This is a genomic window from Hymenobacter sp. DG01 (assembly GCF_006352025.1).
GTDB lineage: Bacteria > Bacteroidota > Bacteroidia > Cytophagales > Hymenobacteraceae > Hymenobacter.
The window spans coordinates 1,830,416-1,888,086 of the sequence record NZ_CP040936.1; the positions used below are offsets into that span (position 1 = coordinate 1,830,416).

At 60.4% G+C, this 57,671-nt stretch carries 44 protein-coding genes (2 of these 44 running past the window's edge); 20 read left to right on the top strand and 24 right to left on the bottom strand.

Features of this window, described 5'->3' with window-relative positions:
* Positions 1-816: the 3' portion of a transporter gene (locus FGZ14_RS07835; RefSeq protein ID WP_180754534.1), read on the top strand. The gene continues 30 nt to the left of window position 1, outside the view; only the last 816 of its 846 coding nucleotides appear in the window; its start codon lies off the left edge, out of view; its stop codon occupies positions 814-816.
* 215 nt (positions 817-1,031) lie between these two features.
* On the opposite strand, the gene FGZ14_RS07840 is transcribed toward FGZ14_RS07835, so the two are convergent.
* A complete protein-coding gene (locus tag FGZ14_RS07840) occupies positions 1,032-2,276 on the bottom strand; it encodes a M20/M25/M40 family metallo-hydrolase (RefSeq protein WP_180754535.1) in 1,245 nt (414 codons plus the stop codon).
* Positions 2,277-2,449: 173 nt separating this feature from the next.
* Here FGZ14_RS07840 and FGZ14_RS07845 point away from each other — a divergent pair, with 173 nt between their 5' ends.
* Positions 2,450-2,941, top strand: coding sequence for an META domain-containing protein (locus tag FGZ14_RS07845; RefSeq protein ID WP_139923033.1), 492 nt, complete (start codon positions 2,450-2,452; stop codon positions 2,939-2,941).
* Positions 2,942-3,011: 70 nt separating this feature from the next.
* Here FGZ14_RS07845 and FGZ14_RS07850 read toward each other — a convergent pair whose 3' ends face one another.
* Positions 3,012-3,755, bottom strand: a complete 744-nt coding sequence (locus tag FGZ14_RS07850; RefSeq protein WP_139923035.1) for a hypothetical protein — start codon at positions 3,753-3,755, stop codon at positions 3,012-3,014.
* A 64-nt stretch (positions 3,756-3,819) separates the two neighbouring features.
* Positions 3,820-7,269, bottom strand: a complete 3,450-nt coding sequence (locus FGZ14_RS07855; protein WP_139923037.1) for a pyruvate carboxylase — start codon at positions 7,267-7,269, stop codon at positions 3,820-3,822.
* Between the two features lie 201 nt (positions 7,270-7,470).
* Between FGZ14_RS07855 and FGZ14_RS07860 the strand changes: the two genes are divergently transcribed.
* The 6 genes from FGZ14_RS07860 to FGZ14_RS07885 all read left to right on the top strand — a co-directional run bounded on the left by FGZ14_RS07860 (position 7,471) and on the right by FGZ14_RS07885 (position 13,663).
* Positions 7,471-8,184, top strand: a complete 714-nt coding sequence (locus FGZ14_RS07860) for an SDR family NAD(P)-dependent oxidoreductase (protein ID WP_139923039.1) — start codon at positions 7,471-7,473, stop codon at positions 8,182-8,184.
* Between the two features lie 100 nt (positions 8,185-8,284).
* Positions 8,285-9,607 carry a deoxyribodipyrimidine photo-lyase gene (locus FGZ14_RS07865; RefSeq protein WP_139923041.1) on the top strand — a complete coding sequence of 441 codons (1,323 nt, stop codon included), beginning with the start codon at positions 8,285-8,287 and terminating at the stop codon, positions 9,605-9,607.
* Positions 9,608-9,813: 206 nt separating this feature from the next.
* Positions 9,814-10,449, top strand: a complete 636-nt coding sequence (locus FGZ14_RS07870; protein ID WP_139923043.1) for a TetR family transcriptional regulator C-terminal domain-containing protein — start codon at positions 9,814-9,816, stop codon at positions 10,447-10,449.
* 134 nt (positions 10,450-10,583) lie between these two features.
* The gene (locus FGZ14_RS07875; protein ID WP_139923045.1) at positions 10,584-11,897 is read left to right on the top strand and encodes an AarF/ABC1/UbiB kinase family protein; all 1,314 of its coding nucleotides are present in this window, start codon (positions 10,584-10,586) and stop codon (positions 11,895-11,897) included.
* 194 nt (positions 11,898-12,091) lie between these two features.
* Complete coding sequence (locus tag FGZ14_RS07880; RefSeq protein ID WP_257883373.1) at positions 12,092-12,952, top strand: dienelactone hydrolase family protein; 861 nt, start codon at positions 12,092-12,094, stop codon at positions 12,950-12,952.
* Positions 12,953-13,177: 225 nt separating this feature from the next.
* Complete coding sequence (locus FGZ14_RS07885) at positions 13,178-13,663, top strand: DUF962 domain-containing protein (RefSeq protein WP_139923048.1); 486 nt, start codon at positions 13,178-13,180, stop codon at positions 13,661-13,663.
* 194 nt (positions 13,664-13,857) lie between these two features.
* Here FGZ14_RS07885 and FGZ14_RS07890 read toward each other — a convergent pair whose 3' ends face one another.
* The 5 genes from FGZ14_RS07890 to FGZ14_RS07905 form a co-directional block, all read right to left on the bottom strand.
* Positions 13,858-14,445, bottom strand: coding sequence for a phenylalanine-4-hydroxylase (locus tag FGZ14_RS07890; protein WP_308217172.1), 588 nt, complete (start codon positions 14,443-14,445; stop codon positions 13,858-13,860).
* Positions 14,446-14,616 (bottom strand): hypothetical protein, encoded by a 171-nt coding sequence (locus tag FGZ14_RS22240; protein ID WP_308217173.1) that lies wholly within the window; start codon positions 14,614-14,616, stop codon positions 14,446-14,448.
* Between the two features lie 683 nt (positions 14,617-15,299).
* Positions 15,300-16,034 carry a phenylalanine 4-monooxygenase gene (locus FGZ14_RS07895; protein WP_139923050.1) on the bottom strand — a complete coding sequence of 245 codons (735 nt, stop codon included), beginning with the start codon at positions 16,032-16,034 and terminating at the stop codon, positions 15,300-15,302.
* Positions 16,035-16,276: 242 nt separating this feature from the next.
* Entirely contained in the window at positions 16,277-17,596 is a 1,320-nt protein-coding gene (locus FGZ14_RS07900; RefSeq protein ID WP_139923053.1) for a gluconate:H+ symporter, read from the bottom strand.
* 18 nt (positions 17,597-17,614) lie between these two features.
* Positions 17,615-18,124, bottom strand: coding sequence for a gluconokinase (locus FGZ14_RS07905; RefSeq protein ID WP_219601074.1), 510 nt, complete (start codon positions 18,122-18,124; stop codon positions 17,615-17,617).
* Positions 18,125-18,450: 326 nt separating this feature from the next.
* Between FGZ14_RS07905 and gndA the strand changes: the two genes are divergently transcribed.
* From gndA to pgl, 3 genes are read left to right on the top strand one after another with little or no spacing between them, the layout of a single operon-like run.
* Entirely contained in the window at positions 18,451-19,950 is a 1,500-nt protein-coding gene (gene gndA, locus FGZ14_RS07910) for an NADP-dependent phosphogluconate dehydrogenase (protein ID WP_139923055.1), read from the top strand.
* 42 nt (positions 19,951-19,992) lie between these two features.
* Positions 19,993-21,507, top strand: a complete 1,515-nt coding sequence (gene zwf / locus FGZ14_RS07915; RefSeq protein ID WP_139923057.1) for a glucose-6-phosphate dehydrogenase — start codon at positions 19,993-19,995, stop codon at positions 21,505-21,507.
* Positions 21,494-22,240: a 6-phosphogluconolactonase gene (gene pgl / locus FGZ14_RS07920; protein WP_139923059.1), complete on the top strand. Its 747-nt coding sequence runs from the start codon at positions 21,494-21,496 to the stop codon at positions 22,238-22,240. The genes zwf and pgl overlap by 14 nt, the downstream gene beginning before the upstream one ends.
* Positions 22,241-22,346: 106 nt before the next feature.
* Here the strand turns inward: pgl and rpiA are convergent, their stop codons facing one another.
* The 13 genes from rpiA to FGZ14_RS07990 form a co-directional block, all read right to left on the bottom strand.
* Positions 22,347-23,096, bottom strand: coding sequence for a ribose-5-phosphate isomerase RpiA (rpiA, locus tag FGZ14_RS07925; protein ID WP_139923062.1), 750 nt, complete (start codon positions 23,094-23,096; stop codon positions 22,347-22,349).
* A 298-nt stretch (positions 23,097-23,394) separates the two neighbouring features.
* Positions 23,395-23,943 carry a DoxX family protein gene (locus FGZ14_RS07935; protein ID WP_139923064.1) on the bottom strand — a complete coding sequence of 183 codons (549 nt, stop codon included), beginning with the start codon at positions 23,941-23,943 and terminating at the stop codon, positions 23,395-23,397.
* Positions 23,940-24,350 (bottom strand): hypothetical protein, encoded by a 411-nt coding sequence (locus tag FGZ14_RS07940; RefSeq protein ID WP_139923066.1) that lies wholly within the window; start codon positions 24,348-24,350, stop codon positions 23,940-23,942. Before FGZ14_RS07940 ends, FGZ14_RS07935 begins: the two co-directional genes overlap by 4 nt.
* A 121-nt stretch (positions 24,351-24,471) precedes the next feature.
* Entirely contained in the window at positions 24,472-25,737 is a 1,266-nt protein-coding gene (locus FGZ14_RS07945) for an AraC family transcriptional regulator (protein WP_139923068.1), read from the bottom strand.
* 87 nt (positions 25,738-25,824) lie between these two features.
* Entirely contained in the window at positions 25,825-26,838 is a 1,014-nt protein-coding gene (aroF, locus tag FGZ14_RS07950; RefSeq protein ID WP_139923070.1) for a 3-deoxy-7-phosphoheptulonate synthase, read from the bottom strand.
* A 77-nt stretch (positions 26,839-26,915) separates the two neighbouring features.
* Complete coding sequence (gene trpA / locus FGZ14_RS07955) at positions 26,916-27,695, bottom strand: tryptophan synthase subunit alpha (protein ID WP_139923073.1); 780 nt, start codon at positions 27,693-27,695, stop codon at positions 26,916-26,918.
* 103 nt (positions 27,696-27,798) lie between these two features.
* Positions 27,799-28,995, bottom strand: coding sequence for a tryptophan synthase subunit beta (gene trpB, locus FGZ14_RS07960; protein WP_139923074.1), 1,197 nt, complete (start codon positions 28,993-28,995; stop codon positions 27,799-27,801).
* Positions 28,996-29,074: 79 nt separating this feature from the next.
* Complete coding sequence (locus FGZ14_RS07965; protein WP_139923076.1) at positions 29,075-29,707, bottom strand: phosphoribosylanthranilate isomerase; 633 nt, start codon at positions 29,705-29,707, stop codon at positions 29,075-29,077.
* Positions 29,707-30,522: an indole-3-glycerol phosphate synthase TrpC gene (gene trpC / locus FGZ14_RS07970; protein ID WP_139923078.1), complete on the bottom strand. Its 816-nt coding sequence runs from the start codon at positions 30,520-30,522 to the stop codon at positions 29,707-29,709. Before trpC ends, FGZ14_RS07965 begins: the two co-directional genes overlap by 1 nt.
* A 137-nt stretch (positions 30,523-30,659) precedes the next feature.
* A complete protein-coding gene (gene trpD / locus FGZ14_RS07975) occupies positions 30,660-31,673 on the bottom strand; it encodes an anthranilate phosphoribosyltransferase (protein ID WP_139923081.1) in 1,014 nt (337 codons plus the stop codon).
* A 96-nt stretch (positions 31,674-31,769) separates the two neighbouring features.
* Positions 31,770-32,336, bottom strand: a complete 567-nt coding sequence (locus FGZ14_RS07980; protein ID WP_139923083.1) for an aminodeoxychorismate/anthranilate synthase component II — start codon at positions 32,334-32,336, stop codon at positions 31,770-31,772.
* A gap of 157 nt (positions 32,337-32,493) precedes the next feature.
* A complete protein-coding gene (locus tag FGZ14_RS07985) occupies positions 32,494-33,909 on the bottom strand; it encodes an anthranilate synthase component I family protein (protein WP_139923085.1) in 1,416 nt (471 codons plus the stop codon).
* Positions 33,910-34,193: 284 nt separating this feature from the next.
* Positions 34,194-35,615, bottom strand: a complete 1,422-nt coding sequence (locus FGZ14_RS07990) for an alpha/beta hydrolase (RefSeq protein WP_139923087.1) — start codon at positions 35,613-35,615, stop codon at positions 34,194-34,196.
* A 958-nt stretch (positions 35,616-36,573) separates the two neighbouring features.
* Here FGZ14_RS07990 and FGZ14_RS07995 point away from each other — a divergent pair.
* From FGZ14_RS07995 to FGZ14_RS08010, 4 genes are all read left to right on the top strand, one after another.
* Positions 36,574-39,552 (top strand): TonB-dependent receptor, encoded by a 2,979-nt coding sequence (locus FGZ14_RS07995; RefSeq protein WP_139923089.1) that lies wholly within the window; start codon positions 36,574-36,576, stop codon positions 39,550-39,552.
* An 11-nt stretch (positions 39,553-39,563) separates the two neighbouring features.
* A complete protein-coding gene (locus FGZ14_RS08000; protein WP_139923091.1) occupies positions 39,564-41,234 on the top strand; it encodes a RagB/SusD family nutrient uptake outer membrane protein in 1,671 nt (556 codons plus the stop codon).
* A gap of 91 nt (positions 41,235-41,325) precedes the next feature.
* Positions 41,326-42,360 (top strand): SusE domain-containing protein, encoded by a 1,035-nt coding sequence (locus FGZ14_RS08005; RefSeq protein WP_139923093.1) that lies wholly within the window; start codon positions 41,326-41,328, stop codon positions 42,358-42,360.
* A gap of 304 nt (positions 42,361-42,664) precedes the next feature.
* Positions 42,665-43,516, top strand: coding sequence for an N-acetylglucosamine kinase (locus FGZ14_RS08010; protein ID WP_139923096.1), 852 nt, complete (start codon positions 42,665-42,667; stop codon positions 43,514-43,516).
* Positions 43,517-43,624: 108 nt separating this feature from the next.
* On the opposite strand, the gene FGZ14_RS08015 is transcribed toward FGZ14_RS08010, so the two are convergent.
* Positions 43,625-46,501: an alpha-amylase family glycosyl hydrolase gene (locus FGZ14_RS08015; RefSeq protein ID WP_139923098.1), complete on the bottom strand. Its 2,877-nt coding sequence runs from the start codon at positions 46,499-46,501 to the stop codon at positions 43,625-43,627.
* A 194-nt stretch (positions 46,502-46,695) separates the two neighbouring features.
* On the opposite strand from FGZ14_RS08015, the gene FGZ14_RS08020 reads away from it, so the two are divergent.
* From FGZ14_RS08020 to FGZ14_RS08040, 5 genes are all read left to right on the top strand, one after another.
* On the top strand, positions 46,696-47,676 hold the full coding sequence (locus FGZ14_RS08020) for a YfiM family protein (RefSeq protein ID WP_257883374.1): 981 nt from the start codon (positions 46,696-46,698) through the stop codon (positions 47,674-47,676).
* A 116-nt stretch (positions 47,677-47,792) separates the two neighbouring features.
* Complete coding sequence (locus tag FGZ14_RS08025) at positions 47,793-48,902, top strand: Smr/MutS family protein (protein ID WP_139923100.1); 1,110 nt, start codon at positions 47,793-47,795, stop codon at positions 48,900-48,902.
* 81 nt (positions 48,903-48,983) lie between these two features.
* Complete coding sequence (locus tag FGZ14_RS08030; protein WP_139923102.1) at positions 48,984-49,898, top strand: metallophosphoesterase; 915 nt, start codon at positions 48,984-48,986, stop codon at positions 49,896-49,898.
* 386 nt (positions 49,899-50,284) lie between these two features.
* Positions 50,285-52,147 carry a M1 family metallopeptidase gene (locus tag FGZ14_RS08035; protein ID WP_139923104.1) on the top strand — a complete coding sequence of 621 codons (1,863 nt, stop codon included), beginning with the start codon at positions 50,285-50,287 and terminating at the stop codon, positions 52,145-52,147.
* A 33-nt stretch (positions 52,148-52,180) separates the two neighbouring features.
* A complete protein-coding gene (locus FGZ14_RS08040; RefSeq protein ID WP_139923106.1) occupies positions 52,181-52,747 on the top strand; it encodes a DUF6642 family protein in 567 nt (188 codons plus the stop codon).
* Between the two features lie 220 nt (positions 52,748-52,967).
* Here the strand turns inward: FGZ14_RS08040 and FGZ14_RS08045 are convergent, their stop codons facing one another.
* Together FGZ14_RS08045 and FGZ14_RS08050 are read right to left on the bottom strand one after the other, a co-directional pair.
* On the bottom strand, positions 52,968-54,431 hold the full coding sequence (locus FGZ14_RS08045) for a T9SS type A sorting domain-containing protein (RefSeq protein WP_139923108.1): 1,464 nt from the start codon (positions 54,429-54,431) through the stop codon (positions 52,968-52,970).
* A protein-coding gene (locus tag FGZ14_RS08050; RefSeq protein WP_139923110.1) for a tail fiber domain-containing protein crosses the window boundary here: on the bottom strand, positions 54,431-57,671 show its 3' portion. Its footprint extends 29 nt past the window's final position; the window shows 3,241 of its 3,270 coding nt (coding positions 30-3,270); the start codon falls outside the window, past its right edge; it ends in the stop codon at positions 54,431-54,433. Before FGZ14_RS08050 ends, FGZ14_RS08045 begins: the two co-directional genes overlap by 1 nt.

Below are 57,671 nucleotides of genomic sequence, written 5' to 3' on the forward strand. Positions count from 1 at the left end.
CTGCTTGCCGGCCCGGCCTGCACCCTGGCCCAAACCACTGACCCCAACCTCGGCAATGAGGAGTCGCCGTTTGTGCGCCTCATCCGCCCCGACCGGCCGGGTCAGACCATCACCACCAACATGCTCTATCCGGGCCAGTTTCAGTTAGAAACCGGCCTTACCCGCTATGACGGGGGTAGCAGCGTAGGCTACGCCGGGCGCACGGCCTGGGGTAGTACCTTGCGGGTAGGTTTTTTCAACCACATTGAGCTGCGCGCCACCCAGAACTATCTGCTTACGCCTGCTACCCGCCCGCTCACGGCCGAAGGGGCTCCTACCCCATTTGCCGGCCCGGCGGGCTTCGCGCCGCTGAACGTAGGGGCGAAGTTTCTGGCCTCCACGGTGCAGAACGCCCGCTCCCAGGTGGTAGTGCTCTTCGATATGAACCTGCGCAACGGCGATGCCTCCTTCCAGAACAAGCAGTTCGAGCCCGGCGCCCGCCTGTTGGTGTCGCAGCAGCTAGGGCAGCGGTTTGGGCTGGAAGGCAACCTGGGCTTCCGGCAGCAGGGCTTTAAGGCCGAAGGCACCAAGCAGGGCCAGTACCTGACGACCCTGGCCCTCAACGGCCCGATTTCCGCCAACAACCACCTGGGCTTCTTTGCCGAGACGTACGCCACCTGGCAGCGCCAACAAGGCTGGCGGCCGGGCCTCACCTCGGGTCTGTTCTTCCGCCCTACCCCCGGTTTGCGCCTGGACGTGACGGCGGCCCACGGCCTGACGCCCGCAGCGGGCGGCTTCAATGTAGGGGCCGGCCTGAGCATGCGCCTAGGCAAATAGTGAAACTGTGAATGAGTGATTGAGTAAAGGCGCGTTGTCATGGCGAGGAGGCACGACGAAGCCATCCTTCCTGACCAATGTGCTACCTCTTAACATGTGACAAGCCCTTACCTCCGTGCTGGAAATAAGGGCTTGTTCCTTTATCAGGCTTATCACAGGTAAAGAGGAAGGATGGCGGCGCTTCACTCGCCATGACACTTCACTTATTCCCTTATTTACTGCTTCACCGATTCCGGAGCGATGCGCGTGGGGGTTTGCTGGCCGCTGATGATGCCGGCGGCGCTGCGGCCGATGGCCGAGATGACGTTGGTCATATTTACTAGGTTCAGGCTTTCCACTTCATCGTCCACGCTGTGGTAGCGTTTATCGTCCGGAATCTGGTCGGTGCTGATGGTGTGGGCCGGCACGCCCAGGCGGGCCAGGGTGGCGTTGTCGGAGCGGTAGAACAGGTTTTGCTCGGGATAGGGGTCGGGCTCGAAACGGAAGGTAGTGCCCTTGGCGCCTTCCTGCAGCAGCTTGCCAAAATCCGACTTATCGAAGCCCGTGATAAAGGCGGAGTTGGGACCGAACTTCGCCTCTTTGCCAATCATTTCAATGTTAAACATGGCCACCACCTGCTTGGGGTCCAGCTGCTGGGAGAAGTAGCGCGCCCCAAAGCCCCCGATTTCCTCGGCTACGAAGGCCACGAATACGAGGGAGCGGGCGTTGTCATTTTTCTGCTTGAAGTACTCGGCCAAGGCTACTACGGCCGAGGTGCCGCTGGCGTCATCGTCGGCACCGTTGGCAATGGAGTCGCCCTGCACGGCCGGCAGAATCCCGATGTGGTCGTAATGGCCGCTGAAGACTACCTGCTCAGGGGCGCGGGCAGCATCTTTGCCCGGTAGCATTCCCACAATGTTGCGCAGCTCCACCGTCCGGATGGTGGTGGTGGCCGCCACCCGGAACTTCAGGGGCGCGGGCGGGGCAGCGCCCAGCACAAACAGGGTGGTAAACGGCGCGGGCTTTTCGGGGCGCAGGCCGCCGCGCTGCAGGTAGCCGGCCAGGCGCTTGAAGGCTGCGGCCTGGGCCGGATCAACGAATACAATGGTGTTTTCGCGGGGCTCCAGCAGGGGCCGGGCTTCGCGCAGAAGGTTACCATCGGCCCCAACGGTTACGATGCGGGCTGCGGGCTCATCGTCCTCGGTCCAGTTCAGGTGAGGCTGCCCCGACACCAGCAGCATCTTGTCGGGGCTGAGGTTGGTGCCGTTAATGGATACGAAGGCAGCGGCCGTACGTATTTCGTAGGTCGGGAAGCTCTGCTCGAAGCCTTTCAGGCCCGGCAGGGGCTGCAACCCGGTGCGCTGAAACTCGGCCGCCAGAAACTGGGCCGCTTTTTGCCCACCGGGTTTGCCGGAGGCCCGGCCCTGCATATCATCGGCGGCCAGCGTGCGTACAACCCGCTCTACCGTGCCAGCCGACACGGTAGCCTTGACAACTTGAGCTGTTTTTTTCTGCCCGACCGCCGTATGCGCGCAATAGAATAAAAGGGAGAGTAAGAAGAAATTTCTCATGGCCCAAAATAGCCATTTTGTTTCATCCTGAAGCTATTGTTTCATTCTGAAGCCGCCCACGGCTTTACTTTTCTGAGTTGTTTATGTCTGACTGCCCAATGCGCAAGCCGGCCGTTCTTTCTTCCATCCTCCTGAGCTGCCTGCTGCTTGCGGGAGCCTGCCAGCCACAGCGGGCTACCACCTCCGCGCCGGCCATCAGCAACAGCACACCAGCCGCTACCCCGGCAGCGCCTTTACGGGGCACGCACTGGGCGCTGCGCCTGCTCAACGGGCAGCCCCTCACCCCCACTCCGGCCCAGGAAGTGTACATGCAGTTGGGAGCCGCCGAGCAACAGGCCCAAGGACAGGCCGGCTGCAACCGTTTTCGGGGTACTTTCGAGCTGCCCGCCGAGGGCCAGCTGCGGTTTGGCGCCCTGCTGTCCACCCGCATGGCCTGCCCGGACCTGCCCACCGAAACCCGATTTATGGCCGCTCTGACCGCCACACGCTTCTACCGTATCAGCGGCGACACCCTGTACCTGCACGGCGAGGGAGCCTCTGACACCCTGGCTACCCTACTGGCCCAAAAACAATAAAATGCCCAACGGGCTACCCCGGCGGTTGCCAGAGTAGCCCGTTGGGAAGTCTTGGGGCAAGGAAGCCCGTCTATTTGTCGGCGGCGGCGAGAACTGCGGTCCACTCTGCATCGGTTTTCGCGGAGGATGATTTGGGAGCAGCTTTCAGGGCGCCGGCCAGGTCGGGGGCCGCAGCCTGCAGGGCCTTGAGCGTCAGCTTTACGGGCACTACGGTACCATCGGGGCGCCGCAGGTAGTAGGCTGACTTGTCCTCGATTTCATCGAAACGCCGGTCAGTGCTGTAGGCCCCCTGGAAATCGGCTTTGCGCAGGGCCTTGGCGTAGCGTTTCAGCAGCGCGTATTTGCCCTCATGCAGCACCTCCACGTAGTCCGTGCGCTGGGTTGGCACGGGAGCTTCGGTAAAGCGCCGGAACAGGCGCTTGCGGGTGCCAGTGGCCGTAAGGGCCGGCTCCTCCAGCTCGAAGCTGGCCAGCAGCCGGTCGTCCAGCTGCAGGGAGTCGTTGGGCCGGTTAACGGGGCGCATGAGCAGGCGCTGATTGAGCACGTCGTACTTGAGCGGCACGGGGGCCAGGGGCACATTGTTGGTCATGCGCAGGCGAGCCGGCAGCCAGCGGTTGTCGGCGTAGGGCGAGCCTTTGGTGGCTTCTACCGAGCCCCGCGGAACCACCGTGGGGGAGCCGTTTACCAGGGCATTGAGGTTGGCCTGGGCGGCGGCGCCAACCTGCTCAATCTGCGGCTGCTGGGCATAGGCCGTTTCAACTGCGGCCACAGGCAAAGCCAGCGCCAGTAGTACTGCGGAAAAACGAAAGGACATGGGCACAAGGAAAAGAGGGAGAGTTCTTTTCTCTAAACTACTGGTTTCCGGCTGAATTTCGAACCTACCCCAGGGTCAGCACCAAATCGTCGGCATTCACGAGGGTGCCTTCAGGCAGGTTCACGGCCTGTACGGTGGTGTCGTCTTGGGCCGTGATGGTGGTTTCCATCTTCATGGCTTCGATGATGAACAGGGGCGAGTTCTTGCGCACCTGCTGCCCCGACTCGACCAGTACTTTGGAAAGCAGGCCTTGCAACGGCGCTCCAATCTGTTTCTGGTTGGCCTTGTCGATTTTCGGGTTCTGCACCTTCTTGACTTCCACCGAGTTGTCGCGGATTTCCAGGTTGCGACCCTGGCCGTTGAGGGTAAAGAACAGGGTGCGGCAGCCGTCTTCGTTTACCGGGCCCACGCTCTGCAACCCCACGATAATGCTTTTGCCGCGGGCAATGTTGATGATGGTTTCCTCGCCCAGCTGCAGGCCGTAGTAGAACACCGGGGTAGGCACCACCGACACGTCGCCGTACTGCTGCTGGTGCTGCCAGTACTGCTCGAACACTTTGGGGTAGAGCAGCCAGGAAAGCACGTCGGTGAACTTGCCGCGCTGCCCGAACTTCTCCTCGAACCGCTGCCACTCCTGGTCGAAGTTGATGGGGGCCAGGTGCTCGTTGGGCCGGTCGGTGAAGGGCTGCTCGTCTTTCAGAATGGCCTTCTGCACCTCTTGGGGCCAGCCGCCTTCGGGCTGCCCGATGTCGCCGCGGAACAGTTCCCGCACCGATTCGGGGAAGTTCAGGGTCGGGCCTTTCTCCAGCACGTCGGCCGCAGTCAGGTTATTGGACACCAGGAACAGGGCCATGTCGCCGACTACTTTCGAGGAGGGAGTTACCTTCACAATGTCGCCGAACAGCTGGTTTACATCGGCGAAGGTGTGCTTAATGGTTTCAAACTTATCCAGCAAACCCAGGGCCGCCGCTTGGGGCCGCAGGTTGGAGTACTGCCCACCCGGAATTTCGTGCTGGAATACCTCCGAAGTACCCGCCTTCAGGCCCGACTCGAAGGGGTAGTAATGCTCCCGCACCGTGTCCCAGTAGTTGCTGAATTCGTTGAGCGACTCTTGCTCAAACTCGCGGTGGCGCTCCTGCCCGCGCAGCATTTCCACCACGGAGTTGAAGTTGGGCTGGGACGTAAGGCCCGAGAGGCTACCCAGCGCCACATCAATCACATCGACGCCAGCTTCCACGGCTTTCAGGTAGGTAGCGGGCTGTAAACTGCTGGTGTCGTGGGTGTGCAGGTGAATGGGCAGGCTGATGGTGTCGCGCAGGGCCGTAATCAGCTCGGTGGCGGCGTAGGGCTTTAACAAGCCGGCCATGTCCTTGATACACAGGATGTGGGCGCCCGCGTCCTCGATTTGTTTGGCCAGGCGCAGGTAGTAGTCCAGGTTGTATTTCTGGTTGCGCTTGGGGTCCAGAATGTCGCCGGTGTAGCAGATGGCGGCTTCGGCCAGGCGGTCCGTCTTGTTGCGCACGAAGCCGATGCAGGCTTCCATACCGGGCATCCAGTTCAGGGAGTCGAAGATGCGGAACACGTCGATGCCGGTTTCGGCGGCCTGCTGCACGAAGCGTTCGGTGAGGTTGTCGGGGTAGGCTTTGTAGCCCACGCCGTTGGCCCCGCGGATCAGCATCTGGAGCAAGATGTTGGGCACGGCGGCGCGCAGCTTGGCCAGCCGCTCCCAGGGGTCTTCGTGCAGGAAGCGCAGGGCCACGTCGAAGGTAGCGCCGCCCCAGCACTCCAGGGAAAAGGTTTGCGGATGCTGGCGGGCGTAGCGCTCGGCCACTTTCAGCATGTCGTAGGTGCGCATGCGGGTAGCCAACAGGCTCTGGTGGGCGTCGCGCAGGGTCGTATCGGTGTAGTGAATCTGCCTCTCCTGGCGCAACCACTGAGCAAAGTCGTCGGGGCCGAGCTCGGTAAGCTTTTGCTTGGTGCCAGGCGGGGGCGCTAAAGTCAGGTCGGCCTCGGGCAGCAGGGGCTTGCGCAGCTCGCGCTTGGGGTCCACATGGCCCTTCACGTCGGGGTTGCCGTTCACGATGACGTTACCCAGGAAGCTCAGGACCTTAGTGGCGCGGTCCTGGCGGGTTTTGAATTTGAACAGCTCGGGGTGGTCTTTGATGAAGTCCACGTTGGCCTCGCCGGCCATGAAAATGGGGTGCGCAATGATGTTCTGCAGAAACTGGATGTTGGTGCTCACCCCACGCACCCGGAACTCGTCCAGCGTCCGGGCCATCTTGGTGGCCGCGCCTTCCAGGGTAGGCGCCTGGGCCGACACCTTCACCAGCAGGGAATCAAAGAAAGGCGAGATGCGCACCCCGGTGTACACCGAGCCTTGGTCCAGGCGAATCCCGAAGCCGCCAGCGGAGCGGTAGGCCGTGATGGTGCCGTAGTCGGGCTTGAAGTCCTGCTCGGGGTCTTCGGTGGTGATGCGGCACTGAATGGCTACCCCCACTTTCGGCGGCTTCACATCAGGCCCCAGCCCTATTTCGGGGTCGGTGAGGCGGCGGCCATCCGCCACATGAAGCTGGGTTTTAATCAGGTCCACGCCGGTAATCATTTCCGTAACGGTGTGCTCTACCTGAATGCGCGGGTTCACCTCGATAAAGTAAATCCGGTCGTGCTCGGGGTTCACCAGAAATTCCACGGTGCCCACGTTGTTGTAGTTCACGGCCCGGCCTAGGCGCAGCGCGTACTCATATAAGAGGTGGCGCATGTGGTCGGGCAGGTTGAGCGAGGGCGCTACCTCCACTACCTTCTGGTAGCGCCGCTGCACCGAGCAGTCCCGCTCATACAGGTGGGTGAGGCCGCCGTAGTTGTCGGCCACGAGCTGCACCTCAATGTGCTTGGGCCGCTCCACGAACTTCTCCAGAAAAACGGTATCGTCGCCGAAGGCTTTTAGGGCCTCGTTGCGGGCCTCGAAGAATCCTTTCTCCAACTGCTCATCATCCCGAATCACACGCATACCCCTACCCCCGCCGCCAGCCGCAGCCTTCAGCATCACGGGGTAGCCAATGCGGTGGGCTTCTTCGCGGGCCACCTCAAAGTCGGTAAGGTCCTGCAGGCTGCTTTCAATAATGGGCACCTGGCACTCCACAGCCACTTTCTTGGCGGCCACCTTGTCGCCGAGGGCTTCCATGACTTCCGGCCGCGGCCCCACGAAGATGATACCTTCCTCGCGGCAGCGCCGGGCCAGCGTGGCGTTTTCCGAAAGGAAGCCATAGCCGGGGTGAATGGCATCGACGCCGTTTTCCTTTGCTGCCCGAATCAGCCCTTCAATGTCGAGGTAGGGCTTCAGCGGCTCATCGTCGCGCCCGATCTGGTAGGCCTCATCGGCTTTGTAGCGGTGCAGGGAGTACCGGTCTTCGTAGGTGTACACGGCCACCGTGGTAATGCCCAACTCAGTAGCGGCGCGCATAACGCGAATGGCAATTTCGCCCCGGTTGGCGACCAGCAGTTTACGGATATTCATCGTGGAAAGCGGTGTAGGGAGTAGAAGTGGAAGGCGTGGTGCAAGCTACGGAACGAAGCCCAGAACAGTTAGCGAATTTTTGCTAATTGATAAAATTTCGCTGCTATATACTCCTTAGGCTGCTGCCATAAGAAAGGAAAATATTCCTAAACCTTCATGCCACAGTTCAGTTCTGCTACCATATCTACCGCCTACCCACATATGGAATTCGCGAACAAGAACATCCTCCTCGTTGGGGCCTCGTCCGGCATTGGTCTGGCCACGGCTCAACTTCTACATAAGCTGAACGCAAACCTGTTCACAGCCTCCCGCCACCTCTCCCCGGAGCTGGCTGAGCTGAACACTACTTTTCTGGAGCTGGACGTGACGCAACCCCTGGGCTCCGCTCTGGATGGCTTGCCTGAAGTATTGCACGGGGTTGTGTACTGCCCTGGCTCCATCAAGCTGCGCCCCTTCGAGCGGATTCCGACGGAAGATTTTCGGGCCGACTTTGAGCTGAACGTACTGGGCGCGGTGCAAATCCTGCAAGCCAGCATGAAGCGGCTGAAAAAGGCTAATGGTGCCTCCGTAGTGCTATTTAGCACGGTAGCCGCCGATACAGGTATGGCCTTTCACGCCAGCATTGCCACGGCCAAGGCGGCCGTGGAGGGCCTCACCCGCGCCTTGGCCGCCGAGTACGCCGCCAGCGGCATCCGGGTCAATTGCGTAGCGCCTTCCCTGACCAACACGCCCCTGGCCGCCGCCCTGCTCAGCACGCCCGAGAAGGTAGAAGCCGGAGCCAAGCGCCACCCCTTGCAGCGCATCGGCGAGCCCCAGGATTTGGCTTACATGACTTCCTTTCTGCTCTCCGACCACAGCGCTTTCATCACCGGGCAGGTGCACGCCGTAGATGGCGGTATGGGCCGACTGAAGTAGCTTTTGGGTAGTGCCCGGAATATTATTTCTACCGGAGGCTCCTACCCCCGGCCGGGGCCCCAACCCTCTGGTTTAATTGCTAGCTCTGACGCTTTACTCTATGCCCATCACCCTGTTCTGGCACCGGCGCGACCTACGCCAGCACGACAACGCCGGCCTCGCGGCGGCCCTGCAAAGCGGCCACCCGGTAGTGCCCCTGTTCATTTATGACCGCGAAATTCTGGATCTGCTACCCTCCCGCCGCGACGCAAGGGTGACGTTTATTTATGATGAAGTGGAGCGCCTGGCTCGCCAGACCGAGCAGCAAGGCGGTACATTTCTGGCGTTTTTCGGTCGGCCCCTGGAGGTTTTCGAGCAACTCCTGAGTCAGCACGAGGTAGCGGCCATCTACACCAATGAGGACTACGAGCCCTACGCCACCGAGCGGGACACGGCCGTAGCCGAGTTGGCCGCCCGCCACGGGGTAGCGTTTCACGCCCTTAAGGACCAAGTCATCTTTGCCAAGAACGAGCTACTGGGCAAATCCGGAAAGCCGGCGCGGGTGTTTGGGGCCTACCGCAAGGCCTGGCTGGAAAAGCTGCGCGACGAGGACCTACAGCCCTACCCCTCCGCTGACCTTTATACTGGCCCTAACCTGGCCCAGCTGCCCCAGGCCCCGCCGCGCCCGACCCTGAGCGAGATGGGATTCCAGGAGTTTCGGCAGGAAGTACCTGCCAACGAGCTGCCGCCCGAGGAGCTGGTGCGCAACTACCACCTTACCCGCGACTCGCCGGGCCGAGTGGACAGCAGCACCCGTCGCTCGGTGCACCTGCGCTTTGGCACTCTGAGCGTGCGAGAGCTCATGCGCCAGGCCCGGGACCTAAACCCGAAGCTGCTGGCCGAGCTCATCTGGCGCGACTACTTCATGATGCTGCTCTGGCACTACCCCGCCACGGCCACCGAAAGCTTTGAGCCGCGCCTGCGCCAGGTGCCCTATCGCAACAACGAAGCGGAGTTTCAGGCCTGGTGCGAGGGCCGCACGGGTTACCCCCTGGTAGATGCCGGCATGCGCGAGCTAAACCAAACCGGCTACATGCCCAATCGGGCGCGCATTGCCGCGGCGGGCTTTCTGGTGAAGCACCTGCTCATCGACTGGCGCTGGGGCGACCGGTACTTCGCCGACAAGCTGCTGGATTATGACATGGCCCAGAACGTGGGCAACTGGCAGTGGATGGCCGGCACTGGGGTAGTAGCGGCCCCCTGGTTCCGGGTATACAGCCCTCAGAGCCAACAGGAACAGTACGACCCTACCTTCGCCTACGTGTGGCAATGGGTACCCGAGTTTGGCACCTGCGACTACCCAAAGCCCATTGTCGACCATAAGTTTGCCCGGGAGCGTGCCATCGAAACGCTGCGCACCGCCTATCGGGCGGGGGGAGAGTAAGTCCGGCTTTCCGGCAACTTAACTACCTGTCATCCTGAGGCAGTAGCCGAAGCCGAAGGACCTCTCCCGCGTCATTGCAGTAGTAACTCAACAAAACTGTAGAGGCACTTCGCGCTCCTCAGGATGACCGTTTTTATATTCTGATATCCCGCTTCTTATTCCTAACTGCTGAGCAACTTCCTACCCCCTCTAGCGGTTATAAAGTCATGGAAAAGGACCGCATCAAACAAGCCTACCTCGATTACGTGTTGCGTAAGGGTACGCCCCCGGCGTCGGTGTTCAAGCTGACCAAAAAGCTGGGCCTGCCGGAGCAGGAATTCTACCGCTACTACGCCAACTTCGACGTGCTCGACCGGGAGCTGTGGGCCGATTTTGGTCGGGAGGCCTACGACATTGCCTCCAAAGAACCCGTGTGGGCGGAGTATGGCGCCCGCGAGAAGCTGCTGGGCTTTTACTACACCTTGCTCGAAGTGCTGAAGCGCAACCGCAGCTTTGCCCTGCAGGCCCTGCGCCGCTCCCTGCACCGCATGCCCGGCCTCACCCCGCGCGTACTCGATGGGTTGCGCCAGGAGTTTGAGGAGTTCGTGACAAATATCCTGCGGGAAGGACGGCAAAGCGGGGAAATTGCTACCCGTCCGCTTATCGAAAACACCTACCCCCGCTTTTTCTGGCAGCAACTGCTGTTCGTACTGGGCTTCTTCGCCCGCGACGAGTCCGTGAATTTTGAGCGCACGGATGCCGCCATTGAGAAGGCCGTTACGCTGAGCTTCGATCTGGTAGGCCGCAACACCTTCGACTCAGCCACCGATTTTGTGCGCTTTCTGGTGCAGAATCGTCGCTAGCTACGGGCCAGCCCATGATACGGCTAGCCACGTTTTCTATTCCTTATTTCATCGGGCTGCCGAAGGATCTTCCTTGACAAGAGTCTTTTCCGGCCTGAATTTCTGCCTACTAGCTACCCACTGGCCGCTTTCCTATGGCTGATTCCGCCGAGAATACCCCGCTCAATTCCCTTCCCACCACCAAAGTCGCCCGGGCGGCCCGCTTCGCCAAAACCGGCCTCAACGTGGGCGCCAACTACGTGAAGCACTACGCCAAGCGCGCTGTAGGGGCCGATAGCTCCACCGCCGACCTACACCAGGCCAACGCGACGGAACTCTACGGCGCTCTAAGTGAGATGAAAGGCTCGGTGCTGAAAGTGGCCCAGATGCTGGCCATGGAAAAGAACATTCTGCCCACGGCCTACGCCGAGCAGTTTGCCCAGGCCCAGTACCAGACGCCACCGCTGTCGGGGCCACTGGTGGTGAAGGCGTTTCGGGATGCCTTCGGGAAGTCGCCGTTTGAGGTCTTTGATACGTTTGACCTCAACGCCCGACAGGCGGCCAGCATCGGGCAGGTGCATCGGGCCGAAAAACACGGCCGCACCCTGGCCGTGAAGGTGCAGTACCCCGGCGTGGCCGACAGTATCCGCTCCGATATCCGGCTGGTGAAGCCCATTGCCCTGCGCGTGCTGGGCCTCGATGAAGCCACCGTGCGCCCTTACATGCAGGAAGTGGAAACCCGGCTGATTGAGGAAACCGACTATGCCCTGGAGCTGCGGCGCGGCCAGCAGATTGCGGCCGCCTGCGCCAGCCTGGCTAATCTGCAGTTCCCTGCCTACTACCTCGAGCTGTCCGCCCAACGCATCCTAACGATGGACTGGCTGCCCGGCCAGCACCTCAAGGAGTTTCTGGCCACCAACCCCAGCCAGGAGGTGCGCAACCAACTGGGCCAGGCCCTCTGGGACTTCTACATGTTCCAGCTGAACACCCTGCGCCAGGTGCATGCCGACCCCCACCCCGGCAACTTTCTGCTGCGGGCTGATAACGGCGGTACGGTAGGCGTGCTGGATTTTGGCTGCGTAAAGGAAATTCCGGCCGACGTGCACGGCCTGTTCACTGCCCTGCTCGCCCCCGAAACCCTGGCCGACGAAGCCCGCCTAACCACTTTGCTGACCCAGGCGGGGGTAGTAAAACCCCAGGATCCGGAAGCGCAGCGCACGTTTTACGTACGCACCATGCAGGCCTCCCTGGAGCTGGTAGGCCGTCCGTTCCGCCAGCCTACCTTCGACTTCGGCGACCCGGCGTATCTGCAGAGCCTCTACGCCCTCGGCGACGACCTCATGCAGCAGCCCGAGCTACGCCAGCAGCGCGAGCCTCGCGGCTCCGAGCACTTCATTTACCTTAACCGCACTTACGTGGGACTCTACGCTTTGCTGACTGAGCTGCAGGCTTTCGTGCGGACCGCTTAGCATGGATGAGCACCTTTTATTGTCATTCCGAGCATTCTGCGTATCAAGCAGAGACGAGGAATGACAAACAGCCTAACGCTCGAACTCCAAAACCAAACGGCTCCGCAGTAGTTTAAGCAGTCCGGCGGCACTCATGTAGTTACATGAGTGCCGCCGGACTGCTTCTTTTACCACATTTCTCCTCACCCACATCCATGAAAAAACTCTGGACTCTTTGTGCCGCGCTGCTGAGCGTGGTGTCCATGGCTTCGGCCCAAACCCTGAGCTGCTGTGCCAAACCAGCGGCTGGCCCGAACGCCACCGAGGTATTCGCCATGCTGGCTTCTAATGAAGACTTTTCGGGCGGCCACGACGCGCCCCTACCCTTCTCCTACCAGGGAACCGGCGAAATGGTGGAGTTTAAAACCACCGACGGCCAAAGCAGCAAAGCCTTTGAAATCAAGAGCAACATCCGCTCCGATAAGTATCTGCTGGTAATACATGAGTGGTGGGGCCTCAACGACTACATCAAGCAGGAAGCGGCCCGCTTCGCCAAGGAACTGCCTGGCGTCAACGTCATTGCCCTCGACCTCTACGATGGACAGGTAGCTACCGACGCCGATCAGGCCGGCAAGCTCATGCAAGGCGTGAAAACCGAGCGGGCTCAGGCCATCATCAAAGGAGCCCTGCTCTACGCCGGTCCGAAAGCGCAGGTAGCCAGCATCGGCTGGTGCTTCGGTGGGGGCTGGAGCATCCAGACGGCCCTGCTGGCCGGCCCCAAAGCCAAGGGCTGCGTGGCCTACTACGGCATGCCCGAAAAGGATGTCGCCAAGCTCAAAACCCTGAACACCGACGTGCTTTTCGTCTTTGCCAAGCAGGACAAGTGGATCAACCAGGAGGTAGTAACTCAGTTCGAGAAAGACATGGCCGCCGCCAAGAAAGGCCTGACGGTGAAGGCCTACGACGCCGACCACGCCTTCGCCAACCCCTCGAACCCCAAGTACAACAAGCCCTTCGCCGAAGACGCTCACGCCGCCTCCGTCGCCTACCTCAAGAAAAACCTCAAACTCAAATAAATCACGGATTTAGACAGATTTGTCGGATTTCACGGATTGTGTCTAGTGTAAAAAAGGCGGCCTGTTTGGGCCGCCTTTTTGTCATTCCGAGTGAAGCGAGGAATCTGGATCCGCCTGAAGCGGGTAACTCAGATTCCTCGCTTCACTCGGAATGATAGGGGTAGCAGAGTAGCTAAACCCAGCCAAATCTGTATCTTTTGGCTGCTCCATTTTCCTGCCTGTCCTATGGAAGTTCCTACCCCTTCTCCCGTCCAAAACCTGCTTGATGAGTACGGCGAAAGCCACCAGAACCCCACCAACAAGCTGGTGCATTGGGTGTGCGTGCCCCTGATTATGTTCTCGATTCTGGGCTTGCTCTGGTCGATTCCGGTGCCGGCGGACCTGCGCGCCATCAGCCCGTGGCTGAACTGGGCCACGGTGGTGATGGTGCTGGCCGTGGCCTACTACCTGCGCCTTTCGGGCCGGTTGGCTTTGGGCATGGTGCTGGTGTGGGTATTGATGGCGGCCCTGTTGCGGGTGGTTGATGCGGTGGCCGTGCTACCTCTCTGGGCCGTGTGCCTGCTGGTGTTCGTGCTGGCCTGGATTGGGCAGTTCTGGGGACACAAAGTGGAGGGCAAAAAGCCTTCCTTCCTGAAAGACCTGCAGTTTCTGCTCATCGGCCCGCTCTGGCTGCTGCACTTCATCTACCGCCGCCTGGGCTGGCGCTATTAAGTAACTTAGTGAAGTGTCATGGCGAGGATAGCGAAGCCATCCTTCCTCTCTACCTGTGATAAGCCTGCTAAACAGACAAGCCCTTACTTCCAGCACGGAGGTAAGGGCTTGTCACATCATAAGGGGTAGCAATTTGCTCAGGAAGGATGGCTTCGGTGCCCTCGCCATGACACTTCACTACTTCACTCATGCACTTATTCTACCAGCCGGGCCTGCAGTTGCTGCAGGGCCTGGGGTAACTGCTGCATATCTTCCAGCACGAAGTATAGCTCCTGAAATTTATCTTTCTCGAAGGCCGTGTCCAGCACGCCGTCCAGGGTGAACGGGAGGCGGGTAGGCTGCTCGCCCAGGCTGAATTTCACTTCGCCGTGCGAGGACAGCAACCCAGCCCCGTAGATGCGCAGGCCATCGGGCTGCTGCACCAGCCCGAACTCGGCCGTGAACCAGTACAGCCGCGTGAACAGCTCCAAAGTGCCGGGCCAGCGGTTAGCGTGGTGCTGAGCCGCCTCGCCCAGTTGCTGCAGAAACTCCGCAAATCCGGGGTTTGTCAGCAGCGGCACGTGCCCGAATACATCATGAAACATGTCGGGCTCCTCCAGGTAATCGAGCTGCTCCAGCTTGCGCAGCCAGGTAGTGGCCGGAAACTTGCGCTGGGCCAGAAGCCCAAAAAACTCCGCGTCGTCCACGAGGCCGGGCACTACTACCAGCTCCCAACCCGTCAGCTCCCGCAGGCGCGGGTTCACCTCCCGAAAATCCGGGATTCTGTCGCGGGTAAAGCCCACCTATCCTACCCCTTCCAGAAAGGCATCGGCGGCCCGACCAGGTAGTAAGGCCAGCTGTCGGTCGAAGAGCAGCTGCCATACGTGCTGGTCGGCGGCGGTGTAGCGGCTATAGTCCTGGGTCAGGAGGGGCAGGGCGGCGGAAGCAACGGGAGCAATCAGAGAAGTCATCATCTGAAACGAGAAATTGGGGTGAAAAAGAAAAAGCCTGCCTCCGCACGAAGCGGAAGCAGGCTTTTGAAAAGTGTCGGTAGGAAAAGTTGCTATCCTCGCTGACACGCCGTGGCCGCTCCGCTCCGGTGGGGAGCGTAATAAGCGTAGGCGTAATAGCGCGAGGTCAACAGCATGGGAGCAAATGTAAGACAGGAAACGAAACCAGCAAGATTAAGCTGAGCCGTAGTTCGCGGTTCACTCTTGCTGGCACTTTGCCACCAAGACATTTACTCGAACAACATCAGGCAGATTCGATAGCGGAACATAGTATCGCACAAAACCAGGCCCAATCAAACCAAAGTGGCTTATACAAACTACTGTATGTTATTAAGTGATGTTGATAATGCTAGCGCCTACGCAGCCTCTTAAGTATTCCCCAAAGCCCAAAACTGAGGAGAATGAAGAGGAGGGACAAAAAAACAGGCCATCCTATTACGAAGAGGATGAATAGCCAACCTAACAGGTGCTCTACGACAACGGGCAAATGAAAGCCTGAGGTTAGCCATGCTATCAGTAGAACTGAAAAAAGCAGCACTAAAACAACACGCAACAGGAAAGGCATGCCCCAAGGTAGAAGCCCAAATCGATTTTGTGTGACCTACTCGAAAATCATTCAAGCCCCTACCCCTCCTGTTTTCCTGAACCTACTCCACGGGCTGCAGCTGCCAGCCAGAGGAGAACAGAGCGGCTAGGTCGGCAACGCTTTCCGTGAGCTGGTCCCAGCTGTTGAGCACAAAGTACTGCTCCTGCAAATGGGCTTCGCTGTAGGGCGTGTGTAGCACCGTGGCCAGGTCGAAGGGGTGACGGCGGGTAACGTCGCTGATGCAATGGTGGATTTCGCCGGAGGAGGAGAGCAGCCCGGCGCCGTACATGCGAGTTTCGCCGCGCTCCTCTACCAGACCAAACTGCACCGTGAAGCCATACAGCCGTTCCAGCCGCTGCAGCGCCACGGCATCGTGGAGGTGACGGGCGGCCACCTGGCCCAGGAAGTGCAGAAAATCGGCAAAGGCCTGGTCCATCAGCAACGGTACGTGCCCGAAAACGCCGTGGAACAAGTCGGGCTCTTCAATGAAGTCGAATTGCTCCATGGACCGGATCCAGACGGTAGCTGGAAACTTGCGCTGGGCCAGCAGCCCGAAGAAGTCAGCATCATTCAGCGCACCCTGCACGGGTTCCAGCTGCCAGCCGGTAGCTTTCTGCAGGCGCTGGTTTACTTCCTCGAAGTTGGGAATAGCATTGCGGTGAAAGCCTACCGCTGCCAGCCCCTGCCCGAAGGCCGAGCAGGCGCGCTTATGCAGCAGGGCCGTTTGCCGATCGAACAATACCTTCCAAACCAACTGGTCCTGGGCGGTGTACTGGTCGTAGTGTTGCTGTACCATGAGAATGTGCCGGTTATAGGGCAGAAAAAAAGCCCGGCTCCTGTTTCGGAGTCGGGCTTTTGCTTGATTTTCAGAGAAGTGTCATACTGTGCTGCTACCTTCCATGTTCGCAAAGAGGCCCGACCTCGCCCTGCACGGGGCGAATATTCATCAGGTTAAAGCACTTCGCGGTTAGGTTCAGCATGATGCTGCAAATATATAGTATTTCAGAAACAACTCGCACAGCCTGAGCCTGGTTTTTCTCAGGCGGCCAGTATCCAGTCGAGCAGTAGCACCCCCGCCAGCCCCACCACCGACACGATGGTTTCCATCATGGTCCAGGAGCGAAACGTGTCGCGCGCGCTCAGGTTGAAGTACTCCTTGAACAGCCAAAAGCCCGCATCATTCACGTGGGACAAAACCAGACTGCCGGCCCCAATGGACAGCACCATCAGGTTCGGGTTGACGTGGGCCTGCGCTACAGTGGGCAGCATAACCCCGGCCGCCGTGAGGCCGGCAATGGTAGCTGAGCCCAGGCACACCCGGATGACGGCCGCAATCAGCCAGCCTAGCAGCAGAGGCGGTAACCCGGTGCCCTGCAGCCCGGCCGCCAAATCGGCACTGACGCCGCTGGCTACCAGCACCTGCTTCAGGGCGCCTGCACCGGCAATGATGAGCAGAATCAGGGCCACATCTTTAATAGAGGCCGAGTACGCCTCCATCACGGCCGGCAGCGGTTTGCCCAGGGCCGTGCCCAAACTGAAAGTGGCTACCCCCACCGACACCAGCATAGCCACAGCCGGCTCGGCCAGGAACGCCAGGGCGGGGGTTAGGGCGTTGTTGGGGGGTAGCACGGCCTTCAAGCCCAGCACACCCACCAGCAACAGCACCGGCAGCAACGACGATAGGAAGCTATTCAGCTTGCCAGGCAGAGCGCTTTCCGGCAAGGATTCTACCTGAAAACTAGCCAAAGGCACCGACACGATACCTCGCAGGGTGCGGCCGTACACCGGCCCGGCCAGAATGATGGCTGGAATGGCAATGAGCAGCCCGTAGAGAAACGTGAGGCCCAGGTTGGCGTGAAACTGGGCTACCAAGGCGGTTGGCGACGGGTGCGGGGGTAGGAACCCGTGCATCACCGACAAGGAGGCCAGCATGGGCAGGCCCACGTACACGGCCGGCAGCTGGTACTTATACACCACCGAGAAGATAAGCGGAATCATGAGCACGAAGCCCACATTATAGAACAGCGGAATACCAATGATAAAGCCCGCCACCATCATCGTCCACTGGATGTGGCGCGTGCCGAACGCGGAAATCAGGACGGCGGCAATCTGCTGGGCGGCACCGCTTTCGGCCACTAGCTTGCCCAGCATGGCCCCCAGCACAATCACCAGCAGCACCGAGCCCAGCGTATCGCCGAGGCCCTGGTAGATGGCAGCCATTAAGGGGCCCGGCGCCAACCCGAAGGCCAGCCCTACCCCTATCGTCACCAGCAAAAAGGCCAGAAATGCGTGCACTTTGGCCCAGCTGATGAGCCCAATCAGCACCAGAATGGCTACCAGAAGAATCAGGAATGTCATGTGGCGAGTGGCTTCCGGTTAGCGGGCACTGCCTTTTTCCTGCTCCAGATAGGCTACTATTTGGTTGACCAGGTCCGAGGGAGTGTCGTCGATGGGCAGGCGCAGGCCGTAGGTGGGTTTTTCCAGGGCGGCAAACTGGGAGGACAGTAGCGCCGAGCCCATGTAGTGACCTTCCCGGTTGGTGAGCCGCTGCCGCACCAGTTCCTCCGAGCCATCCAGAAACACCCACGTTACGGGGCCGCCGGCCATCAGCTGCTGCCGGTAGCTTTCCTTCAGGGCCGAGCAGGCTAGCACCGCGCCACCGCTCTGGCTCCATTCCCGAATACCGGCCGATAAAGCCTTCAGCCAACCTTTCCGGTCCTCATCAGTCAGTGGGGTGCCGCCGGCCATCTTGGCGATGTTGGCGGGAGAGTGAAAGTCATCGGCATCATGAAAAGGCACCTGCAGCCGCCGGGCCAGCAAGGAGCCCACCGTGGATTTGCCCGAGCCGGACACCCCCATTACAATAATCACCTGAGCTATAGACATAGAAGAGCTGGAAGGATTGAGGCGAAAAGCATTGCCAAGAGGCGCTTATGCGCTTACGGCATCCCAACGGTAACAGTCGGAGCGAATGGCCCGCTCCGGAGGAATACTGGCCCAAGATAAGTTCAACTTTGAGAAAGGGGTAGGCGCAGGCAGGGTAGAAATGCATCTACTCCTAGTCTCCCGTATCAGGCCAGAGAACAAGCCAGCCATAACCTTATGCCTCAAGTTTAAGTTGAGCTAGATGAATCCGGAACAGGTAGCCAATGGGCTGCCGGACTTTCCTGCCTTTCCTTTAGCTACGTCTTCACCCTGAAAACTACCTTCCGATGAGCGCAACGCCAACTACGTATTCGTTTGGCATGATTGGCCTGGGCACCATGGGCCGCAACCTGCTGTTGAACCTGGCCAACCATGATTTTGCCGTGGCCGGCTACGACAAAGATGCCAGCAAACTCAGTCTGCTCTCGGAGGAAGGGGCGGGTCTGCCGGTACGGGGCTTCGCGGAGCTGACGGATTTCGTGCAGAGTCTGCAGACGCCCCGTTCCATTATGCTGCTGGTGCCGGCCGGTAAAATTGTGGATAGCGTAATTGAGGAGCTGCGGCCCTTGCTCACGGCCGGCGACATCATCATCGACGGGGGCAACTCCCACTTCACCGACACCGACCGCCGCGCGGCCGCCCTGGAAGCGGCGGGGCTGCACTTTTTCGGCATGGGTATTTCCGGCGGAGAAGAAGGTGCCCGCTTCGGTCCCAGCATGATGCCCGGCGGCGACCAGCAGGCCTACGAGGTGATGAAACCCATGTTCGAGGCCATTGCCGCCCAGGTAGGCGGCGAGCCCTGCGTGACTTACATCGGCCCCGGCGCGGCGGGTCACTTCGTGAAAATGGTGCACAACGGCATCGAGTACGGCCTGATGCAGCTCATTGCTGAAACCTACGGGATACTCAAGCAAGGTCTGGGCCTCGATAACGACGCCATCAGGCGGGTATTTGCGCAGTGGAACGCCGGCCGCCTGCAATCCTTCCTGCTCGATATTACCAAGGACATCTTCGCCTTCCGGGCGCCCGGCACCGACCACCTGCTCCTCGACGATATCCGGGATGAGGCCCGCTCCAAGGGCACCGGCAAGTGGACCTCGCAGGTAGCCATGGACCTGGAAGTGCCGCTTTCTACCATCGATACGGCCGTGGCCCTGCGCAACCTCTCCAAGTACAAAGCCCTCCGCGAGAAGCTGGCGGCACAATACCCTACCCCCTCTCAGGGCCAGGAAACCGATAAGGAGGCTTTTCTGACCCAGCTGGAGGAAGCCTTCTACTTCAGCATGGTAATTACCTACGCCCAGGGCATGCACCTGCTCTCGAAGGCCTCGGCAGAGTACGGCTACAATCTGCAGCTGGCCAGCATTGCCCGCATCTGGCGCGGGGGCTGCATCATCCGCTCCGGTTTCCTGAACGACATCTATAACGCTTACCAGCAGGCTCCCGAGCTGGAGCACTTGCTGCTCGATGAGGGGGTAGCAAAACTGGTGCAGCAGGCCGTGCCCGGTGCCCGCACCGTAGTAGCCGGAGCCATAACGGCCGGCCTGGCTGTGCCCGCCTACGCCGCCAGCCTCAGCTATTTCGACTCGTTCCGCACCGCCCGCCTACCCTCCAACCTCATCCAGGCCCAGCGCGACTATTTCGGGGCGCATACTTACGAGCTGATCGGTAAAGAAGGCCTGTTCCATACTCAATGGACGCCCGAGCACGAAGACGCCGCCAACAAGCAGGATATCCATGTAGGCGAGGAAAATAAGCAAGAGCGCCAGGTACAGCCCAACCAGTAAGCTCCGGCCTTTTGATTTATCTACTCCCCTGACCTTCTTCGCATGAGCGCCAAACCACAGCTTTCCCCTACCATTTTCGTCATTTTTGGCGGCACCGGCGACCTGAACGCCCGTAAGCTGGCCCCGGCCCTTTACCACCTGTTTCTGGATGGGTGGCTGCCCGGGCAGTTTGCCATCATCGGGACGGGCCGCACGGCGCTTTCTGATGAACAGTTCCGCACCCGGCTACTGGAGGGCATCAACCAGTTTTCGCGCACGGGCAAGGCCGATAAAAAGACCTGGGCCGCGTTTGCCGAACATGTGGTGTACCAGGCCGCCGATGTGAAGGACGCCGCTACCTACCAGCAGTTCGACAAGCGCATCAGTGCCTACCAGAAAGAATGGGGCGCGCCGGCCAACATCATTTACTACCTGGCCGTGGCGCCGGAGTTCTTCCCCATCATTGCCGAAAACATTGCCCAGAGCAAGCTGGCCACCGATGCCGACCGCACGCGCATTGTCATCGAAAAGCCATTCGGGCACGATTTGGAATCGTCGCGGGAGCTGAACCAGCTGCTGGGCCGCCATTTTACCGAGCGCCAGATTTACCGCATCGACCACTACCTGGGCAAGGAAACCGTGCAGAACATCATGGCCTTCCGGTTTGCCAACGCCCTGCTGGAGCCCCTCTGGAACCGCAACTACATTGAGCACGTGCAGATATCGGTGACGGAGCAGTTGGGGGTAGGCGAGCGGAGCGGCTACTACGACGGGGCCGGCGCCCTGCGCGACATGATTCAGAACCACCTGCTGCAGCTGCTGTGCCTGGTGGCCATGGAGCCGCCCGTCGATTTTACCGCCGATGAGGTGCGCAACCGCAAGGTTGATGTACTGCGGGCCATGCGCCGCTTCGCCCCCGAGGATGTGCGCGAATCAGCGGTGCGGGGGCAGTACGGAGCCGGCTGGATGGAAGGCGAGCAGGTGCCCGGCTACCGCGAGGAGCCCGGCGCCAACCCCACCTCCAACGCCGAAACCTTCGCGGCCGTGAAGTTTTTCGTGGACAACTGGCGCTGGCAGGGTGTGCCGTTTTACGTGCGCACGGGCAAGCGCCTGCACCGCTCGGCTTCCGTCATCACCATTCAGTTCCGCGACGTGCCCCACCGCATTTTCCCGGCTGAAACGGCGGAAAGCTGGCAGCAGAATCGGCTCATTATCAGCATTCAGCCCGAGATGAGCATCCGGCTGCAGGTGCAGGCCAAGCGCCCCGGCCTGGATATGATGCTTAATACCGTGGACATGGTGTTCGACTACCAGGGCACCTACACCAACCAGGCGCCCGAAGCCTACGAAACCCTGCTGTTGGATACCATGCTCGGCGACCAGACCCTGTTCATGCGCGGCGACCAGGTAGAAGCCGCCTGGGACCTGATTATGCCCATTCTGAACTCTTGGCAGCACCGCACCAGCCAGAACTTCCCCAACTATTCCGCCGATTCCTGGGGCCCAGAGGTGGCCGAGGCCCTCATTGCCCGCGACGGATTCCACTGGTTTACGCTCCCGCTCCATGGCAAGAAATAGCAGCCTCCACATCTTCCCTACCCCCGCCGAAAGCCTGGACCACCTAGCCGATTTCTTCGTGGAGCTGGCCGCCCGGGCTATACAGGCGCACGGCCGCTTTTCTGTGGCGTTGTCGGGTGGGAGCTCGCCCAAGAAGCTCTACGAGCTGCTGGCTTCTGAGGAGTACCGCGGTCGGGTAGCCTGGGAGAAGGTGTTCTTTTTCTTTGGGGATGAGCGCTACGTGCCGCCCACGGATGCCGACAGCAATTACCGCATGGCCCGCGAGGCCCTGCTGGAGCCGCTGGGCATTGCACCAGCCCAGGTGTTTGCTGTGGATACGGCCCTAACCCCGGCCGAAGCAGCCCAGCACTACACTCAAACCATCGAGCAGTTCTTTGGTCAGGCAGAAGCCCGCTTTGATCTGGTATTGCTGGGGCTGGGAGATAATTCCCACACGGCCTCCCTATTCCCGCACACGCCCGTGCTGCACGACGCCACCGTGGGCGCGCGGGAGGTGTTTGTGGAGGAAAAACAGGCCTACCGCATCACCCTCACCGCCCCGCTGCTAAATCTGGCCCAGACAACAGTATTCCTAGTTTACGGAGCTGACAAGGCGGCGGCGGTGCAACACATCCTGACCGGGGAACGGAACATCGACGAGTACCCGGCCCAGCTCATTGCCCCCGCTTCTGGTGAGCTGCACTGGTTTCTGGACGAAGCTGCCGCCTCCCGCCTACCCCCCGGCAGCCGTTGAACCGGCAGCTTGTCAGAACAGCTAGCTGTTTAGGTATAGAATATATCTGACCGTCATCTCTCGGCTTCACTCGGAATGACGGTCAGATATCTATTGATTACAAGCCTTAAGGCAGTTCTATAAACTCGGCTATACTTCGGGGAGCCTCACCGGGCTTGTACACCAGCACTTGTTCGCCTTGCGCTACCAGGGCCGTGTGAGCCAGGCCCAGAAACAGGCCGTGTGCTACTACCCCCGGTATGGCCTCTAACTGTCGGGCCAACTGCGCTGGGTCCGGTAACTGCACAAAATGACAGTCCACCAGTAGGTTCTCTTGATCAGTGCGGGCGGCCTCATTCGTATTTTGGCGGTCTGAGCGCAGGATCGGGTTTGCTTGGAGCTTCTCTAGCGTATCCAGAACCCAGGGCAGGGCAAAGGGCACCACTTCCAGGGGCAAGGGAAACCGCCCCAGCTGCGGCACTACTTTCGAGGAATCAGCCAGGATAAGCACACGGCGGGAGGCCGTCGCCAGTATTTTCTCCCGCAGCAGGGCCCCGCCCCCACCTTTTATGAGGCGCAGCTCAGCATCCAGCTCGTCGGCCCCATCCACCGTTAGGTCCAGGCGTGTACCCTTGCGGGGCTCAAACAACGGAATTCCGGCTTGTCGTGCCAGGTTTTCACTAACTAAAGAGGTAGCCACTGCCTCTACCCGCAGCTTTCCGGCGCGCACGGCCTCACCCAAAAAGAAAATGAAATACGCCGCAGTGCTGCCGCTTCCCAACCCCACTTGCATGCCATCCTGCACCCAGCGCAGCGCGGCAGCGGCTACGAGTTGTTTCTCCTGGTTTTGCTGCTGAGAGAGGACAGGGTTTTGCATATGCGTTGAGGTAAGAGCCATAGTTTCGGCGTCCGCTAGCTTTTAGTACGAATGTAAACCAGCTCGCCCCACCTTACCACAAGCAAGAGGCGGGGCGAGCTAAAGCCTCAACCGAAAACTACTCCGACTCCTGGCGTAGGGCGCACACCTTGCGCAGGTTGCGAATCAGGCGCTCCGACTCCTGGAAGCTCAGGGTTTGGATGCCGTCGGAGGCCGCTTCTTTGCCCCTCCTGCCTACCCCCCGGCAGCCGGTAAACTCGTTGCTAGAAAATTCCGCGTAGGCAAATCAACTAGGTTGCTACCGGACTAGTAACTCAGCAAATTCCTGATCTGATTGTGCTGCTTGTGTACTACGCCTGTGAGCCGTGTGCTTCCAGATGCGGTAGTCGATGGAGTAGCGGCCCCCGCCTACCCCGGTAACCAGCACAAACGCCCAGAATAGCAGCTGCTGGTAGTACATTCCGATCAGCGGTTCTGGCTTATCATACCAGAAGAAGGCAATAACCAGGAACTGTACCGCGAGCTGAAATGCCGCCAGGCGGGTGCCCAAGCCCAGCGCAACCAGTAAGCCGCCCGCAAACTCGCCCCAGACCGCCAGCGCAGCCCAGAAATAAGCTGAAGGCAGGGTAAACCCCAGGCCAGCTACTTGCTGCACAAACCAATCGGGCGGACCAGCCGCGGCGCCAGCCGTGAGCTTGTCGGCTTCCGTGGCGGTGTACAGTCCAACCAGCTTAGACCACCCGGCCCCGATGGCAATAGATAGCCCTAGGTGCAGCCGAAACAGCAGCCAGGCCGCATCAGCGCCCCGAGTAGAAAGCGGGGCGGCATGGAACAGCAGCTTTTTCATGGCTCACGAGGAGTTTCACGGGTTCCGTTAGGCTCGTAGCCCATGCTCAGACGGGTGTCGCCGGTAACATGCAGTTTCAGGTTGGCCGTTTGGGCCGAGGGGTTGAGCAGCAGAGCCGAAGAGCCAGCCAGAAACCGTAACGTAGCCCGCTGGCAGGGCGCCAACGTAGTGCGGCCGAAGATGCCACCGCCCTGGGGCCGCTCCTTGAACTCCACGGGCACTTTGCCCACGTTGCGGGCCTCTACCTTGAAGGCCCCTGGCTGCCCGCCCCCCAGCACGAACTGCTTGCCGGGTTCAATCAATAAATCGGAGTGAAGGCCCGGCTGTCGGGCAGCCAGCAGGCCGGTTACCAGCAGCAGGCCGGCTAGCAGCAAAAGCCACGGTCCAGGATACTTTGGGGTGCGCATAGCAGTAGAGGTTAGGTGAAACGATGGCTCAAAGAAACCCACCGGCCACCCCTGAAGCGCCTCATTTTGCCATCTGGCACGCCCCAACTTATGGTTTGGCACCTCTCTGGCGGCAGGCCCCTCAAGTCTGCCGCGCTACCTCACTGGGCGTGGCGCCCCGCAGCTTCCTGAACACGCGGTTAAAGGTAGATTTTGAGTTGAAGCCTGACTCCAAAGCTATTGCCAGCAAGGTGTAGTGCCGGAACTGCGGGTCGCGCAGGCGGCGTTCGGCTTCCCGCACCCGGTACTCATTGATATAGTCGTTGAAATTCTGCCCGCACCCGGTATTAATAACCCTGGAGAGCCACGAAGGATTGGTGTGCAGCTGAGCGGCCAGCTCGCCCAAGGTCAGCTCCGGGGCCAGGTAAGGCCGGCTGGCCTCCATGTGCTGGTGCAGGCGCTCCGTCCAGCGCAGCAGTTCCGGCTCCGGCTCTTGGGAAGGCTGCTCCGTTTCAGTGGGCAGGGCAGCGTTGGCGGCACTGGAGGAGGTAGGCCCCGCATCCGGCGCGGCGGGTAGCTGCACCGGGGCAACGGGGAATATGGCGGGTGGCGCGGGCTGAAACTCCAGGGCCCGGAGCCGGTGGTTGGTGAGCAGGCCCGCAATGCTGAGGTAATAAATCAGCAGGCCGGTAAAGAGGTAATCGTACCAGGCCTGGTAATAGCTGAGCGGCGTTACTACCACATCCACGAAGTGAAACCCCAGCGCCACGGCCGTGCCAACAAGCACGGCCACCAGCACGTTGCGCAGCCACCGAAACCGAATCTGCTCCGTATCAGAGAAGTTGTTGTTGAGGTAAAGCGAATACGCGCGGTACTCCCGCAGCGTCAGCCAGGCATAAGCGGCCACCGAAAGGTAGCCTAACAGCGCCACCCAGGCGTCAACATCAGCGGCCTGGCAGGCCAGTGCACCTTTCGTGTTGAAATGGCAAGGCAACGGCTGGCCGCGTACGCCGTGCAGCCACCCTACGTCCACGCCAAACACCAGCAGCTTCCACCCCAGATACACCCCGCCCGGCACAAAATGCCAGGCTACCTGCCGGCTAAACCGAAACCCCTGGTTGGTGAGGCTCCGAAAGTAGAAGTAGAACGCAGGCCCTACCATCAGCCAATTGCTGAAGGGGAAGTAAAACATGAAGGTGGTTGTGGCATCGTGGGCATCGTACCAGCCCGCAAAGCCCAGCATCCATTGGGCCAGCCGCACCGCCTGCAGCAGTAGCAGCAAGGCTAGCCACCCATCGGCGGCCGCTTCCTCCCGGTGCCGACGCACCAACATCACTGTGCCCACCACTATTCCCTGCAGAAAAAACGGCAGTAGCAGACTGCTATATAGGTTGAAAGTGAAGGCCATGGCCTAAAGCTACCGGAAGAACGCGAACCGCCCCGCACTCCCCCTCGAAAGGGCAATGCGGGGCGGTTGAAAGCAGAAACCTGCTAACTATTCCAGCTCCTGGCGCAACTGGTACACCTTGCGCAGGTTGCGAATCAGGCGGGCCGATTCCTGGAAGTTCAGGGTCTGGGCGCCGTCGGAAGCGGCCTCTTCGGGTTTCTCGTGGGCTTCGTAAATGATACCGTCGGCGCCGGCCATTACGGCGGCCAGGGCCATGGAAGGCACGTAGTCGCGGATGCCGATGCCGTGCGAAGGGTCCACAATGACGGGCAGGTGGGTTTTCTCTTTTAGGATGGGTACGGCGTTCAAGTCCAGCGTATTGCGCGAGGCCGTTTCGAAGGTACGGATACCCCGCTCGCAAAGAGTCAGCTTTTCATTGCCGCCCGAAAACACGTACTCCGCCGACGAGAGCAGCTCTTCAATGGTGCCGGAGATGCCGCGCTTAATCAGCACCGGCTTATCCACCCCGCCTAGGGCGTCGAGCAAATTGAAGTTCTGGGTGTTGCGCGCCCCTACCTGGAACACGTCCACGTAGTCGTGCATTTCTTCCACTTGCGACACCTGCATGACTTCGGTCACGATTTTGATGCCCCGCGCCCGCGCCATCTGGTGGAACAGTTTCAGGCCTTCCATGCCCAGCCCCCGGAATGAGTACGGCGAGGAGCGCGGCTTAAACACGCCCCCGCGCATGATGCGCACGTCGTTGTCCAGGAGGTGCTGCATGATGCTCTCCATCTGTTGCTCGTTCTCGATGCTGCAGGGGCCGGCGGCCAGCGTGAGGCTGCCCTCTCCTACCCGCACCCCGTCGCCGAGGTCGAGCACGGTGGGGCGCACGCGCCACTTGCGCGACACCAGCTGGTAGTCGTCGGATACCTGATGAATGTCGAGGATGCCCGGCAGCTGACCAATGGTGCGCAGGTCCACATCGGCCTTGCCGATGGCCACAAGGTAGTGGGCGCGCTGGGTTTTAACGTCCGTGACTTTGTATTTAAGAGCCTTGATGTGGGCTTCAATGGTTGCCTGCGCGGCTTCGGTAATGCTGGGGTCAAGTTGGATGATCATGTTCTTTCGGGGGTTCCCGCAGAGAAACGCGGAGCTTTACGCAGAGGACCGCAGAGGTCGTTCTTCTGCGGGAAATTCTAGTTGAGGACAGAAGAAACAAATCGGGCGGCGGCGGCCGGCGCATCGTCGGTGCCTTCCAGGGCCCGAATCAGGGCGGAGCCAATGATGGCGCCCTCAGCGTACTCGCAGGCACGCTGGAAAGAAGCTTTGTCGCCGATGCCGAAACCGATGAGACGGGGGTTACGCAGGTTCATGGCTTCAATGCGCTCGAAATACGCTTCCTGCACCCCTTCGGCCTGGGTGTTGGCACCGCCCGTGGTTCCGGGGCCCGACACGAGGTAGAGAAAGGAGTCCGTCAGCTCATCGATGCGGCGGATGCGCTCCGGGGCGGTCTGGGGCGTGATTAGAAATACGGGCCGCAGGTTGTAGCGACGGAACATTTCCTGGTATTCGGCCACGTAGTCGTCGAGGGGTAGGTCGGGCAGAATCACGCCATCTACGCCAGCTTCGGCAGCTTCGCGGCAGAAGTTCTCCACCCCGAACTGCATGACCGGGTTGAGGTAGCCCATGAGCAAAATGGGTGTTTCGGGTACCTCGTTGCGGATGCCTTCCAGTTGCCGAAACAGCACCCGCATGTTCATGCCGTTCTGCAAGGCCGCCGTGCTGCTGGCCTGAATGACCGGCCCATCAGCCAGCGGATCGGAAAACGGCATCCCGATTTCAATAAGGTCGGCCCCAGCCTGGGTCAGCGACTTAATGAGCGGCACCGTGTCGTGCAGGCTGGGGTAGCCGGCGGTGAAATACACGTTGAGCAGGCCTTTCTGCTTTTTATCGAAGGCGTTTTTGATTCGGTTCATGGGTAGGGTTCCCGCAGAGGGCGCAGAGGTTTCCGCAGAGGTTCGCGGAGGTCGTTCATCTGCGAACCTCTGCGGAAACCTCTGCGCCCTCTGCGGGCAATGCTTATAGAATAGTATCGGCGTACTTGAGGTAGGTTTCCAGGTCTTTGTCGCCGCGGCCGGAGAGGTTCACCACCACTACGTCGTCGGGGCCGGCGCCCAGCTGGCCCAAAGCGGCCAGGGCGTGGGCGGTTTCCAGAGCCGGAATAATGCCTTCCAGGCGGCTCAGCTCGGCTACCGCTCTCAGCGCGTCCTCGTCCTCAATGCTGATAAACCGGGCCCGCTTGGAATCAGCCAGGAAGGCGTGCAGGGGCCCGATGCCGGGGTAGTCGAGGCCGGCGGAAATGGAATAGGGCTCGGTAATCTGGCCGTCCTCGTCCTGCATGAGCAGGGTGCGCGAGCCGTGAATAATGCCCGGCTTGCCCAGCACCGACGTAGCCGCCGAGTGCCCCGAGTTGACGCCGTGCCCGGCCGCTTCCACCGCTACTAGCTTCACCGACGGCTCTTCCAGGAAGTGGTAGAATGCCCCGGCCGCATTGGAGCCGCCGCCCACGCAGGCTACCACGTAGTCGGGCAGCTCGGAGCCGGTTTTCTCCAGCAGCTGCTTGCGCATCTCCTCGCTGATAACCGCCTGCAGCCGCGCCACCAGATCGGGGTACGGGTGCGGACCGACTACCGAACCAATGATGTAGTGGGTATCCACGGGGTTGGAAATCCAGTCACGGATGGCTTCGTTGGTGGCGTCTTTGAGGGTGCGGCTGCCGCTGAGGGCCGCCCGTACTTCGGCCCCCAGCAGGCGCATGCGGTACACGTTGGGCTTCTGGCGCTCCATGTCGATTTCGCCCATGTACACAATGCACTGCATACCCATGAGGGCGCACACCGTGGCCGTAGCAACGCCGTGCTGGCCCGCTCCGGTTTCGGCGATGATGCGCGTTTTGCCCAGGCGCTTGGCCAGCAGAATCTGCCCTACGGTGTTGTTTACCTTGTGGGCGCCCGTATGGCAGAGGTCCTCGCGCTTGAGGTACACCCGGGTGTTATACCTCTCCGATAGGCGCTTGGCCTCGAACAAGGGGGTAGGCCGACCCACGTAGTCGCGGAGCAGCTGCTGGTATTCCTGCTGAAACGCGGGGTCAGCCAGGATGTCGAGGTACTGCTGGCGCAGCTCTTCCACGTTGGGGTAGAGCATTTCCGGGATGAAGGCGCCGCCGAACTGGCCGTAGTAGCCGCGCTCCGTGGGTTGTTGATAGATCGTATTCATGGTGGTTTCTCGCAGAGGTTCGCTGAGGGTGGCGCTGAGGTTCGCAGTGGATGGCCTCTGCGAGCCTCAGCGAGAAAAATCACTGGGTTCTCAATTCTTTGAAAAAAGTATCCAGCCGGCCGGCATCTTTCAGCCCGGGCTCAGTTTCAAACTGGCTGTTCAGGTCCAGGGCAAACAGGCCAGGGAGCCGCAGGTTTCGAAGCGTTTCCGCGTGTTCCGGGGCCAGCCCACCGGCCAGGAAATAGGGCACTGGCAAGGCGTAATTCTGCAGCAACTTCCAGTCGAAGGCGGTGCCGTTGCCGCCAGGCTGGGCGCCGGCCGTGTCGAAGAGGAAGTAGTCGACTACCCCCACGTAGGGCCGCAACCGCTCGAAGTCGAACACCTCCCTCACCGCAAAAGCCTTGATAACTGCTACCCCCGTGGCACGCAGCAACCCACAGGTTTCGGGGGTTTCCGAGCCGTGGAGTTGCACCGCTTGGAGGTCATATTCCGCTATTCGCTCCTGAATCACGGCCGTATCTTCATCCACGAACACGCCCACTTTCTGCACACTGGCCGGCACTGCAGCGGCAGCGGCGGGCGTGAGCGTGGGCGCGGCGTAGCGCCGGGACTTGGGGTAGAAGATGAAGCCCAGAAAGTCGGGGCGCAGGGCGGCTACCGCCCGCAGGTTGTCGGGACGGGCCATGCCGCAGACTTTCAGGCGCACGCTCATTAGAGTACGGTTACGGCCTCGGTGGCACGGAGCTGCTGCACCAGGGCGGCACAGGCTTTTTCGGGGCGGGAGTGGCGCATGAACGTTTCACCGATCAGGAAGCCGCGGTAGCCTACCTGGCGCAAGGCCTCAATGTCGGCCGCTGAGGTCAGGCCGCTTTCCGTCACTTTCACAAACTCGTCGGGGATACGCTGGGCCAGCTCGCCGGAGGTATCCAGGCTCACACTGAAGTCGTGCAAGTTGCGGTTGTTCACGCCTACCAGGCTCACCGCGTCGGGGTGCAGAGTCTTGTCGAGCTCCTCGGCGTTATGGATTTCGAGCAGCACTTCCAGGCCCAGGCTTTTGGCCAGACGGCCCAGGCGCAGCACTTCCTCGCCCGAAAGCACGGCCGCAATCAGCAGCACGGCGTCGGCCCCAATGCTCTTGGCTTCCAGAATCTGGTACTCATCCACCACAAAATCCTTGCGCAGAATCGGGCAGAAATTGAAGCGCCGAGCCGTAATCAGGTCCTCGTTCCTGCCCCCGAAAAACTCCGTATCCGTCAGCACCGACAGGGCCGAGGCGCCGGCCTGCATGTAGCCTAGTGTAGTGCGCTCTACCGGGGCGTGGGGGTTGATGAAGCCCTTGCTCGGTGACTTGCGCTTGAACTCAGCAATAATGCCGCTCAGATCCTCGCGCAGCAGGTAGCGGCGCAAACTCAGGGGCTGGCTTTGCATGTACAGGCTTTTTTCCAGCAGCTTTACCGGCACCAGGCTTTGGCGGTCGGCTACTTCTTGGCGCTTGTGGGCAATGATTTGGTCGAGAATCGTAGGCATTGGCGGGCCGCCGATGGTGTGCGGCGGGGTTTGAAGGTGAATTCCTACCTAGCGGCAAGGAATTGGGTGAACAGTATTCAGGAGAAAAGAGAGCTACCATGTATTTCGGTGGTCTAGCGGCTACCCTTCGGCAAGACTTATAAGGTAGTAGCGTGGCTGTGCGTGACGGCCACCAGCTTGCGCAGGGCCTGCCGCGCCCGGCCGGAATCCAGGGATTCCTGGGCGGCGGCCAGGGCCTCGGCAAAGTTGAAGGTGGGCTCCAGGCAGCCAATGGCCAGGGCCGCGTTGGCCGTTACCACGTCACGCTGGGCGCGGGTGGCGCGGCCCTCCAGCACCTCCAGAAACAGCTTAGCTGATTCCTGCGGGGTGCGGCCGCCCGCCAACTCTTCGGGGCGGGTGGCAGTCAGGCCCAGGTCGGCGGCCGAGAGGAGCTGCTCGCCGGCGGGGGTGGCCAGCTTAGCGGCCCCGGTCAGCGAGAGTTCATCGTAGCCATCGAGGGCGTGTACTACGGCGTAGCGGGTTTCAGTTTGCTGCAGCAGGTAGTGGTAGAGGCGCAGCAGCTCCAGGCTAAACGTGCCGGCCACCTGGTGTTTCGGACGAGCGGGGTTAATCAGGGGGCCTAAGATGTTAAAGAAGGTGCGCACGCCCAGCTCCCGCCGCACGGGGCCGGCGTAGCGCATGGCCGGGTGGAACGAGGGCGCGTGCAGAAAGCAGATATTGGCCTGCTCTAGCTGCTGCTTCAACACGTCGTTTCCTACCCCAAAATCAACCCCCAACTGCGCCAGCACATCCGAGGAGCCACACACCGACGATACCCCGATGTTGCCGTGCTTGGTCACCCGGTAGCCCGCGCCGGCCACCACAAAGCAGGCCAGCGTACTGATGTTGAGCGTGTCTTTGCCGTCGCCACCGGTGCCCACAATATCTACCGTGTCGTGGGTGCCTAGCTCCGGGTCGCGGCTCAAACTCAGCAGAGCCTCGCGGAAGCCGGCCAGCTCCGGCACGGCAATGGGCCGCATGCGGTACACCGTCATGAAAGCCGCCATTTCCGAAGCGTTGGCCTCGCCCTGCCCGATGCGCAGCATGGCCTCATGCGCCTCGGCGTGGGTAAGCTGCTGCTGGTCGAAGAGTTGATTAAGGATTTGTTTCACTAAGAGGGGTAGCTGGCGGCCGGGAGCGTTCAGCTGTTTGGATGGGAATCGAAAGAAGAGCAGGGACTAAGGCAGGCAAGCGCCTACCCCTGTAGGTTAGGCCAACCAGTTAGCCAGCATCTGGTGGCCGTGCTCGGTCAGGATAGACTCGGGGTGGAACTGCACGCCGCGCACATCATACTCGCGGTGGCGGAAGGCCAGTACTTGACCGTTAGCATCCACGGCCGTTACTTCCAGCTCGGCCGGCACCGATTCGGTCCGGACGCTCCAGGAGTGGTAGCGCCCTACCTTGAACTGCTGGGGCAAACCGGTAAACAGGCGGTCCGGGGCCGTTACCTGGGCATCGGTAGCTAAGCCGTGCAGCACATCAGGCATGTTATACAGCTCACCACCGAAGCTTTCGGCCAGGCCCTGGTGGCCCAGACACACACCCAGCATGCGCTTGGTGGGTGCGTAGCGCCGAATGATTTCCGGCATCAGCCCGGCATCAGCTGGCACACCCGGACCAGGAGAAAGCAGCACGGCATCGTAGGCGGCCACGTCTTCCACCGTCAGCTTGTCGTTGCGAATTACCGTGACGTTGTCGGTATGCCCTAGCTCCCGCAGCACCTGCACAAGGTTGTAGGTAAAGGAGTCGTAGTTATCAATGACGAGGATTTTCATTTGAGGGGAGTGGTACTCGGGTGGGTTGAATTCTATTAAACCGTCATACTGAGCGCAGTCGAAGCATCTCTACCGCTTCATTGCCATGTCAATTGGTTAGCCAGAGGTAGAGATGCTTCGACAAGCTCAGCATGACACTACTTCCTTTCTTTTCTCTCTACACCAACTCAGCTTCTTTCAGGGCCTTGCGCAGGGCGGCCAGCTTGTGATGCACTTCGTTGAGCTCGGAGTTGATATCGGAGGCGGCTACTACCCCTGCGCCGGCCTGGAAGTAGAGCTGGCCGGCTGTGCTCAGGAAGGAGCGAATCATGATGGCGTGGTTGAAGTCGCCTTTGAAGCCGAGGTGGCCGATGGCCCCGCCGTAGTAGCCGCGGGCCGTGAGTTCCAGCCTGTCGATAATCTGCATGGCGCGGTGCTTGGGGGCGCCGGAAAGCGTACCAGCCGGGAACGTATCGGCCACTACCTGCAGGGGGCTGGCTTCTGCCGCCAGGCGGGCCGTCACCTCACTGACCAAGTGAATGACGTGGGAGTAGTACTGGATTTCGCGGAACACCTTCACTTTTACCTCGTCGCCGTGGCGGGCCAGGTCGTTGCGAGCCAGGTCCACGAGCATGACGTGCTCGGCGTTTTCCTTAGGGTCGTCGGCTAGTTTCTGGGCCAGGGCAGCATCTTCGGCATCGTGGCCGGTGCGGCGGAAGGTGCCGGCAATAGGGTACAGGCTGGCCTGGCGCCCTTTAATCAGCAGCTGGGTTTCGGGCGAGGAGCCGAAAATCTTGAATGAGCCGTAATCGAAATAAAACAGGTAGGGCGAGGGGTTGATGGAGCGCAGGGCCCGGTACACGTTGAACTCGTCGCCGCTGAAGCCCTGCTGAAACCGCCGCGACAGTACAATCTGGAACACGTTGCCCCGGCGGCAGTGCTGCTGCCCTTCGGCCAGCACCCGCAGGAACTCCTCGTCGGTCTGGTTGGTCTGCTCCTCACCTACTGCCTTAAACTTGAAATCGGGCAGCGAAGGGTTCCGAATCAGGTTTACCAACCGCGTCAGTCCATCTTCGTCCACCGTTTGCCCGGCCAGCGTGTGCTCGAACACATACAGTTCGTTGCGGAAGTGGTTGACGGCAATAACGTAGCGGTAGGTGCTGTAGAGAATGTCCGGAATCTGACCGGCAGTGGGCTTTTCGGGATTCAGCTCCAGGTCCTCGAAGTACTGCACCGCTTCATAGCCCAAGTAGCCAAACAGCCCACCCGTGATGAAATCGTGGCCGGTGTCCTCGGTCTGGAAGCAGCCGGCAAACTCCTGCAGGCGGGCCAGGGCTTGCCGGGGTTCGGTTAGGGTTTCGGTTTCCGAGGTATCGTCGGGGTAGGTCAGGGTCAGCTCGCGGCCGCTCAGCTCAAATCGGGCCAGAGGGTCGAAGGCGAGGTAGCTGAAGGCATTTTGCTGGCCGTGGTAGTCGGAGCTTTCCAGCAGCAGGCAGTTGGCATACCGGTCGCGCAGACGGAGGTAAAGGCCCACGGGGGTTACCGTATCGGCCAGAACGCGCAGGAAGCGGGTATGCAGTTGAAAGGTTTTCATCGGCTGGTTGTGGTGATTGGAGGGTGACCAGCGCCGGGAAATAAAAAAGCCCGGCGGGGCGGCCGGGCTTTTGAGCTTTTGCGAAGGTAGTGGTTCAGTTGACCTTAGCGCACGCACATGCTGTCCCGTCCGGAATTTCCGTAGGGCCACCACCATGCCTGCTGCGTCATTGAGAAGGTCATTGCCAATAGTTTTGGGCGTTGAACGAGGCAAAGGTAAGGGGAGTTGAATTTTTCGCAAGCACAGGCCCGAATTTTTTACCGGCCGGCAACTGCTCCCCGAAACTACTGCTTCCGCAGGTACTGCCGGCCCTGTTGCTTTCCGGCACTAACCACCACTTCGTAGCTGCCGGGGGGTAGGCGGCGCACATCCACGGCACGGCGGTTTTTCACCTTTTTCGCCAGCATTATCTGCTTCTGCGGGCTCAGCACCTCTACCCTACCCCTGTCGTAGCCCTGAGGCAGATAGACCTCCAGTCGGTTCTGCTCGGGGTTCAGGTGGGCGCTGTACTTGAGAGGGCCGCCGTCTTTGTAATCATAAATTGTCCCGTCCTGCTCGTACAGCCACTGGTAAGCCACCGGAAACTCCCGCTTCCAGAACCACTCGGAGTGCTTGCCGTCAGCGGGGGTAGCATACCGCAGGCTTGCTCCGGCCCGCGCCAGCGTGTCGTGCACGGCCTTCATCAGGGGTACCATGGTTTCGCTTTCCGTGGTACCGCTCACGAAGTATAACCGGGTGCCGGGCTGTGGGCGGTGCCGCTGCAGGTACTGAAACAACGAGTCCTTGGCAAACCAAAAGGCCGGCGAGAAAACGCCTACCTTACTGTACACCTGCGGATACTTCAGGGCCGCGTAGGTCGAAATCAGGCCACCCATGCTGCTGCCCGCAATGCCCGTAAACTCCCGGCCAGTGAGGGTACGGTAGTGCAGGTCGATGTAGGGCTTGAGGGTCTGCACCAGAAAATCCACGTACTGGTCGCCCAGCCCGCCGCCGTACTCGGGGTTTTTCCAGGGCGAGAGTTCGTTGAGGCGCTCGGGGCCGCCGTGGTCCACGGCCACCACAATGCAGCCGGCCGCATCCAGGCCCTGCTGCTGCAGCTGGCTCAGGGCTTCATCCACGCCCCACTCGCCCGAGAAGCTGGTGCAGGCATCAAACACGTTCTGGCCGTCGTGCATGTACAGCACGGGGTAGCGTTTGGCCGGGGCCATGGGGTAGTCGTTGGGCAGATATACCCACACGCGGCGGGAACGGCCCAGTTGGGGCATTTGAAACTCCGTGCTGATAACCTGCACGTTGGGCTGCCGGGCCGTGCTCTGGCAGGCACCGGCCATGGGCGCGCCCGACAGGTCTTTCCAATTCAGCACCGCCAGCGTTACAGTCCCTACCCCCGTGCCGGCCCTGAACTCCCGATTTGGCACGTCATTGCCGGCAGTATCGGTTTCTACCGTTTCCCAGGAGCCGCGGGTTACTTTGAAGGCATGACTGCCCGTCACGGACGCGGGTAAGGTCAGTAGGTAGGTTCCATCGGGGTTGCGGGTGAAGGCATGGGTAGGGCTGGCCGGCTGCCAGTTATTGAACGAGCCGGCCAGATACAAAGTGGCACTGGCAGAGGTTGCGGAAGGTACCTGAGTCAACCGGATAATGGTTTGCGCGGCACTACGTCCGGCAAACAAAAGGCCTGCGGCCAGTAAAACGAAGAGCTTCATAAAACGACAAGCTAAAGGCCGAGCAAGCTACCATTATTTGCGGGCTGAGAAGAACAGAAAACCCGGCTGCCAGAGCCCTTCCACCGTGCGGCCAAGCAGGACCGGATAGCGGATAAACCCAACCTGTATTTTTCCTAGAATTTTGTTTTGCCGGCTTGCTCGCCTTGGCCTTAAGTCAGTAAGTAAGCCCTCACCTAAGCGCATGGAGCACCTCCCAAACCGGTAGGGTATGCGCTGAGGCGTACATTAAAATTCAGCCTCCGGAATGCCCTAGAATATATGCAAAAACATAGCAAAAGAGCCCCTGTTTTTCGCTGGCATCACTAAGCCTCTATTGACAAACCTCATCCATCGCGCACAGCCCCCCTTAATTGAAATATCAGATAGTTTTTTATCGGTTTTTGGCAATAATACACCGCCATCAGACAAAAAACCTGCATTTTTTGCACAAAACCACCTCCGTTTTCTCTATCCAGGTTAACAAAAGCAAAGAACGACTCATTGTGCTGTTTTGATCAGCCGCCAGACCACAGAGCAACTCAGAATCATGTTTTGTTAATACAGCATAAGCCTCAAACCAAGCGTCACCTACCGCTTTACCCCCCTCAGAAAGTATCCATATCCTGTCTGCTATACGTTTACGCCCCTATTCCAGGACTGCTATAACCGCCACCTTACCACTGCTCTGCCCTCTGTATTTGGAGCTTACCCTCCGGTCACGCACAAAGTCCAATTATCACTATACCGGCTTACCCCTACTGCCCCATTGTTTTTGTTGTGGCAGTCACAGTAACTTGCGCTGTTTCTTAACAATTTGGTGACGTTGAACCCAGGCAAAAAGAGCGGTAAAACAGGCATCCGCTAGCGTAGTTACCAGGGCCTTTTTGCTTGTATGGACCACTAAATTCCCACTCCGGTTTGTCCGGAAAAATCCATTTCAACCCCTAACTTTTTTTCAATGAAACACCCCTATCTAGCGAAACTGGCGCTGCCTCTCCTGTGCGCAAGTGCAGGCGTTAGCACCGCATACGCGCAGGGCATCGGGACGGTGAGCGGCCGAGTACTCGACGAGAAAGGTGAAGGCATGCCCGGCGTGACGGTCCTGATTGAGGGCACGACCGTAGGCGGCTCAACCAACTCCGACGGCACGTTCTCCATCCAGAACGTTCCTTCCGGCCCCCACACCCTGGTGCTGTCGTTCGTGGGTTACACCACCCAGCGGCAGTCGATTAACGTAACTGCCGGCCAGAACACGGCCGTAACGTCGCTGACGCTTTCGGAAAACACTACCCTCCTCAACGAAGCCGTGGTAGTGGGCTACGGCGTGCAGCGCCGCCAGGACGTAACGGGCGCCGTGGCATCGGTGCAGGCCAAGGACTTCGTGCAGGGCCAGGTGACCAACCCTGAGCAGCTGGTGCAGGGTAAGATTGCGGGTGTTAGCATTACCACCGGCGGTGGTGCCCCGGGCGCGCCGGCTAACGTGCGTATCCGCGGTAACTCCTCGCTGAACGCCAACAATGACCCCTTGTATGTAATTGATGGCGTGCCGGTTGACAAGGAAGGTATTTCGGGGGCTTCGAACCCGCTGACCCTCATCAACCCCAACGATATTGAGAGCGTGACCGTGCTGAAAGATGCTTCGGCCACGGCTATTTACGGTAACCGCGCCGCTAACGGCGTTATTCTGGTTACTACCAAAAAAGGATTGCAGGGTGAAAAGCTGACGGTTAATCTGTCGTCGCAGACGTCGGTGTCGCGTCGCACGAAAAGCTACGACGTACTCAACGCCCAGGAATTCGCCGAAATCATTCGGGCCAACGGCTCGGCCTCACAGATTGCTACCCTGGGCACGGCCAACACCGACTGGCAGGACGAGATTTTCCGCACCGCCGCTACCTACGATAACAACGTGAGCCTGACCGGCAGCGCCGGCAAGGTGCCGTTCCGGGTTTCGTACGGTAACCTCCAGCAGGAAGGCATCGTCATCACCAACAAGCTGCAGCGTAATACCGGCTCTGTGAGCCTCTCGCCCATGCTGTTCGATGACCACCTGCGCATCGATATCAACGCCAAAGGCACCCAGGTTAACAACCGCTTTATCGAAGGCGCGCAGATCGGCAACGCCGTGCTGTTCGACCCCACCCAGCCGGTACGCAGCAGCGAGGCGCCCTTCGCTCCGTACGGCGGCTACTTCCAGTTCCTGCAGGCCAACGGCAACCCGCTGGGCCAGGCCATTGGCAACCCGGTAGCAGCCCTCAACAACCGCAAGGACATCAGTGAGGTAAAGCGCCTGATCGGTAACGTGCAGTTTGACTACAAGATCCACGGTGTAGAAGGCCTGCGCGCCAACCTGAACCTGGCCACCGACATTTCGCGGGGTGAGGGCTCGGCAGTGAACAACCTGGCTGACTTCGGCAACTTCCTCAACCAAGGCCGTTACACCCAGTACAACCAGAAGAAGGACATGCGCCTGCTGGAAGCCTACCTGGCCTACGGCAAGCAGTTTGGCGGTACGCGCTTCGACATTCAGGCGGGTCACTCCTACCAGGATTTCGTGAACAAGGGCGACAACTTCCTGGCCTACCGCTTCGACCGCACAACGCTGGTGAACTCCACCGACGTGCTGACCGTGCCGGGCTACTACTCTAAGCTGGTGCTGCTCTCCTACTTCGGCCGGGCTACGGTGAACGTAAAGGACCGCTACCTGCTGACCGCTACCGTCCGGAACGATAACACCTCGCGCTTCGCTGATGGCAACCGCAGCGGTATCTTCCCGGCTATTGGTCTCGGCTGGCGCCTGAAGGGCGAGGATTTCCTGGCCAACAACAACACTATTTCCGAGCTGAAGCTGCGCGCCGGCTGGGGTCGCACCGGCCAGCAGGACATCGGGGGCGTGTACGACTACCTGCCGCGCTACGTGGTGGGCAACGCCGCCGCTCAGTACAACGGCGTTACTACCCTGCGTCCTTCGGGCTACAACGAAGGCCTGACCTGGGAAACCACCACTACCTGGAACGTAGGTCTGGATTACGGTTTCTGGGATAACCGCCTCTCGGGCTCGATTGACGCCTACGACCGCACCTCCGACGACCTGCTCGCGCTGGTTAACGTAGCAGCCGGCTCGAACCTCACCAACCAGCTCAATGCCAACATCGGCTCGTTACGCAACCGTGGTATTGAATTCAACATCAACGCCGCTCCCGTACGCTCCGAAACCTGGAACTGGGACGTGAACTTCAACGCGGCCTACAACAAAACCAAAATCACGGAGCTGGGCGAACAGCAGCCTGGCTTTGAGGGCTACCTGACGGGTGGCATCCCCGGCGGTACGGGCAGCACCATTCAGGTGAATACCGTGGGCTACCCTAACAACGCTTTCTACGTGTTGCAGCAGGTGTATGGCAGCAATGGCCGTCCGCTGGAAGGCATCTACGTGGACCGCAACGGCGATGGTACCATCAACGAGCGGGATAACTACCGCTACAAGCAGGCAGCGCCGCTGGTAGTACTGGGCTTCTCCTCGAACGTGGCCTATAAGAAGCTGAACCTCTCGTTCACGCTGCGCGGCAACCTGGGCAACTACGTGTACAACTCCATTGCCGCCAACCTGGGCAACTTCTCCAACGCCAAGGGTTCGACCAACTACCTGTTGAACCTGCCCTCCGACATCCGCAACACCGGATTCGTGTCTCAGCAGCTGTTCTCCGATTACTACCTGGAAAACGGCTCGTTCCTGCGCGGCGAGAACATCACGCTGGGCTACAACGTGGGCAAAATTTTCTCGGAGAAAGCAAACTTGCGCCTGTCGGCTGCTGTTCAGAATGCGTTCCTTATCACCAAGTATAACGGGCTTGATCCTGAGATATTTGGCGGCATCGACAACAACTTTTACCCCCGCGCCCGCACGTTCACCTTCGGTCTGAACCTAGGCTTCTAATATTCCCACCCATGAACAAAACGATATTCCGCGGCCTGGCCGTTGCGGCCACCGGCCTGGCCCTCGTTGGGGGTACTACTTCCTGCACCAAGGAGCTGGATCAGACCCCGCGCTACGAGGTAACGCCCGATAAAGTATATGCTAACCTGGACGGCTACCGTCAGGTGCTGGCCAAACTCTACGGCGGCTTTGCCCTGACCGGGCAGACGGGCCCTGCCGGCGCCGGCGACATTGGCGGCATCGACGAGGGTACCTCCGACTACCTGCGTCAGTACTGGAGCGCCCAGGAGCTGTCCACCGACGAGGCGGCCATTGTATGGAACGACCTTGGGGTGCGCGACTGGCACAACATGAACTGGAACTCCAGCAACCCCCTGATCCGGGGTTTGTATAGCCGCATCTACTTTGAAATTGCAGCCTGCAACGAGTTCATCCGCGAGTCCTCGGACGATAAGCTGTCCTCCCGCCTCTCGGCTGCCGAAGCTACCACGGCTAAGCGTTTCCGCGCCGAAGCCCGCTTCCTGCGCGCTGTGGCATACATGCACGCCCTAGACCTGTTCGGCAATGGCCCATTCGTGACGGAAAACGATGCCGTAGGCTTCGCTAAGCCCGCCTATGCTACCCGCCAGCAGCTGTTCGACTACGTAGAAAAGGAGCTGACGGCCCTGAGCAGCGACGCTGACTTCGCTGACGCGCGCACTAATGAGTATGCTCGCGTGGATAAAGCGGCTGCCTGGGCTATGCTCTCGCGCCTGTACCTGAACGCTCAGGTGTACACCGGCACCGCCCGCTACACCGACGCCGCCGCGCAGGCCAAAAAGGTAATCGACGCCGGCTATGCCCTCTCGACTACCGGTGCTGGCACCGTGGCCTCGCCCTACGCCCGCCTGTTCTTGGCTGACAACAACACCGGCCCGGCCCGTAACGAAATCATCTGGCCCATCGCCTTCGACGCCAACACCACCCAGAGCTACGGTGGTGCTACCTTCCTGGTGAATGGTGCCACGGGCACGTCCAGCAAGTGGCAGTCCATAGTGGGCATGTCCACCGGCTGGCAGGGCATGCGCACCACTAAAAACCTGTTCAACCTGTTCCAGAGCCCCGGAGGCGGACTGGTTTCCGACACCACCCGCGACACGCGCGGCCGGTTCTGGGTGAAAAAGGTAGATAACACCTTGCGCCCGGTGGAAATCACGGACCTCTACAACTTTGAGGAAGGCTACGGCGTGATTAAGTTCCGCAACGTCAACTCGGCCGGTCAGGCCCAGGGCGGCTCGCAGAACTTCTCCAGCGTTGACTTCCCCATGATTCGTCTGGCGGAAGTGATGCTGAACTACGCGGAAGCCGTAGTACGTGGCGGCACCGGCGACCGGACGCTGGCCCTGAACTACGTGAATGCTATTCGGGCCCGGGCCTTCAACGGCCAGGCTGGCAGCGCCATTACGGCCGCCCAGCTGACGCCGGAGTTCCTGCTCGATGAGCGTGGCCGGGAGCTGTTCTGGGAAGGTCACCGTCGCACCGACCTCATCCGCTTCAACCGCTTTACGGAGGCCTCGTACCTGTGGCCCTTTAAGGGTGGGGTACCGGCTGGCCGGGGCGTAGAGAGCTTCCGCAACCTGTACCCGATTCCGGCTGCTGATCTTTCTGTAAACCAGAATCTTAAGCAGAACCCTGGGTATTAATTTGCTTCGTTCGTGCCAACCGGGAACTGGTAATGTCCAGTTTCCGGTTGGGCGAATAACCCAATCAATTCCCACTAATTTCCAGCTTCACATGAATTATTTTACCAAACTGGCAGGGCTCGGCCTGATGGCGACTCTGTTTCTGGCTTCGTGCGACAAAGACGAAGACCGTGCGGTTATGCAGCCCGGCAGCGCCTCAGCCCTGAAAGCTTCGACCAGCAGCGTTACGCTGGTACAGGCCAATGCTGCCTCGCCGGCCGTAACCTATACCTGGGAGCCGATTTCCTTCGGGTACCAGGCGGCCGTGAAATACGTGCTGCAGTTCGATAAGAAAGGTGGCACGTTCGCTTCGCCGGTTGAGATTGAGGCAGGCAACGCCACCACCCGTACGCTTACGGTGGCCGAACTGAACAGCGCCCTGATTCGGCTGAAGATGGCTCCCGGTGTGGCAGGCAACGTTGATGTGCGCGTGAAAGCCAGCGTAGGCGGCACCACCGATCCGGTTGTGTCGGCTGCTTCCTCGCTCACGGCCGCTCCCTACCTGGTGTTTATCGAGTACCCGTCTATTTACGTGCCGGGTAGCTACCAGAACTGGTCGCCGGAAACGGCTCCGTTCCTGGCTTCGGTAGCCAGCGACAAGGTGTACGAAGGCTACATCAACTTCCCGGCTGCCGACAACATGTTCAAATTCACGCCCGCCCGTAACTGGGACAACGACTACGGGGTGGATACTGCCCCTGGCACGCTGAAAGCCAAGGGCGGCGACATTAAGCTGGCCGACGCTGGTTACTACCGCTTCATTGTGGACCTGAATACGATGAAGTACACGGCCGATAAAACCACCTGGGCCGTAATCGGGGCGGCTACCCCCGGCGGCTGGGACAAGGATACCCCCCTGACCTACGACGCGACCCGCAAAGTGTGGACGGCTACCGTTGCCCTGAAGGCCGACGAGCTGAAGTTCCGGGCCAACGGCGCCTGGGATATTGAGTACGGCGACAACGAGCCCGACAACATGCCCGACTTCAAGGGCAAGAACATCAAGGTTCCGGCCGCGGGCACCTATACCGTTACCCTCGACCTGAGCAAAGGAGCTGGTAACTACTCTTACTCCATCGAGAAATAAGGCATTACTTCTCGCTACTGATCACAAAAAAGGGAGCTCCGGCTCCCTTTTTTGTATCGGATGGGGTAGCCGCCGGCCTCCTAACGAAGGCCGGCGGCTACCCCATCACGAAGGCCTTTGCGGCGGGCCATAGTGGCTTTTCACTTCATCGGTGGGCCCGGAAAAGATTGTTTCAAGGATTAGGGCCCGCATTTTTTTCTGCCGAAATCTTTTCCGTGTTTCGCCACTCTTAACCACGAACTTTAGCCGCGGCCTACCGCAGGCCCGGCTGTTCGCCTTCTTTCCTTCACCTTTCCGACCGGATATGATTCTTATTGCCGACGGCGGCTCGACCAAGAGCAGCTGGTGCCAGCTTGATGAGGCTGGTAACCGTGTGTACTTCAACACCGAAGGGTACAACCCCGATTTCATTAATACCGAGGGCGTAGTGGCTTCGCTGGAAAAAAACCTGCCCGATACACTGCCCCGGGCCCAGGTGACGGAGGTGCACTACTACGGCGCCGGGGTGTCGTCGGCGAAGAAGGCTGAGGTGCTGGCCAAAGCCATGCGCCAGGTGTTTCCGCAGGCCCGGGTGGTAGTGGACCACGACTTGCTGGCCTCGGCGCGGGCCTTGTTGGGCCGCCAGCCGGGCTTTGCGGCCATTCTGGGCACCGGCACTAACTCCTGCCTCTACGACGGCAACAAAATCACGTACAACGTGGATTCGCTCGGCTATTTCCTGGGCGACGAGGGCAGCGGCTCGTTTATCGGCAAGCGCCTGCTGCGCGACTACCTGCGCGGCCTGCTGCCCGACGGCCTGCAGGAAATCTTCCAGCAGGAGTTCAAGCTCACCCGCGAGGATATTCTGGACCGGCTCTACAACCAGCCCCTCCCCAACCGATTCCTGGCCAGCTTCGCCAAATTCACCTACGACCACAACAACATCAGCTACTGCCGCGAGATTGTGTTGCAGGGCTTCGAGACGTTCTTCGCCAACATTGTGCGGCACTACCCCCGCTATCAGGACTATACCTTCAACTGCATCGGCTCGGTGGGCTACAACTTCCGCGACGCCCTGAGCCAGGTAGCCCGCGACAACGGCATGGAAGTCGGCAAGATTATCCGCTCCCCCATCGATGACCTCGTATCCTTCCACGAGGGAGAGTTGAAGCACTAGCCTACCCCCTGCCGGACCGGCAACCTCCAATTAACTCATAAAAAAGGCCTTCCTGCAAGCAGGAAGGCCTTTTTTTGTGCATGGCAAGCGGCAAATGTGCCGGCAGAATTATTTCTGTACTACCAGGCGGACGGCTTGCTGCTGCTCGCCGGTGGTCAGCTGCACCAGGTACACGCCGTTGGCTAGCTTGCCCAGGGGCAGCTCCAGCTCGTGGGTACCGGCAGCCTGGCGGACGGCGGGCAGGGTTTGCACGGTAGCGCCCAGCAGGTTGGTAACGGTTACCTGCACGCTGGTAGCCTGGGGCAGGGAGTAGCGCAGCTGGGCTTTGCCAGCGGCCGGGTTAGGCTGGGCCGTCAGCTGGAGCACAGCGGCGTCGCGCTGGCGCTTGGTGGTGAGAACCGTACCAGCCGGCACCGAAATCTTGCGCGAGGTGTACACGGCGTACTGGCCGGGGGCCAGGTTCATGCTCATGCTGGTGTTGGTGACGGCCAGCGGCTCGCCGGTGAGGTAGCTGTACCAGGTGCCGGTTTGCGGGAACGTAACGGTAGCCGTAGTGGCCGTTACATCAAAGTTACCCACCGTAACCACGCCCAGGTCGGCGTTGGCAATGCTGATGGTTTTCACGGCTCCGCCCAGGTTTTGGGTGAAAGACGTAGGGGCCGAGAATACGGGCTGCTTGCGCAGGGCAATCAGAGCGCGGTAGGTGTCGTAGAGGTGGCGGCGATTAACATCCTGGTAGTAGTCCCAGCGGATGGGCTTGGCTGCTACCCGGCAGTCGTTGCTGATGGTAGTGCCGTCGGAGCAGGTGTTGATGGAGTAATCGTAGCCCAGCTCCCCGAACTGCCAGATCATGCGCGGACCGGGCTGGGTGAAGAAGATGGCGGCGGCCAGCTCGTTGCGCTTGAGGCCGGTAGCCTGGTCTTTCACGGAGTAGCTGCCGCTGGTGTTGCCATACATCTTGTTCTTGAACTGCAGGCGCTCCTCGTCGTGGCTTTCCATGAAGGTTACCAGGTTGGGGGCATTCCAGCCCCGGCCGCCGTTGCCGGTGCCATAGTAGCCGTAGCTCAGGTCGGAGCCGCTCAGGTAGCCCATGGTGGCCTCGTTGTAGTTGTGGTTCATGTTGCCCCACAGCATCAGCCCGGCCGCCGACAGAGCCTTGGCTTCGTCGTTGGCCACGAAGGTTTCCAAGATGGGATAAGACGTGTTGTCCGCTGCCATCTGAGCCGCGTGGTAGTCTTTCCAGATGTCGACCCGCGACTGGTCAAACACCGACTCGTAGGTAGCTTCGGTTTTCTGAATCTGGCTGAAGCCGCCGGCCAGATCGTAGCGGTAACCATCTACGTGATATTCCTGCAGCCAATGCTTAATTACCTGCTTGCTGAAGTAGCGGGTGTAGGGGCTCTCGTGGTTGAAATCGTAGCCGACGTTGTAGGGGTGCTTGGCATCGGCATTAAACCAGGGGCTGTTGGCCGCGGCCTTGTCACCGTTAGTGTATAGCTGCACCATGGGGCTGCGGCTGAAGGAATGGTTCAGCACCATGTCCAGAATCACGGCAATGCCTTTGCTGTGGCACACGTCCACGAAGCGCTTGAAGTCGTTGGCTGTGCCGTAGTATTTGTCGGGGGCGAAGTAGAACGAGGGGTTGTAGCCCCAGGAGTCGTTGCCCTCAAACTCGTTTACGGGCAGCAGCTCAATGGCATTTACGCCCAGGCGCTGGAGGTAGGCCAGCGTATCGGTCAGGGTTTTGTAGTCGTGGCGGGCCACGAAGTCGCGCAGATGCAACTCGTACACTACCAGGTTAGTGCGGCTGGGGCGCTGGAAGTTAGTGGTCTGCCAGGTGTAGCCCGGCGCGTTGCTTTGCAGCACCGATACGATGCCGCTGGTTTTCTCGGCCGGATAGGGCTTCAGGTTGGGGTACGTCTCAGCCGGAATAAACCGGTCGTTGTCGGAGTCCAGTACTTTTTCGGTGTAGGGGTCGGCAATGCGCTGGGTTTCGTTTACCAGAAACTGGTAGGCGTACTCCTGGCCAGGGGTCAGGCCGTCAATCTGTACCCACCACCGGTCGTCGGCGGCGCGGTTCGCGGTGGTCGTATCGGTGCGCTTGAGCTGGTAGGCCGCATCGGGTTGCCAGTTGTTGAAGTCGCCGATAACGTACACCGATTTCTTGAAGGGAGCTGTGAGGGAGAGCACCGCTGAGGTGCCATTGTTGAGGTAGGTGATGCCGTCTTTCTTGGCACCGGCCGGCAGAGCGGCCGTGGTCAGGGGCGCGCGGGCAATAACGCTGAGCGTGCTGGATACCGTGCTGGAGCCGCTGGTGGCGGTCAGGCGCAGCTCGTTGCGGCCGGCCTGCGTGATGGGCACGTTGGCCGTGAGGGTTTTAGCATTGGTTTGCTGGGCCACCTGCGTGCCGTTCAGCGTGAGGGTTAGGGTAGCCTCGGTAGAAGCGGCCCCGGTTACACTTACGCTGCTGCCATTGTTCACGAAAATGGGGTTGTTGTTCTGCACCACGGGGCTGGTAAATGCTACCGACAGGGCCGCCTGGGCTACATCCACGAAAATATCGGTATTGCCTTCGCCCTTGCCCTGGGGCGTGCCGTTGGCGCCGCGGAACACCATGGCCAGCTTCAGAATAGTTTCGGAAGCGGTGAGGCCGGGGTAGTAAGTGCGGGGCGTAAAGGTGATGCTGTACTTATTGTTGCCGAGCGAAGTCATTTTCTCGGCCGCCGTGGGTACGTTGAAATTCGTGCCCTTTACGTGCTTCCAGTCGGCGTTGGAGGTGCTCTGGTTGGTGATGACGCCGGTCCAGATATACACGTCGCCGGTGTAGCCTGCTAATGCTTTGTTACCCTGGTTGGCATCAAAGGTGAGGGTAACGGCATCGGTGTCGCGGAAGAAGGTAGGCTGAGTCGTGACGACCTGGGCTCGCAAAACTGGTATTCCAGCCAGCAAAGCCACCAGACTCAGTAAAAGTCGAAGTGTTTTCATGAAAAATAGGGGTTGGGAATTTTGGAAAAAGAACAAGAAAACCAATGCTCCATTAACCTTACCAGAATCATAATATTCTAGTAGTGCGCAAGAGGGCATTAAAGATAGGCGAATGCGCCGAACCTCGCCAAGTCAATAGCGGCTTTTATCGTAGCTTTGATGAGCTTACCCAGCCGCTGCCTTTCTCCTTCGCCATGTTGCTTTGCCCTGCTTTTTCGTCTTGCTTCGGCCGCCTGGGGCGGTGGCTGGGGGTAGTGGCGGGGTGCCTGGCACTGGCGCAGGCAGCTCCGGCGCAGGTACCCCCGGCTGTTACGTCGGCGCCGGAGCTGCCTGCGCCCCTACCCTCGGCAGCCCCCCCCGATACCAGCCGGCTAAGTCGGCGCCTGCCGGTGCTGGCCGGCGGCCTGGCCGTATCGTACTCCGCTACCCTCTACTTGCTCAGCAACAGCTGGTACACTGGCGAGCGGACCCGCCTGCACTGGTTCAACGACCTGCCGGAGTGGAAGCAGATGGACAAAGCCGGGCACTTCTGGGGGGCTTTTCACGAAAGCCGCGGGGCCGTGGACATGCTGCGCTGGGCCGGCGTGCCCGACCGCAAAGCCCTCTGGTACGGCGGCTTCGTGGGGTTTCTGCTGCAAAGCCCTATTGAGCTGCTCGATGGCCGTGACCCGCAGTACGGGGCTTCGGCCACGGATCTGGCGGCCAACTTCCTGGGCTCGGTGGGCCTGATTGGGCAGCACCTAGCCTGGGATGAGGTGCGCATCATGCCCAAATACTCGTTTCATACCACCCGCTATGCCGCGCTACGGCCTAATGTGTTGGGCAAGAGCCTTGGCGAGCAGTACCTGAAGGACTACAACGGCCAGACCTATTGGCTGTGCGTAGATGTAGGGGCCTGGCTGCCGGCCGCCTCCTGCTGGCCGCGCTGGCTGCAGCCGGCCGTAGGCTACGGGGCCCAACAAATGGTGTACAATGACCCCGGCGCCAACGCTGCCCTGGGCCTGCAGCCCTACCGCCAGTATTACCTCTCCCTCGACGTGGATTTGCGCCGCATCCCTACCCGCTCCAAGCTGCTCAAGCGGGTCTTCTACGTAGCCAGCATCTTCCATCTACCCGCCCCGGCCCTGGAGTGGAACCGCAAGCGCGGTCTGGTGGCGCATGGGCTGTACTATTAAGGTGGAAGCCGTAGCAAACCGGTAGGCGTTCGGTGCTCGTAAAGCGCAGCGGGGCGGGCTCGTTTTGCCGGTTACCTTTGTTGCTCTTATTCCATCCGCAATTTCTTTCTGATCATATGAACGTTGGAGACCGAGTGCGCCTGCTTACCGGGCGCGAAGAAGGCATTATCACCCGCCTGCTCAGCGACGAGCTGGTAGAGGTGGCCATTGATAACGATTTCACCATTCCGGTGTTGCGCCGCGAGGTAGTGGTAGTAGCCGCCGAAGAAACCAAAGCCTTCGGACAAAGCGCCGCCGCGGTGGCCGCCGAAAAAAAGGCCGCTACCTCAGGCGCCAACCGCGCGGCCAAGGCGGCCGGCGTAGCGGCACCGGCCCCTACCCCTGCGGTTAAAACCGAAGGCCCTACCCCTGTGAAGGCCGACAAAACCGCTCCGCCGAGCGTGCAGAAAGGCCTCTACCTAGCCCTCACCCACCAGTCACCGGAGCTGCTAGCTTTGCAAATCGTCAACCACACCGACCGGGACGTGCTTTATACCTTTGGGGAGGAGCGCAACGGGCAGTACCGGGGCCTGCGCGCCGAGAAGCTGGCGGCTAAATCGGCCAGCCCGGCGCTGGGGCACTGGCACCTCAAGGATTTCGACCAGTGGCCCGCCGCTATGGTGCAGCTCCTACCCTTCCAGCTGAACGGAACCTCGGCCTACGAGCTGCTCACCAAACGCCTGCAGTTTAAGGCGGCGAGCTTCTACACCAGCCGCCAGCCCAACGTGCCGGTGCTCCAGCGCGAGGCCTACCTGTTCCAGCTGGATGAGAAGCCTGCCGCGCCCGCTGCCATTGCCCCCGAGAAACTAGCCGAAACTCTGAAAGCCCAGCTATCTGGCAACGCCCCGGCCAAACCGGCCGCCGTAGCGCCCGCTCCCGAACCGGCCAAAGCCATTATAGCCCCGCCCCACGAAGTGGACCTGCACCTGGAAGCCCTGATGCCGGAAGGCGCGGAAGGCATGAGCAACACGGCCATTCTGAAACTGCAGCTGGAGGCCTTCGAGGATACCTTAAGCCGGGCTCTGGCTACCAACATGCACGAAATCATGTTCATTCACGGCTCCGGCAACGGCACCCTGCGTAAGGAGCTGCACAAGCTGCTTAGCCGCAACCGCGACATCAAATTCTTTGAGGACTCGAAGAAGGAGAAGTTCGGCTACGGCGCTACCCTGGTGCGGCTGAAGTAACTGGTCCCGCTCTGCTGATAAGGGCCGGACGGTCTGCGCAACGCAGGCTGTCCGGCCTTTTTCCTGTTATTATTACGCTCTATGTACGACCTCATTGGTGATATTCACGGCCATGCCCAGGAGCTGCGGCAGCTACTTCAGAAACTAGGGTACACAGAACAGAAGGGCTGCTACCGCCACCCCAATCGGCAAGCCATTTTCCTGGGCGACTTCGTGGACCGTGGTCCGCACATCCGGGAAACGCTGCAGGTGGTGCGGGCCATGGTGGAGGGCGGCGCGGCCCTGGCCGTAATGGGTAACCACGAGTACAACGCCATCTGCTTTCACGAGGAGCACCCGCACGGCGGCCACCTGCGGCCCCACATCCCGCGCAATATTTTCCAGCACCTGCGCACCCTGGAGGAGTTTTCGAGCCGGGAAGGCTGGGTGGAATGGCAGGAGTACATTGCCTGGTTCAAAACCCTACCCCTGTTTCTGGAGCTACCCGGCCTGCGCGTAGTGCACGCCTGCTGGGACCCGCGCCACATTGCGTTTCTGCGCCAAGCCCTGCCCGATGGCCGCCTGACCCCAGAGTTTTTACTACGCAGCGCCGAGCGGGGCACGCCTGAATACGTGGCCGTGGAAGATACCCTGAAAGGCAAGGAAGTAAACCTACCGGCCGGGGTGCAGTTTCACGACAAGGATGGGAACCCACGCACCAAAATGCGCACCCGTTGGTGGACCGACCCACGCACCTGCACCTACCTCGATTACTACCTCGAACCCATTGAAGCCCTGAACGCCCTACCCGTGGAGGTAGATGCGCTGGCTGATGTATGGCACTACCAGGACACGGTGCCTGTGTTCTTCGGCCACTATTGGTTGCGGGGCACGCCCCAACTGCTCAGCCCCTACGCCGTGTGCCTGGATTACAGCGTAGCCAAGGGCGGCGAGCTAGTAGCCTACCGCTGGCACGGCGAGCAGGAGCTGCGGGCGGATGGCCTGGTAAGCGCCTGATATTGTAAGCGGTTTGAGAGAAGGACCCAGTACAGATAACCGCCCGTATAACAGAGCGGTCATGTCGAGCTTGTCGAGACATCTCGCGTGCTGATGTTGTAGTGGTAACACGCCATAGCAGTATGTCATTCTGAGTGCAGCGAAGGATTTTCTCAAAGAGCAACAGGCCTGGCATCTCGTGCTGACGTGATAAGGACCTTCCTTCGTCAGGATGATGTGCTATCGTAATGTTCTGACTCAATTTGATTGGCACCGCAACGTCAGCACGCGAGATGTCTCGACAAGCTCGACATGACGTTCCTCTAGCTTACTGGCCTATGCCTATACTACCCATAGGCAACCCTCGAAAGCATCTGGTTACTTTGCGGCAGATCTATTTCTTCTGCATGAAACTCCCTGCGCTTCTCGCCGCCTCTCTCCTCGCCCTTACCGCCTCCGCCCAGCAGCTGCCCGTGCCGCGCAACCTGCAGGCTACCTATGCCAAAGGCACCCGCGCCGAGAGTGGCTTACCGGGCCCCAACTACTGGCAGAACTCCGCCGACTACAAGCTCAAAGTTGATTTTGACCCCACCACCCGGCGCGTAGCGGGCACCGTGGATATTGCCTACCACAACCAAAGTCCCGATTCCCTACACCAACTCTGGTTTAAGCTCTACCCCAACCTCTACCAGAAAGGTGCGCCCCGTGCTTCCGGTATCAGCCCCGAGGACGTGAGCGAAGGCGTAAAAATCACCAAACTGACGATCAACGGCCAGTCTGTTGACGTGGCCAAGCTCCGCGCCGACTTCACCAACCTGCCGGTTTCGGTGCGCCGTGCCATTGGGCCCAAGCAAACGGCGCAGGTTTCCATTACCTACTCCTACATTCTCAACCAGGGCTCGCACACCCGCACTGGTGAGGTGGAGCCCAACGCCGACTTTATAGCTTACTTTTTCCCGCGCATTGCGGTGTATGACGACATCGATGGCTGGAACCGCACGCCCTACAACGGCTCCCAGGAGTTCTACAACGACTTCGCCAACTTCTCGGCCGACATCACCGTGCCCAAAGACTTTGTGGTGTGGGCCACCGGCGACCTGACCAACGCGGACAATGTTCTAACCAAAAAGTACGCCCAGCGCCTCCAGGACGCGGAGAAGAAGGACGGCATTACCAGCATTATCACCGAAGCTGACCTAAAAACCAAAGGCATCACGGCCCCAAGCGCCCACAATACCTGGCACTTCGAGGCCAAGAATGTGACCGATTTCGTGTTTGCCACCACCGACCATTACGTGTGGCAGGCTAGTAGTCTGGTAGTTGACCCGGCCACCAAGCGCCGCACCCGCGTGGATGCTGTGTACAACCCCAAGCACAAGGATTACGAGGAGGTGATTCACTTCGCCCGCAAAACGGTGGAGGCCATGTCGTACACCTTCCCCAAGTGGCCCTTCCCTTACTCCCACGAAACCGTGTTCGACGGTCTCGACCAGATGGAGTACCCCATGATGGTGAACGACAACCCCACGGAAACCCGCCAAGACGCCATTACGCTCACTGACCACGAGATATTCCACACGATGTTCCCGTTCTACATGGGCATCAACGAAACCAAGTATGGCTGGATGGATGAAGGCTGGGCCACCATCGGCGAGTGGATTATTTCCGGCATCATCGACCCCAAGCTGGATGACGATTATGGCATTGCGCCCTACGCCGCCGCCGCGGCTACCGAAGTCGATGTGCCCATTGTCACGCTCAGCACCCAGCAAACCGGCACGGCGTTTTTCCTCAACTCCTACCCCAAGCCGGGCCTGGGCTACCTCTACGTGAAGGACATGCTGGGCGACGAGTTGTTCACGAAGGCCCTGCACACCTACATCCACAACTGGAACGGCAAGCACCCCATGCCCTACGACTTCTTCAACTCAATGAACGCCGGGGCCGGCCGCAACCTCAACTGGTTTTGGCAGCGCTGGTTCTTCGATGGCGGCTACCCCGACCTGGCCATCCAAACCGTCACGAAAACCGGCAGCGGCTACGATGTAGTGGTAGAATCCAAAGGTACCAAGCCCGTGCCCGTTGACCTCACCATCACCTTCGCCGACAACTCCACCCAGAAGCTGCACCGCACCATCGCCGTCTGGGAGCAGGGCGCCCGCACCGTCACGGTGCCCGTGGCCTCCTCCAAAGCCGTGAAGCAAGTGAAGCTAGGCGCTACCCTCGTGCCCGACAGCTACCCGAAGGATAATGTGTGGGAAGGGAAGTAGAAATCTTAACTGATTGACATTCAGAGATAAAAAATGCTTCCTTTCAAAAAAAATATAGCCTGCATTGAAGGCCGTTGGGTACAAGACTTCACGAAGCCCAATAGTGTGGCAGCTGGTCTGGAACTATTACAAAATAATAAAATTATAAGAAAGCAATGTTGCAAGAACTCTCATTTTAAGGCAACCACATTAGATCTACTATTAGAGTTTACTCAAAAGAGGTATGCTAGCTACAGCTTACTTTATTTATCATTTCATGGTGAGCCGGGTGCAATTGGTTTAGGAAAAGAGAGGGTTACACTTGATGAGTTAGAGGAAAGACTTGCGGGAAAGCTCACTGGCAAAATCTTGCATTTTGGCTCGTGTCAGACGGTTAACATAAATAAGCGCCGCCTTACCAAATTTCTGGTAACAACAAAAGCCGCAGCTGTATCAGGTTTTACCACAGATGTTGCTTTTCTGGAAAGCACTCTTTTCGATTTACTATACTTCGAAACTTGTCAATACCGAGACCGAGTAGAAGACATCCAATCAGATATGAGCACTAATTACGGAGCGATGAGTCGCCGGCTTGGATTTCGTATGGTGATACATCCTTGAGGCTTGACTACTTTGCCCCAGTGATGGGGCGCCTCACCGCAGCGCCCGCGCAAGAATGGTGACGAGGAAAGTCCGGAGCAACACAGAGCACTATCCTCTACTTTATTAAGGAAACTAGAATACTTCATCGTTATATATATCATAAACAAGCAGCCCCACTCCGGTTCAAACCAGAGCGGGGCTGCTTGTTTAAGAACCTACACTAGGCGGCCAAATTCCTCTACTCCCGCACCACTTTCACCGTGCGGAACTGGTGGCCTTGCCGGACGCCGAGCACATAGGTGCCCACCGGCCAGGTGTGAGCTTGCGGCAGGTTCAGGCGGTTTTCGCCTTTGGTGAGGGGTAGGGTCTGCTGCCACAGGGTGCGGCCTACGGCGTCCACCACGCGGAGGGTGGCGGGGCTGGTTTCGGGGGCCTGGATCAGCACGGTGGCCTGGGTGGTGAAGGGCGTAGGATACACCTGCACGGCCAGGGGCAGAGCTTCGCTGGGCACGGCTACGGTCTGCACCTGCGAGGTGGTGGCCGTGCCATCCTGGTCTAGCTGGCGCAGGCGGTAGTACACCAGCGGCACCTGGTAGCGGGCCAGGTTGGGGTCGGTTAGCTGGTAGTCGTGGCGCTGGGTGGTGGTACCGTGGCCTGCTACCCGGCCTACGGACCTGAACGTGCGGCCGTCGGGGCTGCTTTCCACTTCAAACCCGGCGTTGTTCAGCTCCTGGGCCGTGGTCCAGCGCAACAGGGCATCGGGCCCTACCCGCCGGGCCGTGAAGCTGACCAGCTGCACCGGCAGCGGCTTCTGCCCCTCGCTTACGGTCAGGCGGGAGAAGGCGGTGGTGCTCACCGTGATGCTGCGGGCCGAGGCATCGGTGGGAGAACCAATGGCCTCCCAGGGCGCCGAGCTGGCGGGCATGCGCCACACCTGGGCCTGGGCGAAGTTGGTCAGGCCGTTGTCGTCGTCGGGCAGCCAGGACAGCGTGAGGGTGGCCGGGGCCGTGGGCGTTTGGTCGGCCGTCACGCTCCAGATCCGGTCGATGGTGTGCTGGCTGGGGTTAGCCGGGTTCTGACCGAAGCTCACACCGGCTTGCTGGAGGCCAGCGGTGCGCAGTACACGCACGGCGCCCAAACTGCCGCCGTTGGGGTTCAGCACCAATCCATTCCCGAAATCAACCACCGTACTCCCCTGCACAGCGGCGCGGGTAATTTCCAGGTTGCCCTGTACGTAGCGGCCGGCGGTTTCGCCGGTCAGCGTGGCCCCGTCAGGCAGGTGCAGCGTGGCGGTGGCGTCGGTGCGCGGTAGGCCGCTTACCAGTGTCAGCTGTTGCAGTACAGTAAGGTCGGTGGGCAGCAAGATGCGGTTTTGGCCTGCGGGGCCGGTATTGCGCACTTCCACCCGGCCCAGGCTGGCGCCGCCCGCCGACAGGGTTTGCTCCGTTGAACCGATTAGCACCAGGGTGCCGTTGGCGGGTACTACCGTGCCTGTATTGATGAAGTCGCCGCCTACCTGCACGGTGCCGCCAGGGGTCAGCGTGGCGCCGGCCTGGTTGCGCAAGGCGCCGGGCACCGACAGCAGAACGCCGGGTTCCACCGTGAGCTGGGTGCCGGTGTTGGTCAGGTCCTGGGCCTGGGCAGCAGCGCCGGCAAGTGCCAGCGCTACTCCCACCGAAGCGAAAAAGAGTGGCCTAGACATTATTTCACCGATGCTTTAGTACCCAGCATGTTTTCCAGGGCCTGCAGGCGCTGCGTCAGGTCCTGAGTGCGGGCGGCTTCGGCCTGCAAGGTTTGCAAAGCGGCCTGCTGACTTGTCAGGCTCGTTTGTTGCTGGTCGAGGCGGCCTTGCTGGGCCTGCAGCTGCTGTTGCAGCGCGGCGTTTTGCTGCTCCAGCAGGGCCACTTTGCGGGCCAGCTCCTGGGTAGCCGACACGTTCAGCATAGACAGGGCTTCGTAGTCCACGGTGCGCACATCGGGGTGCTCCAGGCCAAACACAAACACAGCCTGGCCGGCCAGCTGCCGGGCTCCGCGCACCACCAGGGCGTTGCCTTTGGGCAGTTGGGCCACGACTCCAATCATCTCGCTACCCCCCGTAATCAGCTTAACGCGCTGCCCTGCTTTCACGCCCGCGGGCAGGGTAGGCACGGTCAGGTGCAGCAGGGAGTCGCCGGGCAGCAGCTGGGCTGCCGTGGCCGTAGCGTACACGTCGGGCACGAAGCCCTGGTGCTGGTTCACGGCCTGCGGAAATACCTGCTCCACTTCCTGGGCAATAACTTTCTTGAAGCGCCGGTCGCCGTACTGCACCCGGTCGCGCATGGTGTAGTCGGTGATGCGGATACGGCTGAGCAAGGTCAGGTCGGCGGCGTTGTCGGAGAGGCCTAGCACGGACTTCAGGCGCCGGTCGGAGGTAGCGTTGAACTCGGAGGCCAGCACGCGGCCCGTGGCCCGAATGCTCACCGGGCCGGTGTTGTTGGTGGCATAATTCACCTGCCCGCTGCCGTTGAGGTAGCCGTAGTTGAAATTAGCGGGCGTCACGGTGCGCTGCACGTCGAGGGGGTAAGCCGGTGCGGTGGTGCCAATACCTACGTTGGAACCACTAAACGTCATGTAGTTAGCTCCGCCGACGTTGGGCCCATCCGACAGCTTGAGCTTGTAGCCGTCGTTGGCATCCAGCCCTAAAGAAGCCCAAGCGTTGTTGGGCGAATGAAAGACCATATACGGGCTATTCTGCCGGATTTCCAGCGGGCCATTGGGTAGAGCCGCGTTATTGAAGCCCGTGCCAATACCCAACCGGCCATTTGTCAGAACCATCTGCTGGGTTCCCCCACCGGCATTGAACTGCTCTGCATTGGGAGAGCCGCCGGCGTACCAGGCAAAGGCCCCGCCCGAACGGAAATACTGGGTACCATCCTGAACGCCGATGCCGTATTCCGAGCCCCACAGGTTAATCATCTGCCGGGTGCTGGCCCCGAAGCCCAGCGTGCCACGCACCAGCTCGTTGCCGTTCACGTCAAGCAAAGCCTCGGGCGAAGTCGTGCCGATGCCCACGCCGCCCGAGCCTTTCGGAATCAGGTTCAGCGACTGGTTGGTGTTCGTGCCGGCGGCGTACAGCGAGTTGTAGCCGATGCCTACCCCTTGCGTGCCGTTAAAGTGCCGGAACTCTGCCCCGCCCGCGGCCTGGTCGAAGTCGCCGGTTACGTAGAGCGGCCGCCCCGTGGCGTGTGTGCCCGAGCGGGCGGCCGTAGTTTGCACGTCGAGGCGGTTACTGGCCCCGGCGTTGCCGGTCCCGATGCCCACGTTGCCGTTGCTTTCAAAGCTCACGTTGGGGATAGTTCCGCTGTTATCGTCGGAGTAAAAGCGGATGGGCGCGGCGTTGGTTACCAGGCGCATGTAGCTACCACTGACGCGGGAGTACAGCCCCAGGTCGGAGGTGCTGGTAACGGCCGCGCCGCCGCGCTGAATCACGCCGGCCGGCAGCAGCAGGCCGCCGCTGCTGGTCAGGCCCAGGCCCGTGCTGCCGCCGTTGCCCACCAGTTGGTAGGTGCTGAGGTTCAGGTTTTGGGTGGCCGTATGGTTACCCAGGTTATCGGCACCGGCGGGCAGGGTTACGGTATTGCTGCCGCTGAGCCCCAGGGTCAGGCCGTTGATAGTCAGCTCGGGCAGCGCCTGGGCCGCGAGGGTGCCGTTGTTATCCGTTGTCACCATGCGGGCCCCGCTGCCGGCCAGACCCTCCACGCGGGCGGCACCGGCTACGTGCAGTGCCGCTTGCGGGCTACCCGTGCCAATACCCAGACGGCCGTTCGCGTTGTCCCAGGCTAGCTTGGTTGCGTTGCCGGTGAGCTTGCCGCCGTCGCTGTAAATCACGCTGCCCGCCGCCTGCGAGGTAGTAGCGTTGTTGAGGCTGATAACCGGAGCTTCGGGCTGGAAGCTAAAGCTGATTTTGGCGTACCCAGCCCCATTCTGGTAGCCCTGGGTATGGACCACGTTGGTCGCCAGTGTCGGGTCGGTGTACGACGAGCCCCCGCCGGCACCGGCGTTGCCGTGGCTCATGCCGCCCCCGTAGTAGCCGCCCCCGCCACCGGCCGCGCCCCAACTGGTGCCACCGGTTAGGCTCCCGCCCACGCCCGGGCCGGCCGGACTCGTGCCGCAGTAGCAGTACTGCTGCTGCGTGCCGCCCGTGGCGCCGCCGGCTGTTTGGGTACCGCCGGTACCGGGGGTCCCCGTCGGGTTGCTGCCGGTAGGCAACAGGCCGTCGCCGCCGACGAGGCCCCCACCGGGCCCGCCCCTAGCGTAGTAGCCCGAGCCGCCGCCGCCGCCGGCCACCAGCACCCGGTTACTCAGGGCCGTGCCGCCGATGCGGATGTCAGTAGCGCCGCCCCCCGGCTCGCTGCCGCGCCCGCCGCCATTGTAGCCTCCGTCTTGGTAGAGCGTGCTGGGGTTATAGCCCCGGTCGCCGCCCACTTCAATGGTCAGCACCTGCCCTGGCGTCACGGCCAGCGTGGCCTGCACCCGACCGCCCCGGCCGCCTCGGTAGCAGTTCGAGCAGTTATCAATGGTGCGGCCTCGTGCACCCGCAATATCCACCTGCACGCTGGTCACGTTCGGCGGCACGGTCCAGGTTTGAGAAGCCCCGGTGAAATTGAAGGTCAGGACCTTGGGACCATTGGCGTTGGCACTGGCCGACAGACCCACCACAGCATCGGTCCAGAAGAAGCCGTTCCAGGTGTTGAGCTTGGCCGCATCGAGGTTGTAGATGGTCAAGCCCACGGCCGGGCTCGGAATGGCGTCGCGCTGGGCCTGGGTCATGCGCGGGGGTAGCAGGCCTTTACTGGTCGAGTTCAGTTCCAGCAAAGCTGAGGCCGCCGGCGTACTGGTACCGATGCCCACGCCACCGGGGGTTTGCGCCTGGGCCGCGTGAAGCCCAAGCGCGGCGGATAAG

Excerpts from the sequence above, each read along its gene's own strand:
- FGZ14_RS07845 (WP_139923033.1), top strand. The coding sequence starts at position 2,450 with ATGTCTGACTGCCCAATGCGCAAGCCGGCCGTTCTTTCTTCCATCCTC.
- FGZ14_RS07850 (WP_139923035.1), bottom strand. The coding sequence starts at position 3,755 with ATGTCCTTTCGTTTTTCCGCAGTACTACTGGCGCTGGCTTTGCCTGTG.
- FGZ14_RS07855 (WP_139923037.1), bottom strand. The coding sequence starts at position 7,269 with ATGAATATCCGTAAACTGCTGGTCGCCAACCGGGGCGAAATTGCCATT.
- FGZ14_RS07860 (WP_139923039.1), top strand. The coding sequence starts at position 7,471 with ATGGAATTCGCGAACAAGAACATCCTCCTCGTTGGGGCCTCGTCCGGC.
- FGZ14_RS07865 (WP_139923041.1), top strand. The coding sequence starts at position 8,285 with ATGCCCATCACCCTGTTCTGGCACCGGCGCGACCTACGCCAGCACGAC.
- FGZ14_RS07870 (WP_139923043.1), top strand. The coding sequence starts at position 9,814 with ATGGAAAAGGACCGCATCAAACAAGCCTACCTCGATTACGTGTTGCGT.
- FGZ14_RS07875 (WP_139923045.1), top strand. The coding sequence starts at position 10,584 with ATGGCTGATTCCGCCGAGAATACCCCGCTCAATTCCCTTCCCACCACC.
- FGZ14_RS07880 (WP_257883373.1), top strand. The coding sequence starts at position 12,092 with ATGAAAAAACTCTGGACTCTTTGTGCCGCGCTGCTGAGCGTGGTGTCC.
- FGZ14_RS07885 (WP_139923048.1), top strand. The coding sequence starts at position 13,178 with ATGGAAGTTCCTACCCCTTCTCCCGTCCAAAACCTGCTTGATGAGTAC.
- FGZ14_RS22240 (WP_308217173.1), bottom strand. The coding sequence starts at position 14,616 with ATGATGACTTCTCTGATTGCTCCCGTTGCTTCCGCCGCCCTGCCCCTC.
- FGZ14_RS07895 (WP_139923050.1), bottom strand. The coding sequence starts at position 16,034 with ATGGTACAGCAACACTACGACCAGTACACCGCCCAGGACCAGTTGGTT.
- FGZ14_RS07900 (WP_139923053.1), bottom strand. The coding sequence starts at position 17,596 with ATGACATTCCTGATTCTTCTGGTAGCCATTCTGGTGCTGATTGGGCTC.
- FGZ14_RS07905 (WP_219601074.1), bottom strand. The coding sequence starts at position 18,124 with ATGTCTATAGCTCAGGTGATTATTGTAATGGGGGTGTCCGGCTCGGGC.
- gndA (WP_139923055.1), top strand. The coding sequence starts at position 18,451 with ATGAGCGCAACGCCAACTACGTATTCGTTTGGCATGATTGGCCTGGGC.
- zwf (WP_139923057.1), top strand. The coding sequence starts at position 19,993 with ATGAGCGCCAAACCACAGCTTTCCCCTACCATTTTCGTCATTTTTGGC.
- pgl (WP_139923059.1), top strand. The coding sequence starts at position 21,494 with ATGGCAAGAAATAGCAGCCTCCACATCTTCCCTACCCCCGCCGAAAGC.
- rpiA (WP_139923062.1), bottom strand. The coding sequence starts at position 23,096 with ATGCAAAACCCTGTCCTCTCTCAGCAGCAAAACCAGGAGAAACAACTC.
- FGZ14_RS07935 (WP_139923064.1), bottom strand. The coding sequence starts at position 23,943 with ATGAAAAAGCTGCTGTTCCATGCCGCCCCGCTTTCTACTCGGGGCGCT.
- FGZ14_RS07940 (WP_139923066.1), bottom strand. The coding sequence starts at position 24,350 with ATGCGCACCCCAAAGTATCCTGGACCGTGGCTTTTGCTGCTAGCCGGC.
- FGZ14_RS07945 (WP_139923068.1), bottom strand. The coding sequence starts at position 25,737 with ATGGCCTTCACTTTCAACCTATATAGCAGTCTGCTACTGCCGTTTTTT.
- aroF (WP_139923070.1), bottom strand. The coding sequence starts at position 26,838 with ATGATCATCCAACTTGACCCCAGCATTACCGAAGCCGCGCAGGCAACC.
- trpA (WP_139923073.1), bottom strand. The coding sequence starts at position 27,695 with ATGAACCGAATCAAAAACGCCTTCGATAAAAAGCAGAAAGGCCTGCTC.
- trpB (WP_139923074.1), bottom strand. The coding sequence starts at position 28,995 with ATGAATACGATCTATCAACAACCCACGGAGCGCGGCTACTACGGCCAG.
- FGZ14_RS07965 (WP_139923076.1), bottom strand. The coding sequence starts at position 29,707 with ATGAGCGTGCGCCTGAAAGTCTGCGGCATGGCCCGTCCCGACAACCTG.
- trpC (WP_139923078.1), bottom strand. The coding sequence starts at position 30,522 with ATGCCTACGATTCTCGACCAAATCATTGCCCACAAGCGCCAAGAAGTA.
- FGZ14_RS07980 (WP_139923083.1), bottom strand. The coding sequence starts at position 32,336 with ATGAAAATCCTCGTCATTGATAACTACGACTCCTTTACCTACAACCTT.
- FGZ14_RS07985 (WP_139923085.1), bottom strand. The coding sequence starts at position 33,909 with ATGAAAACCTTTCAACTGCATACCCGCTTCCTGCGCGTTCTGGCCGAT.
- FGZ14_RS07990 (WP_139923087.1), bottom strand. The coding sequence starts at position 35,615 with ATGAAGCTCTTCGTTTTACTGGCCGCAGGCCTTTTGTTTGCCGGACGT.
- FGZ14_RS07995 (WP_139923089.1), top strand. The coding sequence starts at position 36,574 with ATGAAACACCCCTATCTAGCGAAACTGGCGCTGCCTCTCCTGTGCGCA.
- FGZ14_RS08000 (WP_139923091.1), top strand. The coding sequence starts at position 39,564 with ATGAACAAAACGATATTCCGCGGCCTGGCCGTTGCGGCCACCGGCCTG.
- FGZ14_RS08005 (WP_139923093.1), top strand. The coding sequence starts at position 41,326 with ATGAATTATTTTACCAAACTGGCAGGGCTCGGCCTGATGGCGACTCTG.
- FGZ14_RS08010 (WP_139923096.1), top strand. The coding sequence starts at position 42,665 with ATGATTCTTATTGCCGACGGCGGCTCGACCAAGAGCAGCTGGTGCCAG.
- FGZ14_RS08015 (WP_139923098.1), bottom strand. The coding sequence starts at position 46,501 with ATGAAAACACTTCGACTTTTACTGAGTCTGGTGGCTTTGCTGGCTGGA.
- FGZ14_RS08020 (WP_257883374.1), top strand. The coding sequence starts at position 46,696 with ATGTTGCTTTGCCCTGCTTTTTCGTCTTGCTTCGGCCGCCTGGGGCGG.
- FGZ14_RS08025 (WP_139923100.1), top strand. The coding sequence starts at position 47,793 with ATGAACGTTGGAGACCGAGTGCGCCTGCTTACCGGGCGCGAAGAAGGC.
- FGZ14_RS08030 (WP_139923102.1), top strand. The coding sequence starts at position 48,984 with ATGTACGACCTCATTGGTGATATTCACGGCCATGCCCAGGAGCTGCGG.
- FGZ14_RS08035 (WP_139923104.1), top strand. The coding sequence starts at position 50,285 with ATGAAACTCCCTGCGCTTCTCGCCGCCTCTCTCCTCGCCCTTACCGCC.
- FGZ14_RS08040 (WP_139923106.1), top strand. The coding sequence starts at position 52,181 with ATGCTTCCTTTCAAAAAAAATATAGCCTGCATTGAAGGCCGTTGGGTA.
- FGZ14_RS08045 (WP_139923108.1), bottom strand. The coding sequence starts at position 54,431 with ATGTCTAGGCCACTCTTTTTCGCTTCGGTGGGAGTAGCGCTGGCACTT.